Genomic DNA, 55,685 nt, shown 5'->3' with positions numbered 1-55,685 from the left:
TCTATGGCGCACAGTAATGCTGGAAATTCCGCTGGGCATCGCCTGTATTGCCGGCCTATTGATGATTATCCTGCCGCAGGGATTCGCCTGCCGTCCACTGAATATACGAGATGCTTCCAAGCGCGGCTCCGTATTGGCATCCCTCATTTATGCCGCTGGCTCGTTCTGCTTGAGCGCCATGCTTACCTCACTGATCGCAACGCTGCTGTTCGCCATTTCCAACGGATCATTGGGCCAGCATAGGCTCGCCCATGTCGGTGTGGATGTCATGGCCTCCACGCGTGCCGTAGGCCATCCTATGGCATGGGGACTTGCCGTGGCCTGGCTCATCGCAGTAGTTGGCACAACGCTTGTTTTTTCGATAGGCTGGATAATCGAGAGAGTCAAGTCTTCTCGCACCACGTCCCATCAAACCGTCGATCCCCGTCAGGCACGGTCTGATGTCAACGTGCAACAATCACAAGAATCCAAGGAGGAACAGGATGACAAACACGAACCGGCCGATACGTCGAGCACTGGTTTCCGTCTTTCATAAGGAAGGCATCGAAGTTCTCGCCGACGCGTTCGTGAAGGCAGGCACCGAGGTTGTGTCCACCGGTTCGACCGCCAAGAAGCTGGCCGAACTGGGAGTTCATGTCACTGAGGTGTCTGATGTCACTGGATTCCCCGAATGCCTCGATGGCCGCGTCAAGACGCTGCACCCATACATTCACGCCGGCATTCTGGCCGATATGACCAACCCTGAGCATGCCAAGCAGCTCGAGGAGTTCGGCATCAAGCCGTTCGATCTGGTGGTTGTCAACCTGTATCCGTTCGCCGATACCGTGCGCTCCGGAGCCAATGAGGCCGACACCATCGAGAAGATCGACATTGGTGGCCCGTCCATGGTGCGAGGCGCCGCCAAGAATCACGCCACCGTGGCCATCGTCACCGATCCGGCCGACTATGCGCTGGTCGCTGCCCGTGTGGCCGATGGCACCGGTTTCTCCCTGGATGAGCGCAAGTGGCTTGCAGCCAAGGCCTTCGCCCACACCGCCGCCTATGACGCCACCATCAATGAGTGGACCGCCAAGCACTGGCCGAAGCCGGCTTCCCTGGACGCCGTCGAAGTGGACAAGGACGATCAGGGCACCGAGGTCGATTCCGCCAAGTTCCCGGCCCAGTTCACCCGCACATGGGATCGTGCGCACACCCTGCGCTACGGCGAGAACTCCCACCAGCAGGCCGCTCTGTACGTGGACCCGCTCAACCAGACCGGTTTCGCCCACGCCGAGCAGCTTGGCGGCAAGCCGATGAGCTACAACAATTATGTGGATGCCGACGCCGCATGGCGTACCGTGTGGGATATGGCTCCCTCCATCGCCGTGGCTGTGGTCAAGCACAACAACCCGTGTGGTCTGGCCATCGGTGCCACTGCTGCCGAAGCCCACAAGAAGGCCCACGCCTGCGACCCGATGAGCGCCTACGGCGGCGTGATCGCCTGCAACTCCACGGTCACCCTTGAAATGGCCGAGAGCGTGCGCCCGATCTTCACCGAAGTCATCGTCGCCCCCGACTATGAGCCGGCTGCTCTTGAACTACTGCAGACCAAGAAGAAGAATCTGCGCATCCTCAAGGTGGCCGAGCCGCCGAAGGGCCACGAGGCCATCCGTCAGATTGACGGCGGTCTGCTCGTGCAGGACACCGATTTAATCAACGCCGTTGGCGATGATCCGGATGCGTGGAAGCTTGTGGCCGGTGAAGCCGCCGATGATGCCACGCTCAAGGATCTTGTGTTCGCATGGCGTGCGATTCGCTGCGTGAAGTCCAACGCCATTCTGCTGGCCCACGATCAGGCCACGGTCGGCATCGGCATGGGCCAGGTCAACCGTGTGGATTCCTGCCATCTGGCCGTCGACCGCGCCAACACACTGGCTGACGGCGCCGATCGCGCCACCGGTGCGGTTGCCGCTTCCGACGCGTTCTTCCCGTTCGCCGATGGCGCTCAGGTGCTTATCGATGCAGGCGTCAAGGCCATCGTGCAGCCCGGCGGTTCCATCCGCGATGAGGAGGTCATTGAAGCGGCCAAGCAGGCCGGCGTGACCATGTACCTCACCGGTACCCGTCACTTCTTCCACTGATCGGTACTTCTGGCTCCCGCTGGCGGGAGCTGTCTCGTGAAACGAGACTGGGGGTAGTCCACCATGAACCATCCCCAGTCAGCTCCCGCTGGCAGCTCCCGTCAGCGGGAGCCATGGTATTAAGAGAACAACACATATAAGAAAGCCGTCACAATGCACAATCATCCATATGTTTCCGAAGATCACGAGGGTAAGCCCTGGTTTGAGTGGATTGTGCTTGGCGTCGTCGTTGTCGCCACGGTGGTTGCCGCTTTCGGACACACAATGGCCGTCACAGTAATCATTGCTGTGACGGCCATCATTACCGGGCTCATTCGCTTGACATTGCGAGAGAAGAGCCCTTGGAAAGTACGCTCAGTCGCGTTCGATTCCTTCATCGGCATTGCTCTCGGCATCGGCCTGCTGATCACGTACTTCAGCTTCTATGGCCTGCTCGGCAACGCCATCTTCGGCTGAGTCCTCTGCAGCCTGCTCATCGGCATCTTCGAGATCAGCCATGTCGCCCTCGTCAGTCGGCTCAGCCTTGGGCTTGGCGGTGGTGGCCATCTGCACGATGATCATCACCAAAGCCACAACCGCAGCAGCCAGCACCGGAGCGATCCAGAACACCCACAGCTGCTGCAGCGGGTTCTGCGTCAGACCCTCATTCACGGTGGCCACGGCGATACCGGTGGAACGGGCCGGATTCAGACCGGCGCCGGTCACCGGGTAGCTGATGGCCACGGCGATGGCGTAGGCAATGCCCATCGTGGCCATGTAACAATCGGATCCTTCGCCGTTCTTGCCCATGGTGGACATGGCGGCAGCCACCACAATCAGCGAGGCAACGACTTCGACGACAATCGCCAAGGTGATGGAGAACGTGATGCCATACTGGGTGAGCAGCGAGTAAGACACGGAGCCCTTCTCGAATCCGTTGACAGCGGGGGAGAGCCAGACGGTCGAAGTCACCTGCTCGGAAGTCGGCAGCAGCTTGACCACGGCAAAACCTGCGGCGATGGCGCCGATGACCTGGGCAATCACATACAGAACGCCGTCAACCAGCTTGGTCTTGGAAGCCAATACGGCGGCCACGGTCACGGCCGGGTTGAACTGTCCGCCGGAAATGCGGGAGAAGATGGCGGTGACTACCGCGTAGGCCAGGCCAGTGGCCACAGCCATGAATACCACGTTGACGCCGTACACGGCGGAGCCCCAGGTGGAGAACGCATAAATAGCAAAGCACAGCAGGAAACTTCCGGCCAGTTCAGCGCACACGCGCAGGCCCAGCGGCTGTTGCTTGGTTTCTTCCATGATTCAATATCCTTTTCATCGATATACGAAAGGCGGCGAACCGCACAAACGTTTGCCAGTCTAGCAGTAGTCCGCCGCTGCGGTATGATATATAGGTTGGAATTGGCTGAGAAAATCGGCCAGCCAATCAAATATCACCATCAGAATTGACAGTAACGTTCAAACTGTCCGGCCACGTTGGGAGAACGATGCCAAACGCATATTCCCGCGCCAGAAGCGCGCATGATGATTCCAATGCCATTCGACTGCAGAAGCTGCTTGCTCAAGCGGGCTTCGGTTCCCGCCGCAAGTGCGAGGATATGATCACCGAAGGTCGTGTTGAGGTCGATGGCGAACTTGTTACCGAACTCGGCACCCGCGTCGACCCGCATAAGCAGCAGGTTCGCGTGGATGGTTCCCGAGTCCGGGTCAACCCAAATCACGTTACCCTGGCTCTGAACAAGCCCCGTAAGGTGCTTTCCGCCATGGATGACCCGAAAGGTCGCTACACGCTGCGCGACATTGTGGGCGACAAGTATGAACGCATTTTCCACATGGGCCGTCTGGATTACGATTCCGAAGGCCTTATTCTCATGACAAATGACGGCGAATTGTCGCAGCACGTCATGCACCCCAAGTACGAGGTGGAAAAGACTTATATCGCCACGCTGGAAGGCCGCATCTCCGGCACGGTGTGCCGCAGACTCGTGACCACCGGTGTACAGCTCGATGATGGATGGATTAAGCTCGACCACTGCGCGATCATTGATTCCTCCCGTGACTTCACCATGGTCAAAGTGGTGCTGCATTCCGGCAAGAACCGTATCGTGCGTCGTATCTTCGGTTCCATCGGCTTCCCGGTCAAGCGTCTGGTACGCACCCAAATCGGCCCGATCAAGCTTGGTGAGTTAAAGCCCGGCTCATACCGCGTGTTGTCTCAGGCCGAGGTTCGTTCGCTGTCCAAGGAGGTCGGACTGTGATTCGCGTTGCCATCGACGGCCCCGCCGGCGTGGGCAAATCATCCACGTCCAAGGCGCTGGCCAAGTACTTCAACTATGCATACCTGGATACGGGCGCAATGTACCGCGCCTGCGCGTGGTGGTGCCTGAAAAGCGGCATCGACCTTGATGCCGAGACCGTGGATGAGCGTGTCATCACCGAAACGGTGGGGGAGTTCTTCACCGGAGACCATTTCGATATTTCCGTGGATCCTGACGATCCCCGCGTGTACGCCGATGGCGAGGACATCTCCGAGGCGATTCGTTCCACTGAGGTGTCCACGCACGTGTCCAAAGTGTCGAACGTCATTCCGGTCAGGAACGTGCTCATTGCGGCGCAGCGCGCGTACATCGCACGCGAGGCGTCGCTCGATTCCTTCTCTGGTGGACTGGGTGTTGTGGCCGAGGGCCGTGACATCACCACCGTGGTGGCTCCTGATGCCGAAGTGCGTATTCTGCTGACCGCCCGTGAGGAGGTCCGTCAGGCTCGCCGCACCGGTCAGGCCGTCAAGGGCGTGGGAGCCGAGGATGTTGCCGCACGAGATAAAGCCGATTCCAAGGTCACCAGCTTCCTGAGCGCCGCCGACGGTGTGACCACCATCGACAACTCGGACATGGACTTCGAACACACACTGGATGTGATGATCAAGCTGATCGAAGATGCCATCGAGAATCAGGAATATGAGCGCTATGCCGCCAATCTCGAAGGCTACGATCTCGATGAGGGCGACGAGGATCTGATTTCCGGCCGTGGCTTTGAAGACGGAGCCCGCAAGTCCGGCCCCAAGCCGGTCGGCGTGCTGGCTATTGTCGGCCGCCCGAACGTGGGCAAGTCCTCTCTGGTCAATCGCATTCTTGGCCGCCGTGCAGCCGTGGTGGAGGACACCCCCGGCGTGACTCGTGACCGTGTGAGCTATGACGCGGAATGGGCCGGAACCGATTTCAAGCTCGTGGATACTGGCGGCTGGGAAGCCGATGTCGAAGGCATCGAATCGGCCATCGCCTCACAGGCTCAGGTCGCCGTGACCTTGGCCGATGCCGTGGTGTTCGTGGTCGATGGCCAGGTCGGTATGACCACCACCGACGAGCGTATCGTCAAGATGCTGCGCGCCTCGGGCAAGCCGGTCGTGCTGGCCGTCAACAAAATCGACGACAACGCCAGCGAATACCTTGCCGCTGAGTTCTGGAAGCTCGGTCTCGGCGAACCGTACTCCATTTCTGCCATGCACGGCAGGGGAGTGGGCGACCTGTTGGACGTGGCCCTTGGCAAGCTGAAGGAAGCGGAGAAGGCTTCCGGTTATCTCACGCCGTCCGGTCTGCGCCGCGTGGCTCTAGTGGGCCGCCCGAATGTGGGCAAGTCCTCCCTGCTGAACCAACTGGCTCGTTCGGAACGTGCCGTGGTCAACGATCTTGCCGGCACCACGCGTGACCCGGTCGATGAGATCGTCGACATCGACGGTGAAGACTGGCTGTTTATCGACACCGCTGGTATCAAACGTCGCCAGCACAAGCTCACCGGCGCGGAATACTATTCGTCCCTGCGCACGCAGGCCGCCATCGAGCGTTCCGAACTGGCATTGATTCTGTTCGACGCCTCGCAACCCATCTCCGATCAGGATTTGAAGGTCATGTCCACCGCCGTGGACGCTGGCCGTGCCATCGTGCTCGTGTTCAACAAGTGGGATGCGATGGATGAGTTCGACAAACAGCGTCTGGAACGTCTGTGGAACACCGAATTCGACCGCGTGATGTGGGCCGAGCGTGTGAACTTGTCCGCCAAGACCGGTTGGCACACCAACCGTCTGGCTCGCGCGATGAACACTGCTTTGGAATCCTGGGATCAGCGTATTCCCACCGGCAAGCTCAACGCGTTCCTCGGCAGGATTCAAGCCGCCCACCCGCACCCGCTGCGTGGCGGCAAGCAGCCGCGCATCCTGTTCGCCACGCAGGCGTCCACGCGCCCGCCGCGCTTCGTGATCTTTGCCACCGGCTTCCTTGAGCACGGTTACCGCCGTTACATCGAGCGTCAGCTGCGCGAGGAGTTCGGCTTTGAAGGCACTCCGATTCAGATCTCGGTGAATATTCGAGAGAAGAAGAAGCGCAAGTAGTGGTTATCCCTTGCGGTGTTGTCTCCGTTAACCCATGGGCGCAGCACCGCAGGACACGCAAGACGTACGATGATTTGCCAAATCGTATCCATGTGGTAAATTATCTACTCGGTGCTTTTGCACCATCGGGCCGTAGCGCAGTTTGGTAGCGCACTTGACTGGGGGTCAAGGGGTCGCGGGTTCAAATCCCGCCGGCCCGACTTTCTAAGTCCGGAATCTTAGTGATTCCGGACTTTTCCTTTTCTCTGACAAGGAGTACGCGATGTTGGCAAATTTCACCGAGGACAAGGATCTGGGCCAAATCAGGGTCATTGCCAGTGATATGGACTGCACGTTGTTGGCTGACGACGGCTCCATGCCACCCCACATGGATGATCTCATCCGCAAGCTCGATGCGGCAGGCATTACGTTCTGTGCGGCAAGCGGCCGCCCGAACTACACATTGGCCGAGATGTTCCCGGAAATCCAGAACCAGATGGCGCTGATGTCGGACAATGGCGCGGCTATCTACTGCCGCGGCAAGCTCATCTATGAGAGCCTCATTCCCGTTGAACAGTACCAGGAAATGATTCGTTACACGCTGGCCGACGGACGCGGATGCCCAACCGTCTGCGGCATCGAAGCCTGCTATATCCGCTCATGCGACGAACGCTACGATGATTACTTCCGTACGTTCTACAAGAAAATCGTCTACATGGACGACCTCACCGAACTTGACCGCGATGTAAACAAATACACGGTATTCTTCCCTGATAACAATTCCGAAGAGGTCTACCGCGAGACCTATCGCGATGCGTGGTCAGACCGTTACACGGTAACGAACGCCGGCAAAATGTGGATCGACATGATGAATCCCGGTGTGGATAAGGGCTCGGCGCTTGCTCGCCTGTGCGAATACCTAAGCGTGGATATCGCGGATTCCTGCGCGCTCGGCGATACCTACAACGATATTCAGATGCTTGAGGCGGCCGGTCACGGCTGCGTAGTGGCCAATGCCGAAGAGCACATGCACGCGCATGCCGACTGGCTGGCACCGAGCAACAACGATAGGGGCGTCGCCACCGTGATTGATACCATTCTGCAAGCCCAGAAAGCCGCCTAATTCACGGATTATTCACTGGTGAACACGCACCTTGTGTACTGTCCTGAGCCATACGGGGTTACACTTGTTCCTTGGAATATGACGAAAGGGACCTGAATTGACCGAACTGAACAATGAAGCCCAGCTCAGCGTAAATGATGATGCCACCGCCGAGAACACCGCGGAAGCCCACATCGAAGAGGTTTTCTCACATTCCGCCGCCAAGATGCGCGAGAAAGGCATGAGCGAAACCGCCATCAATCAATTCCATCATCTCTATAGCGTATGGCAGCACGAAGAGGCATCAAACTGGATCCGAGAGGACGATGTGGAGCCGCTTGAGCAGGTTCCCAGCTTCCGCGATGTTTACGAGACCATCAATCACGACAAGGCCGTGGACGCGTTTGCAAAAACCGCGTTCCTCAAGCTTAACGGCGGTCTCGGCACCTCCATGGGTCTGGAATGCGCCAAGTCCCTGCTGCCTGTGCGCCGCCACAAGGCCAGGCAAATGCGCTTCATCGACATCATCATCGGTCAGGTGCTGACCGCCCGTACCCGTCTGAACGTCGAGCTGCCGCTGACCTTCATGAACTCCTTCCGCACTTCGGCTGACACCGTGAAGGTGCTCAAGCACAACCGCAAGTTCACGCAGCACGAAATCCCGATGGAAATCATCCAGCATCAGGAGCCAAAGCTGGTCGCCGCCACCGGCGAGCCCGTCAGCTTCCCGGAAAACCCGGATTTGGAATGGTGCCCGCCGGGTCACGGTGACCTATTCTCCACCATCTGGGAATCCGGTCTGCTCGATGTGCTCGAAGAGCATGGCTTTAAGTACCTGTTCATCTCCAATTCCGATAATCTCGGTGCTCGCCCCTCCCGCACGCTGGCCCAGCATTTCGAGAACACCGGCGCACCGTTCATGGCGGAGGTCGCCACCCGCACCAAGGCCGACCGCAAGGGCGGCCACATCGTGCGGGACAAGTCCACCGGTCGACTGATGCTGCGCGAGATGAGCCAGGTGCATCCTGACGATAAGGCAGCGGCTCAGGACATCAAGAAGCACCCGTACTTCAATACGAACTCCATCTGGATTCGCATTGACGCACTCAAGGCCAAGCTCGCTGAATACAATGGAGTGCTGCCGTTGCCGGTGATTCGCAACAAGAAGACCGTTAATCCCACCAACCCGGATACCGAGCAGGTCATTCAGCTCGAAACCGCGATGGGCGCGGCCATCGCCCTGTTCAATGGTGCCATCTGCGTGCAGGTGGATCGTATGCGCTTTCTTCCGGTGAAGACCACCAACGATCTGTTCATCATGCGTTCCGATCGCTTCCATCTGACGGACAACTACGAAATGGAAGACGGCAACTACGTCTTCCCGAATGTGGAACTTGATCCGCGCTATTACAAGAACATCCATGACTTCGACGAACGCTTCCCATACGCCGTGCCATCATTGGCCGCAGCCAACTCGGTAACCATCCAAGGCGACTGGACGTTCGGCCGTGATGTGACCATGTTCGCTGATGCCAAACTCGACGATCAGGGCGAGCCGCGCTACGTGCCGAATGGCGCATACGTAGGCCCGCAAGGCATTGAACCGGACGATTGGGTCTGATTTCAGCAAGCATCTTGGAAGAAAAACGACGTTATTTTCGTGAAATGGTGTGCAGTCGCGGAAAAAGCCTCTAAGATGGAGGGAGTATGAGACAAACTCATGCACACTTATAACGAAACAGTAACTACACGTGAGGACTAATGGCAGAGGGCACAAGCGGACGTCGTCGTTTTTCCGATAAATGGGGCAAGCACGAGCTGGATGTACTGGCCGTACTCTCATCCGCATTCCCGCAATGGCTTACTTCCCGCCAAATCGCACAGCGAGTCAAGGCTTACGCCGATTCCTATGGGGAGCTGGCCGATCAGGCAGCTAAGGCGGCATTCGCCAAGCAATTCCAACGCGATCGCGCCAAGCTCGCCGCCATGGGCATTGCCATCGAATCGCGCCAGCCTGAATATTCCTCCAAGTCCGAAGGTCAGGATTTCGCCTCGTACCGCCTGCAATTGGGCGATGAACCTCGCATCCGTCTGATGTTCGAAGCCGAAGATATGCCGGTATTGGCCGCCGCCAACTATCTGGCCCGTTCCATGTCTATCTCCTCCGAGCCCGATCAGGCTCAGGTTGCGGCACGTACTTCACGCACCACACCTCGCGTGCCTCAGACCCCGATTCCGGGTCTTGGTCTCGATTCCATCGCCCCAGGCCTCGGCACCCAGCATATTCCGGACACCTTGGTCAAGGTCATTGATTCGCGTCGATTCGCTGCGACCATCGATGTGGACGGCGAACACCTGAACGTGGCATACACCGATTCCGATGATCTGGCCATGTTCGTACTCGAACACCCAGGTGCCACCATCGTCAGCCCGCAGGAAGCCGTGGATGCCTATCATCGTCGTCTGCACGCAGCCAGTCAGTTCACGCTTGCCGACGAGTCCGCAAGCCCGGTCAGCGCTTCGGTGGTCTCTCCCGCAATCAGCCGTGACATCAGCGAACCGGGTGACCCCGAATCCATCAAGGCCCAGAACAAGAAAAACGGTTCCGCATTCCAGACCGGCAGCGAGGTCGACCGTCGACTGCGTCTGATGCTGTTCCTGTCCGCCCATCTTGGCGAAGAGTTCTCCATGGGGGAGCTGGCCGAACGCTTTATCGGCAAGCCGAAGAACGACGATGAACTCAAGAAGTTCGTCAACATCATTCATAAGGACATCAACACACTGACCACGGTGTCCGATGATGGGGAGATGGCCGGCAGCCAGTTCTTCGACATCGACTGGCCACTGTTGGATGCCGAAGGCATCGTGTCCGCCACCAACTCGCTGGGTCTTGAGCGTCTTGCCGGTATCTCACCGCAGTACCTGAGCATGCTCACCGCATCGGTGAGCTATCTGGCACATTCCCCGCTGCTGCCTGACAAGCAGCGCGCCCAGGCCGAAGACCTTTACGAGCGTCTGCGTCAGCATGTGAGCCCCGGCCAGACCCCGTGGCTGAGCCTTACCGGTTATGAGCTTGAACCGCGCAGTTTCTCCGTGGTCAAGCGCGCTATCAACACCGACTCGCTGCTGGATATGGAATACACCGACGGCACCGGACGCACCCGCCGCAAGCTGGTGGCTCCCTCCAAGATTTTCATCGACGAGGGTGTCTATTACGCGGCTGTCTACACCGATGTCGGTTCCGCGGCGCCCAAGGACAAGAAGGCCTACGTCTCCAAAGACAAGACCATCGACAAGGCCAACGGCAAACCCCGCACCTGGCAGGTGCTGCGTCTAGCACGCATCGAAAAGGCCGAACTGGTCAAGCCGACCAAGAAAATTGACGTACCGAACATGCCGGTCAGCGAGCTGCGCAAGTGGAGCTTTGACAACGGCACCGAAGCGGTGTTCATCACCGATCAGCGTGAGTTGCCGTTCATCAAGACCCTTTCCGGTGCCACCGTGGAGCAGTGCGGTGCGGGGGAGAAGGTGCATCTGACTGTGTCCTCCGATTCCTGGTTCGTGGCATTCTGTATCGCCCATGCGCGCCACATCACCGCAGTCGCCCCCGAAACGCTGCGCACGATGATTATCGCCCGTGCCGAGCGAGAGCTCAGCATCAGCGAAAACAAGTAAGGAGCAGACGTCATGCCTTGGTGGATATGGCCGATTCTGGTTCTGTTCATGTTGGCCATGATCGCGGCCGGACTAGTATACGCGGGACTACATGGATTCCATGCCGTGCAGGATATCGCGGAGATTGGCGGCAGACTTGGCGAGCGCGTCTCCAAAATGGGGGAGCCCGGCGATTCCACAGAGGAGAGCGAACCGCCGCTGTTCACGCAGCCGCTGAATGTGGCGCAGGAACGCTATGTCGACGCCCATGCAGAAGTGATACAGCGCAAGAACGTCACTCACAAACGCCATATCGCGGCTTGGAACAGGTGGAAGCAGTTCAACAAGTAGACGACTAGTCGGAAAGCATCATGGCACGTCACCCTCACCATCAGGAAGGCGATTCTTCCCGAACGCTTAGTCCTGCCCAGAGATACGCATCATTCCAGAAAGCCAATAAACACAGAGCATCGGTCGCGGCTCGTTTTGCCGCTACACTGCCGTTCGCTCTTGACGATTTCCAGACCGAAGCCAACGACGCATTGGAGGCCGGCAGCAATGTGCTGGTCGCCGCACCGACCGGCGCAGGCAAAACCGTGGTAGCCGATTTTGCCATCTATCTGGCTCAGGAACGCAACGTCAAAGCGTTTTATACCACTCCTATCAAGGCTCTCAGCAATCAGAAATACCATGATCTGGTAGACGTATACGGCCCGGATAAGGTAGGCCTGCTCACCGGTGACACCTCGATCAATTCCGAGGCGGACATCGTGGTGATGACCACCGAAGTACTGCGCAATATGCTCTACGAGCATTCCACCACGCTCACCGCACTGCGGTATGTGATTCTGGACGAGGTGCATTACCTTGCCGACCGCTTCCGCGGTCCGGTTTGGGAAGAGGTCATCATTCACCTGCCCAAGACGGTGAAAATCGTGGGATTGTCTGCCACGGTGTCCAATGTGGAGGATTTCTCCAACTGGATCGCATCCGTGCGCGGCGGGACCAAGCTGGTCATCAGCGAGCATCGCCCGGTGCCGCTTGAACAGCACGTCATTGTGCAGGCGGATGAACAAACCGAGCCGGAGGTGCTGGATCTGTATCGCAGGGACGGCAACGGCAACCAGACCACGAAGCTCAACGCCGAGTTGATCAACCGACTCGACCAACTGGACCGCAAGGCGGCACGCCGCCGTGGTGAGGAACGGCCCGACAAGCGCAGAGGATTCAAAGGCAAGGGCGGAAAAGGGCACAAGGATCGCGTACCACGCCCGGAGCGACACACGCCTCGCCGTTGGGCCGTGGTCGACGAGCTGAACTTTCTGGGCATGCTACCCGGCATCTACTTCATCTTCTCGCGCAACGGCTGTGATCAGGCGGTCGAGCAGTGCATCAATGCCGGACTGGAACTGACCACCGATGAGGAAGTGACCAGGATTCGCCGCATCGTGGATGAGATGGTGGAAGGTCAGCTCACCCAAGAGGATCTGAAGGCATTGCAGTTCTCCAAGTTCCGATTCGCTTTGGAAGAAGGATTCGCCTCACATCATGCCGGCATGATCGCCCTGTTCCGCCAAATTGTCGAGCGCCTGTTTGAAGAGGGCCTTGTCAAAATGGTGTTCGCCACGGAAACGCTGGCGCTGGGCATCAATATGCCGGCACGCTGCGTGGTGGTTGAGAAGCTGGAGAAGTTCGACGGCACCGGTCACGTGGGTTTGACTCCCGGCGAGTTCACACAGCTGACCGGACGTGCCGGCCGACGCGGCATCGACACCATCGGCCATGCCATCGTGGTCGACCATCATGGATTCGTGCCCGCCACGGCCGCGGCATTGTCTTCCAAGCGTGTGTATCCGTTGCATTCCAGCTTCCGTCCGACGTTCAATATGGCGGTGAATCTGCTTAATTCCAGCGACTATGGGACCGCGCGAATCACCTTGGATCAGTCTTTTGCCCAATGGGAAGCCAATGAATCCGCCTGGCAGCTGGAATCGCAGATCAACACGCTCACCAATGCATTGGCCGGATACGAACAGGCGTTCGCCTGCAATCATGGCGATTTCAAGCAGTTCATGACGTTGCGTATGGAGCTCAGCGACATCGAGAAGGATGGCCGCCGCAAACTCAAGCACGAGGTGTTCCTGACCGATCAGGACAGATCTCGCGCTTTCCAGGACCTCGACAAGCGCATCCAGAAGCTGCGCAAGGCCGAGCACGAGCATCCATGCCGCAATTGCCCCGACCTCCAGCAGCACCTCAAATGGGGGCACCGCTGGGCCCGTGAGACCCGGGAACTCAATCGGGTGAAGTATCGTTATGACTCGCGTACCGGCTCTGTGGCACGTCAGTTCGACCGTATCTGCGACATCCTTACCCAGCTCGGCTATCTGGAGCGGCATGATGACGGCAACGGCCGTATCGACGTGACCCTGACCGAAAAAGGCCTGCTGTTGCACCGTATTTACAGCGAGCATGATCTGGAACTCTGCGAGGCGCTGCTTGCCGGCACTTTCGACAAGCTCGATGCCAACGGGCTGGCCGCGGTACTTTCCTCGCTGGTGTACGAGGCCAGGCGTGGCTCGGACGGCGAACCACGGCATTATCCGGGCGGCATTTCCGGCCCTATCGCCATCGCATCGTCCAAACTGCAAGGCATCTGCGCGGATATCAACATCCTGTGCGAGGATCACAGCCTGGAAGAAATGCACCAGCCGGACTTCGGCATCGTCGACATCATGTACGAATGGGCCGACGGCGGTTCGCTGGGTGCATGCCTGTACGGCACGGACATGACCGGCGGCGACTTTGTGCGCACCGCCAAACGACTGGCCGACGTACTGCAGCAAATCGCCGTGGCGCAGCCATTGCCGTTCGATGGGGGAGAACGGTTGGCGGATATCGCCCATGAAGCGGCTGATCGTGTGAACCGCGGAGTCGTGGCCTATTCCGGCGTCGATTAACCTTTGCTTGGCCGGCTACACCGGTCAGTCACTAGCGAACAGCGGAATGGAAGCCAAGTCCGAACTGTTGCGTAAATTAGTACGGTCGAAGATTTTTCAAGGAGGATGCCAATATGGCAGAACGTAGCCTCAGGGGCATGAGCATCGGCGCGAAATCGCTGGAGTCCGATGACAACGTGGATTTCGCCGCGCGAAACGATGTGGCGTATGTGTGCCCTAAGGGTCACCGCACTATTCTGCCGTTTGCGGAAGGTGCCGAGATTCCTGACGAGTGGGAATGCCGCTGCGGTTCCGTGGCCCATCGCGAAGGCGATGACGACCGTGAGGCCGATGAGATCACCAAGCCGACCCGTACGCACTGGGACATGCTGCTGGAGCGTCGTAGCGAGGAGGAGCTCGCCACGCTGCTCGAGAAGCGTCTGCAGATGCACCGCGACGGTTGGATTCCCGATTACGAGTGAGCCAACAACACGTGAACTTGATGCCCAGTCAAACCGACTGGGCATAATCATTGCTGAAGCAATCTTGCGAACATGAACACCATAGTGAAACAGGGGAGTGGACCTCATATGGCACAGCATCCGAGGAACGTGGTCCTGCTGGACCTCGACGGCACGCTTACCAAGTCCGACGGCGGCATCATCGCATCCGTCATCAAGACGTTCGAGGAATTGGGTCGCCCGGTTCCCGACGATGCCGAGCTGCATCGTTTCATTGGTCCGGCCATCATCGAATCGCTGCGACGCAACCATGTGCCGGAGGAGGAGCTTGACCGGGCGGTCATCATCTACCGCAGCTACTATGCGGATCGCGCCGTGTTCGATGATCCGAACGAGCCCGGCAACAAAGTTCCCGGCCGCTTGGTGAACGTCGTGTTTCCCGGTATCCGCGAACAGCTGCTCAAGCTGCGTGCCGACGGCTATTATCTGGCGTTGGCCAGCTGCAAGCCCGAGTACCAATGCGTTCCGATCTGTGAGCATTTCCATCTGGCCGAATTGCTGGATGGCATTTATGGCGCTTCCAAGGACAACTCTCGCTTGGATAAGGATCAGGTCATCCGTTATTGCTTTGACAAAATCGGTTTTGATGCTTCGGCAGGGGATAAGGCCGTGATGATCGGCGATCGCTACACCGACATCGATGGCGCACACGCCTGCGGGCTGGACACCATCGGCTGCCGTTGGGGTTACGCCCCGGCCGGCGAGATGGAAGAACACGGCGTTTACGAGATCATCGAGAAGCCCGAGCAGATCGAAGAAGCCGTAAACCGTTATTTCCAAACGCACTGAAACACAACGGCGAGGATTTCTTCATGATGGGATGCGATGAAGACTGCGCCGCGGGCTTCGACCTGGTTTTCATCGGTTTGCCGTTGCTGTCGCTGTATGAGATTCCCATGCTGATATGGTTCATTTGGCGAGCATTCCACTGGAAGCGAAATGACAAGGATTGGCTGAAAGGCACGGCGATTCTTGCAATTGCAGTGGTCGCTCCAGTGCTCCTTTGGCTGTCGGCCTGGTATGCGTGGACTAGTTGATACAGGCGACTGAATCCTCGTCAAGGATAACTAATCTGACATAACGTACATTATCGGATTCCAGTGTCATCGTCGTTCTTACGTACAGAGGCACCAATACGCCGATCCATTGCAGTCTCCGAAGCGTTGCGCGCCTGGAAATACATGGCGACGTTCTCCAGCAACACCAGAACGAATACGATGACAGCTGCGGGCAACTGCGCTGCGTCGCAGAAATCTCTCAGACGCACATCCATGGAATCCGCGAGAAAAACGAAGATAGGAAACGGTATCAGCGCCATTACAAACGACAGAAAATGCATTTTGACCATGGACCAGTCAACCGGCTCAGTCGCCGGACGCTTTGCCCGCGGCGTGAATATGTGGCCTCGACCTATCGTGAACGTGATAATGGCGACGGCCATAATGACGGCGACGAGCCAGAGCACGATTGGCAGGAACCCAATGACTATACCCATTGCATCAATCCTTCAGCACTGTGTTCTGCAAGATTACTCGATCATTGCACGCCCATACATTGCACGCCCATAATGAAAAAACGACCTGCCGGAAACCCGGCAAGTCGCCATCATACAAACCTGCTGCGAAATCAAGCGGCCTCACGCTGTAGACGCTGCGCCTCAAGCTTCTTGCGCATACGCATGGCGGTCAATTCGTCAATCGGACGATTCATGGAAACCGTCATCGGCTTGTCATCAAGATCGACGTAATCCTCATCCTCCAGAGCGGTTTCAATCTGATGCCACAGTGAGCCGACCGACACGGCGAACACGGCCTTGCCGCTTTGCAGCAGCTCAAGCATCTGCTCGCTGGTCGTGCATTCGTGCACGTTCTGGCCGTCGCACATGATGGTCACGTTGGCCAGCTGATCGGTGGTGTGCTGGGTAAGGAAGCCGATGGCTGCAGTCACGTTCTGCAGATTCACGCCGGCATCCAGCAGCTTCTTGGAGACGGCCAGAATCACCACGTCCTTGAACGAATACAAACGACGGGAACCGGATCCGTGCGATGGCGTGATGGACGGTTCGACAATCTGCTTGCGTGCCCAGTAATCGAGCTGACGATACGTGATGCCCGCAACCTTGGATGCCACGGTACCGCGATATCCACGCTTGATTTCCTCGGAATCGGCGTTGGCGAACAACTCCCCCTGGATAGCGCCATCATTGAGATCTTCACGCTCATCAAGCGGAATATGAAGATGCAGCTCGGTCCGGCTCATCTCGGCTCCCCTAACTCACACTGGTGTAATCACACGATTGCAATTCTTCACCAAGTGTAACCCCACATAATGTGTCGGTTATTGGGAGACAAAGGCAGATTTCGTGAAGAACACCAGACGGAACTTGCCAATCATGATTTCATCGCCGTTTTTAAGCACCGCCTGATCAACGCGCTGACGGTTCACATAAGTGCCATTGAGGCTTCCGGCATCGATAACGGAATACTGGCCATTGACCCGGCGGAACACGGCGTGCTGCCGGGATACGGTGGAATCGTCCAGCAGAATATCCGCTCGGGGATCGCGACCAACAGTGATTTCATCCTCATCAAGCAGATACCGCGAACCAGACACCGCTCCCCTGGTCGAGATAAGCAACGCCGTCCCCTCGGACAGGCGTGTAATGGTGTCCAAATCCTCCTGAGTCAGAGGACGGTCGCCGGTTGCGGTAACGGGCAATACGTTAATAGCAGGCAATCCAATGATGGTGGTTTCGCCTGCGCTAGGAATCGGATCAGTCATAGCTTCCTATTCTACCGTCTTTGCATACTTATTTTGCGTAGCTTCACGCACTTCATCAATAATGACGTTATCGGAGGCTTCGACATTAACATTAGCTCCATACTTGACCTGCAGCTGGGCACCCACTCCCCCGGCGATGTCAACTGCGTTGGAAAGCTCCTGCGGATTGCCGATGGCCTTGACCACATACGGAGGTTTGATGGCCGTGCCATCGGAAATCAGCCCTTCGTCAGCATCTTGAATATAGGTCGATGTGACAACGCGAACCTCGTTGATGGCAATGACTTCGGCGCCGGCATTGCGCAGCTCCTCGATGAGGTTGAACATGATCGAAGCGTCGATTCTGGATGTCGAACCGCGGCTGACCGTAACCGTAATACCCTTGCCCTTGGCTGGGAGCCGGCCGGAAATCAGACCACTGGTTTCCTCGTTCTGCTTGGCGATCTTACGCGCCTGTTCCTGCTCGTTGGCAGCCGACTTCAACGAGTTCAGCTGGCTGGTCAGCTGGGTTTTGCGCTGCTCGAGGTTGGATATCTGCGTGTTCGACTCGTTGAGCAGACGAACCAACTCGTTCTCATCCATCGTTTCATAGGTGGATTTGGTGTTGTTGATCTGACTCATGTAGGCAAAGCCCAGCAATGCGCACATCAGCATGATGAAGATCGACGATATCAGTCGGGAACGATCGGAATTCCGGTTCAGGTTCTTACGCGGCTTTTTGCGTATAGTGGGGAACGAACCGGTTTCCATGCGGTCGTTCGCCTTATCTTGGGCATGCTGGTCATGCATTTTGTCCAGCATGTTGTTTGATTTAGCTCTTCGTACCATATCAGCCTCGGAAGATGAACCGGCGAATGGCGGACACGTTGGAGAAGATACGGATGCCGAGCACTACAATGACGGCGGTCTGCAGCTGCGAGCCGACGCCAAGCTGATTGCCGAGGAACACCAGCAAGGTTGCCGTCAGCACGTTGGCCAGGAACGATATGACGAATACACGGTCAGAGAAGCTTCGTTCAAAGTACGCGCGTGCAGCGCCCAGCAGTGCGTCGATGGCGGCCACCACCATAATCGGCAGATAGGGTTGCAAGACGACCGGAATGTCCGGCTTGACAAACACACCGATTACCACGCCGATAATCAGACCTAGGACGGCTGCCATTATTCGTTCCTCTCTGCGTATTGGGTTTCGCCAGCCACTGCTGCCTCAAGTGTAATCGAATTGGACTTGTTTACCTGCGGATAAATACCTGCTTGTTTGAAGGAATCGTACAGGCTTGCTAGATTCTTTGATCCCATAGCTTCGGCCAACGTGTTCTTGTCTCCGACGGCTTCAATGGTGTACGGGCTTTCGATGGCATTCACGCCAATGAGAATATGTCCACCCGCCTTACGGATGGAGGTCTGTGCACCGAGCCTATTGCCGTTGATGGAGATGGCTTCGGCTCCATTTTGGAACATCAGCGATACCAGCTGCTGCAAATCAAGATCCGTGACGACGCGAATCTTGCTGGTGGTACCCACTCTGGTGGAGGTGGATTGGTCGGACTGGCTCGCCGCAATAGGATCGGCCAATGTCATGGTGATGCCTTCACCGGTGACGGCCACGGCACCGGTGACCAATTCATCCTGAATCAGCGTGTCGCTTTTGACCTTTCCGGAGACCTTCTTCGACTGCTCGTCAACTTGGGCCTTGACTGCATTCACATCTTTGGTGAGCTGTTCGATTTGCGCATTGCGGTTTTCGAGTTGGTCGGCCAACGTCTGACGCACCTGTTTGCGCGGATCGGACTGCAGCTGCTGGACGAACAGGCACCCCGCAAACCCGACACCGACGCAAATCAGGAAAACGATAATGCGATTGAACCAGATGGAAAATACAGATCGCTGCTCATGGACCAGTCTCGAATCGGAGAACATGGGATCCATCGGACGGTTCACGAGATCGTCGATGAGTTGCAGGGAATCATCGTTGGTTTTACGGCGACGGCGTCCGCGAACGGCCGTGGCATCATTGGGAGACAACGCATGGTGGGATTTCACAGACCGAAATGCACGGGAAAAAATGGCACGACGGCGTACTGGCTCATTCTCCTCTGGTACGGGGAATGAGACCGGCGCTGTGGAATCAGGCTCCATGCCGCTCCTCCAATTCCTTGCGCAACAAGCTCACACCTTGCTTGGTGTAGATATATCCGGCCAACCAGTACATGGCAATGCCCCAAATCCCTGCGGCAAGCGCGGCAAGATAGAGCAGGTGGAAGAAGGCGTTGGTGCCAAGATCAGCGAAAATCAGGCCGACGATGGAAATCATCAATAATGCGGTGCCCGCTTTGCCCACGAAATGCACCGGCAACGGACCATATCCATATTGGGCAAGCCACAGCACCTGAATTGCCATCCACAAGTCGCGCAAACCCACAATGATCAGCATCCACCAGGGGATGACGCCGGCGACGCCGAGAGCCAAAATCGAGCAGAAAATCAACAGGCGATCGGCTACCGGGTCAAGAATCTGCCCGATTTTGCTGACTTGGTTGAATTTGCGCGCGATGATGCCATCGAGTCCGTCAGAAGCGGAGGAGATGGCGATAAGCGCCAACGCCGCAATCATCTCATGCCGAGAGATCAGCGCGGAGATGAATGGAATCGAGATGATTCTCAACGCGCTGATCAGATTCGGCACAGTGAAATACAGGTCACGCGCCTCTGGACTGTATCTGCTGCTGAGTTTGTGGTCTGTCATATCGACAAATAGTCTACATGGTTTACATGCGAGAGGCTTGCAATGCGGTGACGATGATGCCTCGAGCACCGACTTCGTACAAATCGTCCATCAGCTGGTTGACCTCGGCCTTGGGCACCATGACGCGCACGGCGTTCCACTGCTTGTCGTGCAGCGGAGAGATAGTGGGGCTCTCAAAACCGGGGGTCACGGCCACGGCTGCAGACACCTTGCTTACGGGGATGTCGTAATCCATAAGCACGTACTGGTGTGCGGTCAGCACGCCTTGCAGACGGCGGGTGAGTACGGCGAGACGGGAGTCCTTCTCGTCCAGACGCGGAGAGCGAATCAGGCATGCTTCGGAGTGCATCAGCGGGTCGGAAAAAACGCGCAGACCGGCGTTGCGCAGCGTGGTACCGGTGGAGACCACGTCGGCGATAAGGTCGGCCACGCCCAGCTGCACGGAAGACTCCACGGCGCCGTCCAGGTGGATGGTTTCAGCTTCGATACCGTGTTCGACGAGGTAGTCATGCACCAGCTTGTCGAAGGTGGTGGCCACGCGCTTGCCCTGAATGTCTTCCAGAGTGGTGATCGGGGATTCGTTCGGAGCCGCGAAGCGGAATGTGGAGGAGCCAAAGCCGAGCGGCATGTGCTCGAGTGCGGCGGTGCCGGAATTCTTCAGCAGATCCTGTCCGGTGATGCCCACGTCAATGGCACCGCGACCCACGTACACCGCGATATCCAACGGACGCAGGTAGAACAGCTCGATGCCGTTGTCTTCGTCCTGGACGACGAGCTGACGCGGATTGGTGCGCAAACGGTAGCCGGCCTCGGCCAGCATGTTCCACGCGGGTTCTGACAACATGCCCTTGTTGGGCACTGCGATTCTCAGCATGAATGCTCCTCTCCCCTGTTGGGAGTTCGATGCGCTGCGGTTACTGCGTTTTGTGGGGATTACCGGCGGAATTGCCAGCGAATCCCTTGTGCTTGGTTCAGTGTTCTGCGGCCGCGGAACGGCGATCACAGGTGCTTGTAGACGTCCTCGAGGGTCAGGCCGTGCTTGATCATCATGACCTGAACATGGTAGAGCAGCTGGCTCATCTCTTCGGCGGTGCGATCCGCGCCCTCGTACTCGGCGGCCATCCAGGTTTCGCCGGCCTCTTCGATGATCTTCTTGCCGATGAAGTGGGTGCCCTTGTCGAGCTCATCGACAGTCAGGGAGCCTTCGGGACGGATCTTGGCCTTTTCGGACAGTTCGGCGAACAGGGATTCAAACGTCTTCATGATTATCTTTTCGTTGTTGCTTCTACTGGGGTAATGGGCGCGCTGCGGCTCAGGCCTTAAACGCGGCCTCGGCCTTGGCGCGGATGTCATCGACGGCCTGGGCGGGGTTCTCAGCGCCATATACGGCGGAACCGGCCACGAGCACGTCGGCGCCGGCTTCGGCCACGATGTGCGCGGTCTTGGGGCTCACGCCACCGTCGACCTGAATGCGGGTCTTCAGTCCGCGACGGGTGATTTCGTCGCGTAGACGGCGAACCTTGGCCATCTGGTTGTCGAGGAACTTCTGGCCGCCGAAGCCGGGCTCCACGGTCATGATGAGCACCATGTCGAACTCATCGAGGATGTCGAAAATCGGCTCGACCGGTTCGGCCGGACGCACGGCGAAGCTCGCCTTGCAGCCCATTTCGCGCAGCTGGCGTGCCAGACGTACCGGGGCATGGGTGGCACCCATGTGGAAGGAGACCGAAGCGGCACCGAGCTTGGCGTATTCGGGGGCCCAACGATCCGGATCCTCGATCATCAGGTGCACGTCGACGGGAAGGTCGGTGACCTCGCAGATGCGGCCAACGATGGGCTCGCCAAGGGTCAGGTTCGGCACGAAATGATGATCCATCACGTCGACGTGAACCAAATCGGCATTGGAGATGGCCTTGAGGTCACGTTCGAGGTTGCAGAAATCAGCGGACAGGATGCTGGGTGCGATTGCGATATTGCTCATGGTTTCCTACCTTATCTGTGCAATGGGACTTGGAGCCCCGTGTTTCGTGCTGTTTGGACGCTGTTCTTTCCAGTGTTACTTATTGCATATTGCCGCGCTGGGCTTTCTTCTGGCGCAGTCGTTCTTCTTCGATGCTCTGGCGTTCGAGTTCGTCGGCGGTGACCGCCGCAAGTTGCCGGGCCTGTACCTTGGAGTCAGGGCCATGCTGGTAGAGCACGACGAACAGGATGCAGCCGATCACGAAGACGATGATGGCGGTCCAGACGTTGGTGCGCAACCCCAGAATCACTGTGGAGTAGTTGATGCGCACGTTTTCGATCCAGGTGCGGCCCAGTCCGTACCACATCAGGTACATGGCGAACTGCTGGCCAGCCCTAAGGCGGTCGGCGAGCTTATGGCCAAGGTAGATGATGATCGCGGCGCCGATGAGGTTCCAGATCATCTCATACAGGAATGTGGGGTGGAACAGGGTGGTTTTGTAGTCGGGGCACTCAGCGCCGGAATAGCAGATTTCGGATTTGCCGATGGCGTCCGCGTCGTTGAGTTTCAGACCCCAAGGCAGGGTGGTGGGCCACCCGTAGAGTTCCTGGTTGAACCAGTTGCCGAGTCGGCCGATGGCCTGGGCCACGGGCAGCGCGGGGGCGATGGCGTCGGCGAAGATCGCGAACGGGTAATGCTTGTGGCGGCACCATAGGAACGCCACCAGCGTGCCCACGGAGATACCGCCGAAGATGGCCATGCCGCCTTCCCACACCTTGAGGATATTGATCAGGTTGCCGGTGGGCGGGAAGTAGTCGGCCGGCGTGGTGATGCAGTGGTAAAGGCGTGCGCCCACCAGAGCGCAGGGCACGGTGACGAGCGTGGTGTCGAGAATCTGGTCGAAGGTGCCGCCGTAGCGCTTCCAGCGCGTGGCGAGGATCCACACAGCCACGCAGATGCCAATCAGGATGCAGATTGCATACATGTGGATGGTAAACGGGCCGACCTGGAATTTAGAGAAGGTCGGCGAGGGGATATAGGCCAGATTCATCGTGCCTCACTTACTCGTATTCGCTAATGCCGCCTGCCATACTACCGCATGGAAGCCGGGACTCGAGGAACGCCTCACGCTTTGACAGCGTACTCGTTTCATATGTGTCGAGCCTCAGGGTCCAAGCTTTTCCTCGATGGCTTCGATGGCGGATAATCCCTTTACCAGGGCGCATGCGGCAATCCATGACGGAAGCAGGTGCCGAATACACCCTGATTCTAGGGGCGGCAGGTCTTAGCGTGCGTTGTGGATGCCTTCGGCCAGTTCCTCGCTCTTGGCGGCGAGCAGCTTCAAGCCTTCCTTCGGGTCGCGTGCGGTCTTGTTGTCGTCCGCGAGCAGGGTGTGCACGAGCGCGGAGCCGACGATGACGCCGTCCGCGTAGGAGCCGACCTTGGCGCCCTGTTCGGCGGTGGACACGCCGATGCCCACGCACACGTTCTCGGCACCGGCCTGACGGGTACGTTCCACGAGGAGTTCGGGCGAGGCGTCGATGGTGGCGCGTTCGCCGGTGACGCCCATACGGGCGGCCGCGTACACGAAGCCGCGCGCGCTGCGGGCCACGGTTTCGAGGCGCTCGGTGGACGAGTCCGGGGAGACCAGGAAGATGCGGTCGAGTCCGTGGCGGTCGGAGGCTTCGATCCACTCCCCCGCCTCGTCCGGGATAAGGTCCGGGGTGATGAGACCGGCGCCGCCGGCGTTCTCGAAGTCGCGGGCGAAGCGCTCGACGCCGTAGTGGTACACGAGGTTCCAGTAGCTCATGATGAGCGGCACGCCGCCGGCGTTGGCCACGGTTTCGACGGCCTCGAACACGCGCTTGATGGTCTCGCCGTTGTTCAGGGCGATGGAGGCGGCAGCCTGGATGACCGGGCCGTCCATGACCGGGTCGGAGTACGGCAGGCCGATTTCCACGGCGTCGACGCCGTGCTCGACCATCGTTTTGAAGGCGTCAAGCGAGACGTCTGGGTTGGGGAAGCCATAGGGCAGGTAGCCGATGAAGGCGGGCTTGTTCTCGGCCTTGAACTTGGTGAACATAGCGCCCGACTTGCTGGGCTTGTGGCTGATGCCCAGCGGCTGGCCGGACGGCGTGGTTGCTTCGTTGGTCATAATCAACAATCTCCTCTTCTTGTCAGGCGACGGTGTCGCCGTGGGCGCCGGCCACATCGAGCGCGGCGGCCTGATCGTCGGTCAGGTAGCCAAACCACTTGCCGGCGGTGGCCATGTCCTTGTCGCCCCGGCCGGAGATGTTCACGATTATCACGGCCTTGTTATAGCCCTTGGCCTTCAGATCCGCGGCGGCCTTGTACGCGCCGGCCACGGCGTGCGAGCTTTCGATGGCGGGGATGATGCCCTCGCTCTGGCTTAGGTCGCGGAAGGCGTTCATGGCCTCCTCATCGGTGGCCCAGCTGTAGTTCACGCGGCCGATGTCCTTGAGCCATGCATGCTCTGGCCCCACGGAAGCGTAGTCAAGGCCTGCAGAGATCGAGTAGGTATCGAGCGTCTGGCCTTCGTCGGTTTCCAGCAGGTAGCTCTTGGCACCCTGGAACATGCCGAGCTGGCCGGTGCCGGGGGCGAAGCGGATGGCGTGCTGGCCGGATTCGGGGCCGTTGCCGCCGGCTTCGTAGCCGTAGAGGTTCACGCGGTCATCGTCCAGGAAGGCGTTCATCACGCCGATGGCGTTGGAGCCGCCGCCCACGCAAGCGCAAATCGCGTCCGGATGGTCGATGCCGTACCAGTCCTGAAGCTGCTGCTTGGCTTCCTCGCCGATGATCTTCTGGAAGTCGCGCACCATGGCCGGGAACGGGTGCGGGCCTGCGACGGTGCCGAGCAGGTAGTGCGTGTCCTTGACGTTGGTGACCCAGTCACGCAGGGCCTCGTTGATGGCATCCTTCAGAATCTTGTCGCCGAGGGTCACCTCGACCACTTCGGCGCCGAGCATACGCATGCGGGCCACGTTCAGGGCCTGGCGGCGGGCGTCGATCTGGCCCATGTAGATGCGGCACTTGAGGCCAAGCATGGCGCACACGGTAGCGGTGGCCACGCCGTGCTGGCCGGCACCGGTTTCGGCGATCACGCGTGTCTTGCCCATGCGCTTGACGAGCAAGGCCTGTCCGAGCGCGTTGTTGATCTTGTGCGCACCGGTGTGGTTCAAATCCTCGCGCTTGAGGAAGATACGGGCGTCGAGGCAGGTCTTCTCCTTGACGAGTGCGGCGAAGCGCGGAGCTTCGGTCAGCGGGCTCGGGCGGCCCACGTAACGCTGCTGGAGCGTCATGAATTCCTTGTGGAATTCGGGGTCGGCCTTGGCTTGCGTGTAGACGCGCTCAAGCTCGTCGAGGGCGGTGATGAGGGCCTCGGGCACATAGCGGCCGCCGAACTGACCCCAATACGGTCCCTGATGTTCGCTCAACGGGGTGGTTTCGGATGCTTTCACTTGTGCTCCTGCCTTTACTAGTCGTTCCACTGCGAGTTCATGATCGTCGGCGGTGGCCACGCCCTCGCCGACCAGTACCGCGTCCGCTCCCGCGCGGGCGTAGTCTTCGACCTCGACCGCGCCGAATACGCCGGATTCCGCCACCTTGATGACGTCATCGGGCAGATCGGCCGCGAGTTCGTTGTATTTGTTCACGTCCACCTTGAGGTTCTTCAGGTTGCGCGCGTTGATGCCGATCACCTTGGCGCCGGCCTGGCATGCGCGTTCGATCTCCTCGCGGGTGTGCGTTTCGACCAGCACGGTCATGCTCAACTCGTGCGCCAAATCCAGCAGGTGTTTGAGCTGGGCGTCGTCCAATGCGGCGACGATGAGCAGCACCAAATCGGCACCGTGGGCGCGGGCTTCGTAGATCTGGTAGTCGGTAACGATGAAGTCCTTGCGCAGCACCGGAATATGCACGGCGGCGCGAACCTTGTCGAAATCATCGAGGCTACCGAGGAATCTGCGGCCTTCGGTGAGCACGGAAATGGCGCTTGCACCGCCCCTCTCGTATTCGCGGGCCAGCGCGGCCGGGTCCGGGATGTCGGAGAGGTGGCCCTTGGACGGGGACGCGCGCTTGATTTCGGCGATCACCGGGATGCCATCGGCGCGCTTGAGCCATCGTGTTGCGTCAATCGGAGCCGGGGCCGCCAGCGCGGCCTTCTTCACATCCTCAAGAGACACGGTGAGCTCGCGGGTTTGCTGGTCCTCCAGTGCGCCCGCCACCAATTCGTCTAAAACCGACATGGTCCTCCCTTTGTTGGTATGCGATCATGCGTCACTCTAGGTCACGCCCTGCTCTTATTGCCTTGTGCGTCCTACATTCTGGGCTATTCCTCGTTGGTTCGTATCGCTACGGAACCAGAGCGGCCAACAAAAGGAAGATCGCCATGAATATCGGTCATACGGCCTGGGATTGATTCCATTGATGGCATAGACTGGGCGCATGTGCAGGAGATTCGCGCTTGATTTGGATTGGGATGCCGTGGCCTCACAGTTCGCGGTAGACGAGGATGACGTGCGCGTTGACACTCTGCCACAGCCTTCCTACAACATCGCACCCACGCAGAACATTGGCGTGGTGGCACAGGGCAAGGATGGCCGCCGTCATCTGACCGGTGCCTATTGGTCGCTGGTGCCGCGATGGAGCGCCAGCAAAGTGCTGAGCTACCCCACATATAATGCGCGTGTGGAGTCTGCGCATGTCAAGCCGGCGTTCGCCGAATCCACAAAATCCATGCGAGCCATCATCCCCGCTTCCGGCTACTACGAATGGAAAGGTCGCAGGCCGTTCTATTTTCACGCGCCACATGATGAACTATTGTCTTTGGCCGGCCTGTACTCATGGTGGAGGTCGTCTCCCGCATCGCCATGGCAGCTGACCGCAACCATCATCACCTGTCCTGCCGCGGACGAGTTCGTCAAGGTGCATGATCGCATGCCCCTGCTGGTTCCTCGGAATATGGTTGCCTCATGGCTGGACCGCTCCGTTGACGGAGCCGCACTGTTAGATTCCATGCGGGAAGCGGGTACCATGCTTTCCCGGCGTCTGCAATTTCACGAAGTCGCGCCACTGAACAGCGATGGCAAACGTCTTATTCAGCCATTGGATTCCACCGAACCCATGCGTCTGTTTTGAGCTCTTGCAGCTGGAACCGGCTATGCAGCTGTATATGAAGACGGATCAATCAACGCCCCGCTGATAGCTAACCTCGTATGGCCCTCAGTCAAAAACAGGTCTCTTCTGCTCGACATTGGTCGACTACGACTACTTTTGCACCAATCCGCGCAACAACTCGATCTCGTCGCGATGCGTGGCGGGCGTCTGCTCCTTGGTTTCGAGGATCATCGGGAGCTTGGCCATGATCGGGTCGTTGACCAGTCGCGTGAAAAACGGGATGCCGAGCTGGCCCTCCCCGATGTTGGCGTGACGATCCTTATGCGAGTCGAGGCCGAACTGCGAATCGTTCACGTGAATCGCCTTGACCTTGGCCAAGCCGATCACCTCATCCAACTGGCGCATCACGCCGTCGTAGTCGTTCACCAAGTCGTATCCGGCATCCAACACATGGCAGGTGTCGAACGTGACGCCGACGTTCGCCTTATTCTCCACGCCATCCATGATCGTGGCGAGCTCATCGAAATTGCGGCCGCATTCCGTGCCTTTGCCGGCCATGGTCTCCAGAAGCACCATGACGCCGGCCGCGCGCTCGAACACCTGATTCAGTCCCTCGCTGATCAGCCGGCAGCCGGTCTCGGCGCCTTGGCCCATATGCGCGCCGGGATGAATGTTGATATACACCTCCTGGCCGGTCTCGCGGATGGCGGTCAGCAGCTTGATATCCTCGGCCAGCGCCTCGATGGCGAATGCGCGCTTGGCCTCATCCTTGCCGGCCAGATTGTAGACGTACGGCGCATGGACGACCAACGGCCCATAGCCTTCGGCCCTGAGCTGTGCGCCGAACACCGCCGCGCCGGCCAGGTCGAGCGCCTTGGAACGTTTGCCATACGGAGATCGCGGAAAGAACGCGAACGCGGTGCCGCCCTCCTCATGGGAGCGTTTCAGCAGCTCGTTCCAGCCGCCAGCCGTCGACAAATGCGATCCGATAAGCAAACCCGTCATTTCACTTCCGCCTTTCATGAGCCGTTTCATCTACCGCTATCATATGGTAGGCAGCATCGAGTGCAGCCCGCACAACCGACATGAGGCACAACCCTCTGACCATCCGACCATCTGACCGAAGGAGACCTAAGCATGGCGTCAGCCGGCAATCCCAAGGACGACACCGGCCTCGAACGGAAAATGGAGTCGCGCCACCTGACGATGATCTCCCTGGGCGGCGTAATCGGTACCGGCCTGTTCGTCAGCTCCGGTTACACGATTCATCAGGCCGGACCTTTGGGCGCGATCCTCGCCTACGCGGTCGGTTCCTTGCTCGTCTACTGTGTAATGGTCTCGCTGGGCGAGCTGTCCGTGGCCATGCCGTATGCCGGCAGCTTCCACATGTATGCGAAGCGATTCATCGGACCCGGCACCGCATTCACCATCGCCATCCTGTATTGGCTGAACTGGGCGGTGGCACTCGCCTCGGAGTTCACGGCGGCAGGGCTGTTGATGCAACGGTGGTTTCCTCATTCGCCGTCCTGGGTGTGGTCGGCCGTGTTCATTGCGGTGGTGTTCGCGCTCAACATCATGTCCGTGCGGCTATATGGTGAGGCGGAGTTCTGGTTCGCGTCAATCAAAGTGTTCGCCATCATCGCGTTCATTGTGATCGGCCTGCTGGCAATCTTCGGCTCTATACCGATTGCCGGCCATGCTTCCGCGCCGTTGCTGGGCAACTTCGTGGCCGATGGCTGGTTCCCGAGCGGCATCGCACCTATTTTCTCGACTTTGCTGACCGTGGTGTTCGCGTTCTCCGGCACCGAAGTGGTGGGCGTGGCGGCCGGCGAAACCAAAGATCCATCGCGCGCGATTCCCAAAGCCGTGCACACCACGGTGCTGCGTCTGGCAATTTTCTTCATCGGCTCGATTCTGGTGATGGCGTCCTTGATCCCCTGGCATCAGGCCGGCGTGGATACGAGCCCGTTCGTGCTGGTGTTCCAATCAATCGGTATGCCGTTCGCCGGCGACATCATGAACTTCGTGGTGCTCACGGCTGTGCTTTCCGCCGCGAACTCCGGCCTGTACGTGTGTTCGCGCATGGTGTGGTCGCTGGCCAAGGAACGGCTGATTCCCGAACGTTTTGCTAAGACGAATTTCCGTGGCGTGCCGATGTGGGCCGTGCTGTTCAGCATGGCGGGCTCACTGCTGGCGTTGCTGTCTTCCGTGATCGCCGCTTCGACTGTGTATCTGGTGCTGGTCGCCGTGTCAGGTTTGGCGACGCTGGTGGTGTGGTTCTCCGTATGCGTGTGCCATATCCGTTTCCGGCGCGAATGGGAGCGGGACGGGCACAGCGCCGATGAGCTCGGCTATCGCGCGCCCGGTTTCCCGGTACTGCCGTGGCTGGCCATCGTGATGTGCATCGGCGCGCTTGTGCTCGTGGTACTCGATGAGACGCAACGTTCGACCCTGTATTGCATGATTCCGTTCGTCGCCTGCTGCTACGCGGCCTATTACGCCCTCGAACGCCAACGCAAACGCGAAAAGAGCGCCTAACTCGGTTTCGAGGGGCTGATTCGACGTTTGCCAGAGGTCTACTCGCGTTTCAAGGGGCTGATGCCCAAGTAGACAAGGCTCCGAAATGGCGTCATGTCGTTGCCACAAAGCCGTCTATACTTGCGGTTTGGCGTTCGAGCAGCCCCTCGAAAGCCAAGTAGATGTCTCCAACGAGCAAAATCAGCCCCTCGAAGCCGAGAAACCATTGATGGCCGATTATGTTGTGCCCAGTGACCCCGGGTTCCATGCTCGAACTGGTACAATAATTGGAGTTTGGTTTTTGCAAAGGGGCATTGTTATGTACAAGGTGTTGGTGTCGTTCGCAGACAGCTAATACGCGGTGACTCGTCGCGCTAAGCCGTGGTCGCCGTTCAGACCCACGGTGCTTCTGCTATGCCATTTCCATAACCTGTACATTTCGTCATATTCGAGTTTCACCTGTACTCGCGCGTCGCGTTGTCATCGCGCCTTACTTTCAGGGCCATGCGCACGTGATACGTGACGCGTGTAGAACTTCGAATACGGCATGATTCATGAAACGAGTCATCATGTCAATAAACGCCAATCCCCCATCGTCTTCAAATCCATCTCCAGGCCACAGCGCCAACGCGACTTCCGCCTCGCCATCATTGTGGCGCGCTCGCAGCTACCGGCTGTGGTTTGCGGCAGACACCACCGACGTACTCGCCGTCAGTCTGCGTGCATTCGTTATACCGCTTTTGGCCCTGCAACTGTCCGGCTCGGAATTCATCGCCGGCATCATCGTCGCCTTGGAATCGGCCATCGGACTGTTGCTGCTGCCATTTGGCGGCACGCTGGCTGACCGTCACGATCGCGGACGGATGATGATTCTGCTGGGTGTCATCGGCACTGGGCTGTCCGCCATCGCCATGGCATTGCTCGCCTCGCGCGTGATGAACACGCCGATGTTCGCGCTATGCATCGCACTGTTCGCCATTATGAACGGGCTGCTCGGCCCGTCCAACGACGCAATGCTCAAATCCATCGTGCCTATGGACCGTTTCGCCAAAGCCCAAGCCATCCGCGAAACCCGCGAATCGTGCGTGGAACTATCGTCCGGCATTATCGGAGGATTCCTCTACACCGTCAGCGCTTGGTGCCCGTTCCTGGTTTCGACGATCCTGTATGGCATCGCCGGTGTCACGGCCGGACAACTATCACTGGGCCATGCTGCCAACGAAGCGGCCAAAACCGATTCTCCAGCCGACGCCGAATCTTCCGCCTCCGACGCATCGGTCATGTCTGAAGCACCTATCGCAAACGAAACGATCATGACGTCTAATCAACATGCAGCGACGCACTCCCCCAACGTTTCATTCCTGACGCACTTGGTCGAAGGCTGGCGATGGGCCCTGACCAAGCGAGTTTTCCTATCCGCAATCATGCTTGGCGCAATGGTGAACATCGCCTGCGTGGCCAGCATCACCGGCGCGCAGATCATGCTGGCCGCCCGTGGCACCAGCGCGGTCATGATCGGACTGCTCGGCACGGCAATGGGCGTGAGCACGTTGGTCGGCTCGCTGTTGGCCAACAAGCTGGTCGATATGGTTCCCACAGGGAAACTGATTGCGGGCGCGCTTGCGTTGTTCGTGGTCAGCCAAGTACCGCTGCTGTTCGTGCAAAGCTACGCGGCCATCCTGATCTGCCAGATTCTGGCCGGCCTGCCGTTCCCCGCGTTGAATGCCGGCCTGCTGGGCTTTCTCTACGGCAAGACACCCGACAACATGCAGGGGCGGGCTTCCGCCGTATTCGAAACCACGGTCGGCATACTGGGCGCGGCATGCCCGGCGATGGTCGGCTGGCTGTTGCAACAGCCGTATCTCGGTTTCACGGCGGTGATGGCCGTGGCCGTAGCCTGCGCCGTGACGGGATTGGTCGTATCGTTGGCCGGCCCGTTGCGCAGCATTCCGACTCCCGAACGATGGTCGGAGGTTTCCCTGTAACGCCAGACGGCGGAGCGCCGGTCTTATATGAGGTCGTACGGCATCTGATGCTTGACCAGCCAGAAGATGCCGAGGCCGATGAACACCAGCAGATTGAATCCGCCGCTATGCCATGGCAGCACGATGATTAGCGTCGCCATACGCGCCACATAGAACGCCGCACGCCGCCAGCCTTCTCGCGGCCGGGTTTCCACTGTCATGTGCGTGAAACTGCCGCCGAACGTGCAGCCGCCGCGCAACCATGGCACCACGCCCTCGAAGAGGATGAGCGCCGCCAGGAAGAGGATCGAACCGGTCCAGTCGAACGGTTCCATCGACTGCCATGAGCCGTTGGAGCCCGAGGGCAGGTTTGAGCGGACGATCATGACGAACAGATGCGTCGGCATCACGGCGAACCCGATCAGCGTCATGTCGATGATGAACGTGATCAGCCGCCTCATGAAGCCAGGTGTGGTGGTCGGCGTCATATCAGCGACCCGCGCCGGAATCAAGCGCAGCGAAAGCATGGCCAGCGCGAATCCGATCAGCGCGCCGGTCGTGTTCCACAGGAGATCGTCCACGTCGAACAGACGGTAGGCGCACGGGAACACGCCCATGAGGCCGGTCAGCTGCATCGTCTCCAGAGACAGCGACGTGGCGAACGACAGTACTGCGGTAACCAGCAGCGGCCAGCGCCATATGCGGCCCATGATGAAGCCCAACGGCAGGAAGAACACGATATTAAACGCGATTTGCAGTACGGCGGTGAGACCATCGGTACGGATGTCGCCGATGAACTGCAGTGGGTTGAGCTGTGGCGTCAGATGGTGCGCGGCGCAATAGGCTGCCGCATCGGCCGGCATCGGATACAGTGTGAAGCACAGCAGGCCGAGCAGGTACAGCACCGTGCCATACGCCACTATGGCCGACGACAGTCGGATGCGATTGTCGCGGTGATACAGCAACGCCAGCACCGGCACCGTCAGCAGCATGGACACAAACGGCCACAATGCCAGCGCGAACGCAAACGGTTCGGAAAAGTTCTTGAGAAATCCCATCTTCAATGCTCCCTGCTTCGGTCCGCTCCATTCGGTTTCGGACCATATCTCTCGACTTCTGATTCCAAGGTACGGAACATGACGGCACGCGGGTATCGGCCACGAGAGCGAAATCATTGGGATGAAAGGCGATTCGTATCATTCGCATGGATGAGGGAGATGCACCAGTTACCATTGACGCCGACGAGAATGGTGTGGTCGGCGCCGTGACCGCGCAGATGAGCGAGCGTACGTCGTTCATCGTGTTGGACCAGATTACTTCCGCCACCGCTATGCTGTTTCCGGCCCAGCGCATCGCTGCCGAAGCCCATCGCCGCGGCATCCGCATTTTGGTTGATGGCGCGCACGCTCCCGCCCAACTGGCCGATCCGGTCGGCGGACTGCAGTCCGATTGGTGGGTCGGCAATTTTCATAAGTTCCCGTGTGCGCCGCGTGGCACGGCATTGCTGGTGATTCCGCCCGAAGGCGGTCAGGATGGTCAGGATTTGTGGCCGCTGATCGACTCGTGGGGTTTCGCCGACCCGTTCCCGGAGCGATTCGACGAGCAAGGCACCCAGGATTTATGCGGTCCGATCGCCGCGCCCGAGTCCTTGCGTGATATCGAGCGCCTGTGGGGCTGGGATGTCGTGCGCCGGTACATGTCCGATCTTGCCGATTACGCGGAGCGTCGGGTATCCAAGGCGGCCAGCGAGGTCGGCGGCGAGGACTGCGCGTCGCCGGTGCGCATTCCCTCCCCCGCCATGCGCCTGGTGAAGCTGCCCCACGGAAACCGCACGCCGCAGGAACTGGACGCCCTATGCCCGGTATTCCGTGACCGAATCCTCAACGAACTGCACGCCGAAGTCGCGGTCACCCAGTTCGACGGCGAACTGTACCTGCGCCTCACCGCCCACGCCTACGTCACCGCCGACGCCATAGACCGCTTCGCCGAACAATCTATCCCAACCATCGTCGGATGGCTGCGTGGGTAAGTGAATCGTATGTTGTTGGTGCCTTAACTATGGATGATTAAGGCGCCAATGCAACATTATTAGAGTTTTGCGGGTTGTAGAGCTGCTTACAGGAAATTTGCGGTCGAACGGCAGCCCCAATCTTCCGTCACAGTGGCTTGACGAAATCTTCGCCATTGAAGTCGCCGGCGATGGTATCCGTGGATTATCCGCGCCTATCTGCTGAGCAAAACCGCGGCGCAGGGCGTGGAACTGACGCCGTTCATGGCGTTACGCGGAAATCCGCACGATTATTGGTTCCTCGACGGCGACTTTATCGACCGAGGCGAAATCGATTAAAACCGATTGATAATCGGCCATTTACACGCAAGAGGCGCCGTCAATCGCCTCGCGCATAGAGGCCATCGCTCTCCGTGCAGGTGGCGATGCGTGTGTAGTATTCCGTCTTGTCCTCATGGTCGATACGTGCGCCGCAATGCTGCTGCACCGCAAGACTTGCCGGATTGGTTTTGTGGATACTCAGGTAAGCCTCCTTGATGCCGAGCTCGCGGGCCTTGGCAAGCGTGAGCTTGAGCCCGGCGGTCGCGTAGCCGTGACCGCGGTATTCGCGGGCGACACCGTAGCCGATGTGGCCCGGACCGTTGCGCAGGAAGTCGGTGAGCCGGTGACGCAGGTTGAAGATGCCCACATAGTCGCCCTCATCGTTGACGAGAATGTATTTGGTGGCTGGCACCCAGCCGTCCGGCAGGCCGACGCCAAGCGACTCATCACGCAACCCTCGCACATATGCGGCGAACCGTTCACGATTCATGCCGGCCGCTGGGTTCTCGAATCCCGTCTCCTCCGCCGGGAATTTCGCGAACAAGTCAAACGCGCGTTCCTGGTCCGCCAGCCATGTCTCAATCAGCCGCATTGGTCACACTCCTCCTGTTGACACAGCAGACCACACTACTACTGTGCTCGGCCAACGGCCGCAAGCCTTATCTAGGGTGTGTTTACAGATAGGCAGCAAGTGTCTGCCAATGCGTTTATCGCAGGATATACCAGGTTACTTTCCCCGATACACGGCAGCGACGCCGAAGACAAATTGTATGATGAACAATCCCAGCAGGAAGATCAGAGCTCCTGGCCGGTACGTGCGGTAGAAGTCGACCATATCCGGCTGCGCCAAAGGCGCTGCCATGATATACACCAGCGCAGCGAACACGGCGCCGAGCGCGGAAACAACCAAGAACGCGCCTACGGCAAAACGCAGCAGGCCACGATCCGAGGTCCTCCGGCGCAGACCACGGCATCCCACGAAGACGAATACCGAGATCAGCAGGTAGAACAGCAGCCCGTACGTGGGCAGCATGTCGATAATCAGCAGATCGTTCATGGGATATCCTTTCGTGGCGCAATCCCATTCAACCTGCGCATGGCCAAAAGCGCAACATCGTGTCAAGTAATCGCATGATAGCAGGTTTTGTCCGGCTGCGACCGTGGCCACGATGAGCGGCATGGGACATGATAACATGACCGGGGCTGCGGCGCGGTCGATCCGTATCGCCCGTATTGGACAATGATCCGTTCGCCCTGGATGCGATGTGCGCGATGATCTCGGCCGTTTCCAAGGACTTTTATGTCATGCGGGGGCACGGGTTCGCCCGCAGTGGCGATCGAGCACTGCCATAACCCGCATACCAGGCCGGATGCGCCGGTGTCGGATCCTAAGGAATCTGTTGGTGTCGCTGCAGCTCATTGCCATTCCCACTGAAGAGATGATTGGCGAAAACGATACTCACTACCTATTCATTAGGCTTCAGCTCGTGTTCGAGCACAAGTTTCATCTTGCTGTTATCCATCAACCATGCGTGTAGGTCTCGGTCCAGGATCATCGCCAGAGCGAAGCACGCCTGCGTCGCATTCTCCAATGCAATCCGTCGATTCTCACCCGGCAGAGGTATGCCGTTGACAAGCGGCTCATGGTGAGCGACCCGATTACGCAGGGCATGCACTGTTTTTACGATATCCAGCGCGTACTTTCTCGTCCAGCGTTCTTCCACTGCACGGGCATACTGGCGCCCATTGGAGAATGTCTTATCGAGTCCTTTGCGCCATAAATCGTTCTCATAATCTGCACGGCGCTGGTCTGGCCACTTCGTGTGGATTGTTCCGCCGTCTTCCAAGAGATTGCGCCAAAATCCGAATGTCAATGACGCTATGAGATGGCCATGCGTATGATTTTTTCGCTGGTGCGGGGTGAGATGGTTCCACGCTTCACGAATCTGGTACTGGGTTCGGTCATCGAATTGTAGCCCTGCCATATACCAGTCTTCAGTGCCATTCTGCTCCAGAGCGAGGAGGGAGAGTTGCCGGTCCATGCGGTTGCGCAGAGCGACCTCGAGGATGGCGATGTCGCCCATACAGGCGCTGGCCATGTCGTGATCCCACAGGTACAGCTCTAGCGCTGGGCATGAACGTCTTTGAGCCTCATAATTGTAGGTGGCAAGCCGTTCATCGGTAATGCACGCGCGCAGCGCCTTCTCCCGCGGACTTCCTTTCCTTGGAGTCCGTGAGAAGAAATCAGTTGTTGAATTTGACTGTCGGCTCATGGCTCATTATGATATATCGAGAATTCCCCCAAAGGGCCTCTCCGGACGGTCTTCGACTCAGCCGTGATGCACTGGGGGTTTCTTTTTATCTGGATAATCGGGGCTTGGTTGGTCTGGGCTCTTCTTCAGGACAATCGCATATGTTTCGGGAGTGCTCAGCTTTCAGACGAGGCATTCGAAGAAATGCCATTCCGAGGAATCGGCATCATGGATGATGATCAGCGTGCCGCCCTCGTTGGTTATCTCCTTATGAGGCCGGTCGTAGAGCGCATCGAGCTGTGTTCCCAGGTTCAATCGCAGGGTCGCATCCGCTTCCTTGATTATGCGGATGTTCTCCTGGGGCAGTTGGCCACTGGAGTAATCCCTGCCGTCCAGAATGGTGCCGTCGACTTGTTCTGGGTCAGCGGCGACCTTCACGTACCGGTATCCGTCCCCATGAAAGCTTTCCTCGTCCTTGCTGACGATTGCCCGCGCATCCTCGGAAAATGAGATCGAGAACGTCTGCGACAGATTCGAAACCGGACTATAGCCCTAGTATCGAGTCCATCCGAACCATACTCCCGCCACTACCAACGCCGCGATGCCCAAAGCGATGATCGTTCCGGCCCGGCCACCGGCGGAAGGTTCACCTTTCCATACGCGGTTTCCCATCGTCGGCCTCCTAGCCTTAGCCGTAGGGTCTGCTAGATCAAAGTGTGTATTACTGATTAGCGTGAGGTCGCCGCCACTACGTGAGCGGTCGAAAACCTCATGCCACCCGGCAAATCCGAGAAGCGGTCGGAGAACTATTCGAAGCCGTCAGCTAATCCAGTGTTGAACGTACGCGACGACACCCAGAAACGCTCCTATACCCGCTCCGAGGAAGACGAATCCCCATCCCAACCAGTCAGCAAATCGATTGACCGGGGATTTCGCAAAGCCCTCCATCACCGAATTCGTTCCAGTCGAGCCCTCCCCTGATTCATGGTTGTCCTCCTCGGCATCCCTACATAAAACCCGTTAGTCCAATTCAATCCGTTCGCGCCCGCAAGCGCAACATCGTGTCAAATAATCGCATGACAGCAGGTTTCGTCCGGCTGCGACCGTGGCCACGATGAGCGGCATGGGACATGATAACATGACCGGGGCTGCGGCGCGGTCGATCCGTATCGCCCGTATTGGACAATGATCCGTTCGCCCTGGATGCGATGTGCGCGATGATCTCGGCCGTTTCCAAGGACTTTTATGTCATGCGGGGGCACGGGTTCGCCCGCAGTGGCGATCGAGCACTGCCATAACCCGCATACCAGGCCGGATGCGCTGGTGTTGGATATGGCGTTGGGGAAAAAACACGGGCGCTGACGTGTGCCGGCGCATCCGTCGCAGGAGCGGCGGGACGGGCAGCGTGTTCACGTACGTGCACCGCGTGGCCGACAAGCTGGGAGTCGCCAGCCGCAAGGAGGTGCTGGACGCATGCGCCAGATACGATCTGCTCTGCCCCGGCTTTCCGACCGGCTTGGCCTGCGGCATGCCGGGCATCCGGTGATCGCGGCGTCCTGCGCCGTATTGTCCGTGGCGGTGCTCGCGGAGTACGTGTTCTCGATGGCGGCACGGGTCCCCGGCACCGCGACCGTGCGCGATATCATGTTGGCTCTGGCTGTGCTTACCGGCCTGGTCGGCGGCATGTTCCACCCGGACCGGTTCCTGTGGCCGGCGCTTGTCACGGGCGTAATCCTCATGCTGGATGTCCCGATGGTCACGCCGGGACCGACGGCATGCCCGCCGACGAACACGAATACCAGCAACAGCTCGACGAATTGCGCGACGCCGCCAGCCGGGCCATGGGCCACACGCACGAGGTCATCGACTCGCTCGAAGAACACACACCAGCGCAAGCCAGCCGGACACCGAACAAGCCCACTGGCAGCTGGAGGCCGTCATTCCCTTTACCGGCGTGTTACAGACAATGGAATGGTGATGTTCGCGTTCCAGTTGTCGGAATCATCGGTGATGTCGAACGTCCCGGACATGGATTCGATAACGGTTCGGTATCTCTTGAGGCCGCTGCCGAGTCCGAGCCGTACCGCTTCGTCCTTTAGTACGTCGCTTGCCGAAATGATGACGTGCCGCCGGTCGAAGGAGATCGTGACGGCGTACCATTCGTGCGGGGCGGCGTGCTTGGCGATGTTCGCGTACAGTTCGTTGAGCAGTCCTTCGAGAAGGTCGAGGATGTCGTCCGCCAGTGGATGGTCGAACGTCCCGAGGATGTCGTCACCTTGGAATCCGAGGCCGCCAAGGCGACGTCGTTGCGATTGAATGATGCCGTCAAGCCGTTCACGCTGCTGTTCGATTTTCCTGTCGGTTTTGTCGTCGTTATTTGTTTTGACGATGCGGCTGCGATCGTCTGGTTTGTCGGTGCGTTCAAGTTGTCGTATCACCTGGTGGGTGTGGTCGAGCGCCGTTTCGGCGATGGCGCGCAGATCGGTGAGTTGGCGCTGATATTGCTCCCGATCGGCGGGGCAATCACTGCGGCTTGCCTGGTCGATGCGCAGGATCATGTAGGCGAGGTCGTTGCTGATGGTGTCGTGCAGGTGACGCGCCGTGTGTTCGCGGTCGAGTCGTTGCCTGAGTGTCGCGGTCGCCTGCCGTTGGGCGAACAGCAGGTTGAGACTGAACCCCAGCGACAATGGGCATAGGCACATGATGATCATGCCTACGATGTTCGACGAGGTGAGGTTGTTCTGCATGTTGTTCGCGGCGAGGGCTGCGAGGGCCGCCAGTGCGGAAGCGGCTCCAAGGCGGGGTTTGACGAACGAGAGGACCGCTATGGAGGTCAGTGCGGCGATCATGATGGTCGTCAACGGCGAGAACAGCCACAGCAACGCGTATCCTGAGACCGCGAACAGCAGACAGGCGGCCCATACCGGTGCCGCTCCGAGCATGGCGCACAGGACGGCGACGAGCAGCGATATGCGTATGGTCGACCATGACAGCAGGTTCTGGGATGAGTACACGCCCATCTCTACGGGGATCGCCACTGCGAGGACCAGCCCCGCGGCCAGTATGGCTGGGTGGTGTATACGGTTCAGAGCAGATCGTATCGGGCGCATATGGCGAGGGCCTCCTTGCGGTCGGCGGCATGGAGCTTGCGGCATGCCCTGTTGACGTAGGTGAAGACGCTGCCCTTGCTGACATTCAGGAGCGCGGCTATCTCGTCGGTGGATGATCCATGCGCGTAGAGGCGCAGTACGTCCCGTTCCCTGGAGGACAGCGATGGCTTGTCGTTTTCCGGCAGCCGGCCCTCGGCCGCGTGTCCTTCGTTGAGTTTGCGATTGGCTTCCCGTGCGGTGGGGAATCCGGTGCCGGGGACGGGCTCGCCCTGTGCCGCGCATCGTATGGCCTGCGGGAGCTCTTTGACGATGTCATCTTTGGCTATCAGGCATTGTGCGCCCGCCTCGACCGCGTCTTGCCGATATGGATCAAGGTCATAGGAGGTGACGCACACCAAGCCGATCGTCGGAGTGCGCCGACGGATTCTGGCGCATATGTCCGCGCCGGTGATGCCTCCCAAGGCCATGTCGACGACCAGCACGTCGGGTCGCGCGCCGTGGGTCATGCAGCGCTGCAATGCCATCGCCGGGGACGTGGTGCTCCAGATGATGTGGAACCGCGGGGAGAGACGGCTCGTCATCACGGCTATGGCGTTGAGGGCGAGCGAATCGTTGTCCAGCACCCCGATGGAGATGGTATGCGAGTCCGATAGGTCTGTCATGCCACCCATCGTATGCGCATCCCATGCTCCTCGACGTATCGTTGTCATGCGCGCGCATGACAGTCTTTTGCTCCCGGATCGCCGTCTGTGGGCTAATGGTTGGCGACAGCTGTGCAATCGTCCGAAGGAGCATGATGATGAAATCGGGAACACGACGCAGGGCCGCCATTCTGACCGCAGTGATGCTGCTGTCCGGTTGCGGGACGACTCCGAACGGCGGCACCTCGGGAAGTGGCGGCATGCTGACCTGGCAGCAGGCGAACGAGGAATACAAGGCGACCGTCGAGGATTTCCCCTTTGAACTGATGAACGGCGATGCGTTTCCAGCGAATATACTCAAGGCGCAGGCCGCGTCCTCGCTGTATGCCAAGGGAAGTGGGGAAGGACAGGCGTATGTCTACTGGCAGTGCTCGGTGGAACGCGACATTCTCGACAACAGCCAGACCAACGCGGAAGCAGCCCGAGGCGCCCTCCAGCAGCTGCGCAAGCTGCTGGATACCGACTGGTTCAAGAACTACTACGAGGACAAGGATGGCATATACGAGAACGATGTGATCGGCAAATCCGAACTCGGCGACTATTCGACCATGCGGGACTTCTACACCACGGACTGCACATGGTACCGGCATGAGAACGGACTGACGAAATGAATGCGATCGCACCGTTCAAATGCCTGTTGGCGTGCGTGACGGCCACGACGATGTGCGCGATGATGACGGCTTGCTCGCCGTCGCGGACGCCATCGTCCGACGCCTCCTCCACGGCGAAGCGGCCAGCATCCACGGTCGAGGTGCGTAGGGGCGGCATCACGCCGTTGTCCTCTTCCTCCACCGGCGTGCAGGTGGCTCCTGTGTTCTCGCTTACGACTCCGGCGAAAGGCTGGTTCCACTCCACGACTGATCAAGGAGCATACGTGCATGCGGGCGACGTGTTGGGTACCGTCGGCGATCAGCAGGTCACGGCTCCGGTCGACGGCGTGATCGAAACGGTCGCGCAGGACAACGACATGGCCGCGGACTATCCGCTGTTCTCGATACGGTATGGCGGCATGAGCGCCAGCGTGGACGCGACCGCGCTGCTGGCGACCATAGACCCGGACCAGCCGTTGACGGGCCGATTCCAGATCACCGACGCGCAGGGGCCCACGGACTGTGCCGCGGTAGTGAATGACGGCGTCGCCACTCCGCCCTCATCAGCGGAAGATACGGCCGGATCGGCGACGACTGCGCATGGGACGGAATCGACTCGCACACTGCAATGCCTGTTCCCAAAGGACGTGCAGGCGCGTCCCGGGCAGAACGCCACCGTGGTACTGACCGCGACGGCGGTCGAGGACGCCTTGATCCTGCCTGTCACCGCAGTCGCCGGCAGGCTCGCCTCCGGCCAGGTCAGCAGGCGTGACGGAGATTCGTTCGCCACCGTGAACGTGAAGTTGGGGGCATCGGACGGCACGTCGATCATCATCCTCGACGGTCTCGAGGAAGGTGACATGGTGTCCGCGACAGCTCCGAATCTCACACCGGGAGCGCAATCATGAGCACACTCATCCGGTTGGAACATCTGAGCGCCGAAGTCCGGCTGCCCGACGGCGAACGCCTGACGACGGTGGACGATGTCAGCGCATCGTTCGAGAGGGGAACGTCCACCGCCATCATCGGGAAATCAGGATCCGGCAAAACCAGTCTCGCCTCCATCGTCGGGCTGCTCAACAACGACTATGACGGAACGCTCTCCTATGACGGGCGGGACTGCGCCGCGTGGAACGACGCCGACCGGGCGCGCTTCCGCTGCCGGCATGTCGGCTTCGTGTTCCAGAACTACTCTCTCATACCGCATCTGAGCGCATGGGAGAACGTGGCACTCCCATTGCAATACCGGGGAGGCATCCCCCTGCGGGTCATCAGAAGACGAGCCTCGCGCATGCTGCACACCGTCGGGCTCGGGAGCCGGACGGTGTGCAGCATGCCGTCGCGCCTGTCGGGAGGCGAACAGCAGCGCGTGGCCATCGCCCGAGCGCTGGTGGGCGATCCCGATCTGCTGATCTGCGACGAGCCAACCGGCGCGCTCGACACCGAAACCGGCGACATGGTCGCCGACATACTGTTCCGACATGTTCGTGAACTCGGGGTCACACTCATCCTCGTCACGCACGACCCGCAGCTCGCCGCCCGATGCGAACGCCGACTGACGATCGACAGGGGGCGACTGTCGTGATCCGCATGATCGCCAAGGATCTGCGCATCAACCCGTTGCGTACCAGCCTCACCGCCCTGTCGATGTTCATCGGCATCATCGCCCTCATCGCCGGCGTTCTCGTCGGCACGCTCGGACGCGACTATCTGGAAGCGGTCAACGCGCGACTGGGAGGCAAGTCACCCACCTATAGCGCCATCGTCGACGTGCCATCATCGGTGAACATACAAGTCGTCACGGCTTTGCAGGAACGCCTCGCGCATTTCCGTCCGGGAATCGCATCGGCGCAATATCACCTCAACGACCTCGCCATATGGGCGTCGTCCGGTGACGGCAACACGGAGATACGCCGCGTCACCATCATCATCGACGCCGAACGGACAAGAATCATGCCCGCCCCCATCATCGAGGGTACATGGCTGACCGGAGCGGACGAACCCGCCACGCTGGAAACCGCAGTCAACGAAAGCGCCCGCCAATACGTGCATGATGGCACCGTGGCACTCGCCCGGACAGGAAATCCGCAACAGGTGCCGGCACGGGTGAACGGTGTCATCGCCGACGGGACGGACACACCCACCATCTACGTCAACGCGACCACACTGCAACGCTACTGGCCGCAAGCCTGGGAACCGGATGGGCTGACCATCCTCGTCCATCCCAATGAAGGCATGGACGATCAACACGCCAAAACCGTGTTGGACGATCTGTTGTTCGACGTCGGGACCGGCAGCATATCGTCATGGAACCGTTCCGACAACGCCGATGATTACGAGCAGGTCATCGGTTTTCTCCAACTCGGCGTCACCGTCACCGCGATATTACTGTTGTCGGTATCCGCCATCGGCATGATCAACATCGGATTGGCCGGCATCGAGCAACGCTCGCACGAGCTGCTCATCCGCCGCGCACTGGGCGCGACCAGAGCCAGCATAGCCATACAGGTCATCGGCTCGTCCGTGCTGCTCGGCCTCATCATCGCCTTCGCCGCGGTGCTCATCTCCGCGGTGCTGGTCTGGGCAATTCCGTGGATGATGCCCGCCGACTCGCCGCTGGAACCGCCCGCATACCCATATACGGCGGCGATGATTGCGGCCTGTGCGTCCATCGTCACCTCGCTTGTCGGCTCTCTTGCCCCGGCCATCAAAGCCATACGGCTGCAACCCGCGCTGGCGTTGCGATGAACCAGAAGCCATTCTGGACAAGCCCGCCGACAGCTGGATGGTCGGCATTCCGATCATCGATTGCATCCGGTAAACAATCCGCTTGCGGGATGTGTACCATGGTCGAGATGCCGCAACCGCAGAATGTTGACTATTAGCATACAAATACATACTATTGTCTTACGTAATGATGTTGGAGGTTAATGTGAGCATGGCATCCGTCACAGTCCGCGTGGATGCGGACACCAAGCAGAAAGCCGCAAACATTGCCGAGGATCTCGGTCTGGACTTGTCTTCGGTCACCCGCGCCTTCTACAAGCAGATTGTCCGGGAGAGGCGCATTCCCCTAAACCTTTCCTATACGACCGTGCCGCCTGAAACCATGGAGGCCCTTGACGAGGCGAAGAACAGGCTCGCCGACGGCAAACCTCGTTTCAACAGTGCCGATGAGATGTTCGATTCGTTGGGAATCTGATCAATGCTCAAACCGGATTACACAGCGGCATTCCAGCGAGATATCAAGAAACTCAAACGCAAGCACACTGATTTACGCCCGCTGAAAGAAGTCATTCGTCTGGTTCTTGAGGACACGGCGGACTCCAAGGAAGTATTGAGGCGTAGGCATCGCGCCCACACACTTACCGGTGATTTAAACGGCGTATTGGAATGCCACATCGGCAATGCCGGCGACTGGCTGCTTCTATGGATTCGCGATGATGGTACCGCCATGTTCATGCGAACCGGCAGCCATGACGAACTGTTGGGCAAATAGCGGGTTTACATCCTGCTTTGAACCGGCCGATGGCGATTTGAGTGCGGCAGTCGGCCCGTGCCCGCAGAAGCCGGCATCGCCTCGCAGCGTGCCGGTCTGCAATCGCTGATCGACGAGGAGGAGTCCAGGCTCGAAGCCCCGGGATTCACCGGCGACAACCTGCTCGCCGAACCACACCGGCCGCTCACGCCGGAGACCATGCGACTGCTGTCGGGCTTGCCGGCGGAACTGTACGCGAACATCGCCGAACACGCCGACCGGGGCGAATGGTACGCCATCTGCGTCACCTTCGACACGGACGCCATCCACGTCTCCGCCAGCGACACCATCGCATCCGATGACACGAGACTCGGCCTGGGCAGCGGCCTCGACCGCTACCGGACCATCATCGAAACATGCGGCGGCACCTTCCAAACCCACACCGAACAAGCCCACTGGCAACTGGAGGCCGTCATTCCAATCGATGGCGACCGGTAAAACATGCATTCGCAGACCAGCCATGTCAAGCAATCGCATGACAGCATATTCACGCAGGATCGCGCCTCATTTCGGCTGATCCCGCACGCCCTGTTCCGACGCGAATTGTTCGGCGATTTGCCGTGCGTGGATGTTCTTGGCTTCGTTAACGAAGTCGGCGCATGCCTTGCTGCCGTAGAGCGCCTCACCACACGGGTCAGCGAAACGCGGGTCGCCGGCCAGCGCGGAGCGGATGGCCCCGAGCGAGCCGGACAACGGCATGGCGTTCATCACGGTCGCGGTTTGATTCTGCGCCTCCTGGGTGCGGGCGGTCTTGATGTCCCGGTCCAGGATTCGTTCGGCGCATTGCACGCCAACATCAAAAAATGCAAGCGGCTGAAAGACCTGGCTGCTTCCCTTCGCGATATCTACTGTTCTGATTTGACCGGCCCAGTCGTATATATCCTGAAATAATTGTCGATGGATCTGCTGCAGTTGCCGCAAAGTACCTTGAGCGACAGGAGGATTCGATTGGAATTCCAACATTCTGGCAGATACAAGATCGTTTTCAGCCGCTTCAAGTTCTGTAACGGTTGTGGCACCGATAAGATTGCGCAGTACATTTGTGCCGGAAATCAGATATGGGTTCAAAGGTTTCGGGCAGTTCAATCATACGGATTCCAGACCGTATCGGCGACGTGTACGATTAACCAATTCGTGTGCGTCTATTTGTTCTTCGATATAGTCGCGCACGTCTGCAAAAAACGAGGATGTGACATCGCCGCCTTCCATACGGGCAGAATGGACGGCTTCCGCCACTCTCATCGCACGGATCTCTTGTTCCGTCATGTCAACCTCCTCATTGCAAACAATCATACCTACCGGAATAGGTTCCTGCAGAATCGGCAATCCCGTTCCGGAAAAGCGAATGCACTAATCAAAAGACACTTGCATAACCACCGCTACGCATCGCCAATAACATACCGATGAGCCAGAATGAGGCCCAAGCCATGATGCTAATCCGCGAATGACGCTGGTCAGAGTGGCAGGTACATTGGTCTTATGGCTAAGCGCAAACATACCGGCACTGTTGTTATTGCAATACTGGTCGCTATTCTGCTGGCGGTGGGCGTTTCCGGCTGGCTATTCTGGCAGTCGGCACAACGGGTGATCGGCGAGGCGCAGCAGGCGGGCGAATATGCGGCCGAGGCGCAGCAATCCGTCGGGCAGGGCGACTTCAAGCAGGCGCTTGAGCAGATGGACAGCGCTGGCAGTCACATCGTCGCGGCGCGAGACGAAACCCAGGGCATGCTATGGCAGGCCGCCGAATACGTGCTGTATTACGGTTCGGACGTGAAGGCGGTGCGCGGCATGCTGGATGCGGCCGCCGACGCCGCGACCAACGCCCTGCCCAAAATCGACAGTGCCGCGCAGGGCACGTTGGTGGACTTCAATATCGAAGAGCTGCTGTCCGGCATGAACTTCTCCGACGGCACGCTTTCCATTCCCAAAATCGCTTCCATCAAGCAGGACCTGTCCGACGCCGGTGCGGTCTTGAAGCGCGTCAAGACGTCGATTTATGCGCTGCCGCAACCCCGCACGGAACAGATCACCGAAATGGTCAACCAGGGCAAGCAGGTAGTGGACCAAATCGATGAGACTTTCGACACCTTGAACACCATCGTCGAAAAGATTCCGGGCTGACGTTGGTTCGTTCTTGTCGTATATTGGCGTAACCTCCGCATAAGGCTAGTCCATACAAATTTTATATAAATTTGGGATAGGAGGTGCCAATATGCCGACACGCACACCAATCCCGGTCAGTCGGGCGATGCGTCAGATATCCGCCAACCTCGATTTGGCGCGCAGACAACAGCGCATTCCCGTAGCCTTGCTGGCCGAGCGGGCTGGATTATCCATGCCAACGGTCACCAAAATGCTGCGTACGGGTAATGGCAGCTTTGAGAACTTCCTCCGCATTGCTCGTCTGCTTGGACTGCTGGACGGCGTACAGCAAGCGACGGACCCTCTTAACACAGATATCGGCAAATTACGCGCCGACGAAGACACTCCGAAACGTATTCGATAGTACAGCAGGAGGCGCAACACATCATGGAAGCAATCGTCACCCTGCAGTTCAACGGCACAGACGTCACCGTCGGGAAATTATTCACCAGTATCAGACGCGGCATCGAATCGGCAAATTTCACATACGATACGGCCTATATGCGCTCTTCAAACGCAGTATCCCTCTGTCCAGAGATGCCCCCTCCCCCGGAACGTTCCCGGCCGAGCATAATGCGATGCATCGCATCTTTCAAGACTGCATGCCGGATCGTTGGGGCAGGAACCTCATGCTTCGTGCAGAACATCAAGATGCTCGTTCGGAGCATCGCACAGCACGCACACTATTTGAGGGAGATCTCTTGCTATCCGTCAACGATGAGACCCGACAAGGCGCATTGCGCTTCTGGAACAACGACGGTGACGCGCTAGCTCCCAGTGAGACCGGCGGTCCAAGAGAAGTGACCATTCAGTCCCGCATCCATAGCAATGATGAGCAGCTGCTTTGAATCCGGCATTGCGCGGCTTCGCGAAGCAAGCGCACAATGACTTCACATTCCCGCCTTGCACCAGCTGGCTGCAATCTGCGTATGGTCATGTATCTGTAGGCCGGCACGAATGCGGCTGATGGGTGCGGCGAATCGTGAGGCACCGTCTCCTCCTTCTACGGCGGCGGCATGGTCGCCGGCCAGCCCATCGGCACCATGATCGGTTCTCGCATGATCAACAATGCGCAAGCCGGCTTCATCATCGGCGCCGTGATCATGCTGGCTTTCGGATTCGTGGCGCTTGCCATCTGGCCGCGCGAGGAATTCTCAAAGGACATGGAACGCACCAAGATGACGCTCAAGGATCTCGCTGTCTCCTGCCACTTCCCGAAGTTCTCCACCTCGCGTGACTTCTACAAGGCGTTCGGCTGCCAAGTGTGCATGTTGCTCAGCTACCAGATGATCTCCGTGTACAACTCTACATCGTCGAGGATTACGTGCACCAAACCAAGACCGAGGCTGCCGGCACCATCGCCACCATGTCCATCATCACCATGGTCGTTTCCCTGAGCGCTTCGCTGATCTCCGGCCCGATCTCCGACAAGATGCACACGCGCGCAAGGTACTAGTCATCATCGCCTCGCTGCTGTTCGCGATTGGCACCGCGATGCCGTGGATCATGCCGAGCGTCACGGGCATGTACCTGTATGCGGGCATCGCCGGCTTCGGCTACGGCGTGTACTCAGCCATCGACCAAGCGCTCAACGTCGACGTGCTGCCGAACAAGGAAGAGGCCGGTAAGGACCTCGGCATCCTCAACCTGGCCACCACGCTCGGCCAGGCGGTGGGCCCCACCATCACCTCGACGGTAAAGACCGCGACCGGAGCTTTACGCCTGCATTCGCCATCTCCATCATCATGGCCGTGTGCGCCGCCGTGTTCGTGCTGCGCATTCAGAAGGTGAAGTAGACGCTGCAAAGTGCCCATCTCCGTTTCGAGGGGCTGATTTTGACTTTGCGGAACATCTATCTCCATTTCGAGGGGCTGATGCCAAAGTAGCTACTGGTCAAAAACAACGGAATGACGTTGGAGTAATGCCATTTCTATCCGCGATCTGGCAGTTGACCAGCCCCTTGAAACGGGAGTAGACCTCCGACAAGCACGAAATCAGCCCCTCGAAACTGAATTTGGCTCAATGCATCGCCCGGCGCAACTATATCCTCGGTGCGGGTATACTATTTCGGGCCGTCACGATGACGTCCACGGAACGCACGCATGGCAAAGAGAGAAGCATGAGTCAGCCCGATACCGACATGGCAAAGCAGTCGCCGTCCTCGCAACAGGAAACGCGGATTAGGATGGATGCCCCGCAGCATAAGCCAAATCAGGCAGACGAATCGAGCGCATTAGGCGAGCAGTCAACTGAGCCGACTGGCCAGCACAATAAACACGCTCTGCACACGAACCTGAAGCGCGGCATGGAATCCCGCCACCTGCAAATGATCTCGTTGGGCGGCGTGATCGGCACTGGTCTGTTCCTGAGCTCCGGATATACCATTCAGCAGGCAGGCCCGATCGGTACGATTCTGGCGTACAGCATTGGTGCGCTCATCGTCTATCTGGTCATGCTCACGCTCGGCGAGCTCTCCGTGGCCATGCCGGTGACCGGTTCCTTCCATGTGTATGCCGAAAAGTTCATCGGCCCCGGCACCGGTTTCGTGATCGCGATCCAATATTGGCTCACTTGGACGGTGGCTCTCGGCTCCGAATTCACCGCCGCCGGTCTGCTCATGCAACGATGGTTTCCGGATAGCCCCACATGGGTATGGAGCGCGGCGTGCATCATCCTCATCTTTACCTTGAATGCCCTGTCCGTCCGATTCTTCGCCGAGGCGGAATTCTGGTTCGCTTCAATTAAGGTGTTCGCCATCTGCGCGTTCATCATCATCGGTCTACTCGCCATCTTCGGCATTATTCCTATCGCCGGATATCAGCATGCGCCGATGTTCGGCAATCTCGTCAAAGATGGCATCTTTCCCAACGGCTTCGTGCCGGTGTTCGCGACGATTCTGACCGTCAACTTCGCGTTCTCCGGCACCGAGCTCATTGGTGTGACCGCCGGCGAGACGCGCGACCCGGAAACCGCCGTGCCGAAAGCCATCCACACCACGCTGTGGCGTCTGGTGCTGTTCTTCATCGGCTCGATCACCGTGATGTGCGCGCTGATTCCGTGGCGCCAGGCCGGCGTGGGCGAAAGCCCGTTCGTGCTCGTGTTCAACAGCATCGGCATCCCCTATGCGGGCGACATCATGAATTTCGTGGTGCTCACGGCCGTGCTTTCCGCCTCGAATTCCGGCCTGTACGCTTCCACGCGCATGGTGTGGTCGATGGGTAACGAGGGTATGATTCCACGCTGGTTTGCCAAGACGAACCGTTGCGGTGTGCCGATGCTCGCCTTGTGCGCCGCAATGGCCGGCGGCCTGTTGGCTCTCCTGTCTTCCGTGATCGCCGCTTCGACCGTGTATCTGGTGCTGGTGGCGCTGTCCGGCCTGTCCGCCGTGGTAGTGTGGATTGCCATCGCTTACTGTCAGATTGTGTTCCGCCGCCGTTGGCTGGCATCTGGCCATTCCGCTGATGAACTCAAATACCGCACGCCTGGCTACCCTTATGTTTCCTGGGCGGCGTTCATCCTGTGCACCGCATCGTTCATATTGGTGATTTTCGATGCCGAGCAGCGGTTCGCGCTTGTGGCCGAGCTCGTGTTCATCGTGGTCTGTTACGGCATTTACTTCCTGCAACAATGGTGGCGGAAACGCAGAAAAGCGTCTGACAGCGAAGACGATCTATCCATGCCGTGGGCCAATCAACGCTGATTGAACGATTGCATTTTGTTCCGGGTTCCAGCTCCGGTTCTTTGCATTGCGGATTGCGTATATCCGAACAATAGATACAACACAATAAAAAGCCCTATTTGATTGGAATGCCGTCCATCCCCATTCATAGGTCAATAGAAGGCCGGCAAACAGATAATAAACCGCGAGGGGCGGTGACGTTCGGTTATCATCATCCGAACGTCACCGCCCCTCGCACTCATTGCGGGATCAAAGCCACGAATCAGTTCTCCGCATTCTCGCGGAGAGCCTCCTTGGCGTCGTTCTTGACCTCGGTGGCCTTCTTGGCGGCCTCGGCTTTGGCGACATCCGCCTTGGCTTTGGCCTCGTCGAGCGCATCCCCGGCCTTGTCCACCAGGTCAGAGGCCTTGTCGGTAGCCTTGTCTTTGATATCGCGGGCCGTATCGGCAACTTTGCTGCCGGCCTGTTTGGCAAGATCCTTCGCATCATCGATCAAACTCATAGTTGCTCCTTAGTACATGTATGCATGGAACTACTGAAATTGCTGACAATACTGTTCGATTATTCTTGAGTTGTGGTGAGCCTTACTTGCGACGTTCCCGCGCAAATATCCAGCTCACACATAATTATACATAGCGTGAGTGAATGGAATCCGTCAACTCGGCAACCGTCAAATGAATTTCAACGGCTCATGCAGACTCGCAATCTCAATGGTTCTCTACATTCCCCGCAGCAACGGATTGCTCCTTGCCGTGCGCCGCCTCTTGACTTTCTATGAGCACGCGCCAATCATGGAATATATGGGGATTGCAATCAAACGCATATATGAGGAGCCGGCGGCATCGGACGGGTTCCGCGTGCTGGTGGACCGCCTGTGGCCGCGCGGCATGACAAAGGAGCGCGCGGCCCTGGACCTGTGGCTGAAGGCCGTCTCCCCTTCTCCCTCGCTACGCAAATGGTTCGGCCATGACCCCGCGAAATTCGCGGAATTCCAAGCCCGGTACGTTGCCGAACTTGACGCCAATACCGCCGTCGAAGACCTGCGCTGTATCTGCGCGGAGCATCCCGACGTGACGTTGCTGTATGCGGCCAAAGACCCGCAAGTCAATCATGCCTTGGTACTGCGCGACTATCTCAATGAGTCACTTCAATAATCGGCAGCACAAGCAAATGTTCAAAAACGACATTCGCTTCTCGCGGCGATTTCGAATTCCAAAGTTCACACCAACGGCTTGCGTACATCCAGTTCGCAAATGATGCCAGTCTCCTTGCGAGCCCATTCCGCCGCCTGCAATGCGGCGATGTTCCAGAGCGCGTGCGGCACACCGCCGAGATCTGGATGGGAACCCCAGAACGTGATGTCATCGGAGTATGCGGTGATGACCGAATCCTCCGTAACCGGCATAATCGTGTGGTAAAGCCGATCGGCCAGCGTGGACACGAATTCATTGGCCGCGGCAAACGTGTCGATGAGATGCTGCTCGGCAGTCACCGGCGGGCCAACCAGCTCCCAGGATTCGACATCCGTAGCGCTCCATTGCGCGGCCTCGCCGTCCACCTCGCGCTGCAGTGAAACGAACAGCCTAGCGAACTCGTCCGAGGTCAGACCTGTAACTCGACGACGGGTCGAGAGTTCAATCGGAGTCATCAACTTCTCCTTTCCATGTATTTATGCATCATATGTTCTTAAGGGTCAAATTCGATTCATGCGGACGAACGAATCCATCTAGTAAACGAAAAGCATGGCTGCAATGCATTACAGAATTGACTCAAGATCCCCAGATGAATGCTTTTTCTTGTAAATCGGATAGACTGGCGCGAGAACAGTGCGAGAAAGAGGCGAGGATGATCGAGAAACAATCGCGGAAGCAAACGGCAACATACGCCAACCTGCAGAACGACCAGTCCGGTCAGCCACAGCAAGGCAAGCCGCGCAAGCCGTCGCTGCATGCACGCTGGAAAACCATGGGCCAGGCCATGCGCATGGAGATCCGCGAGCATAAAAGCTCGTTCGCGGTCTATGTGGTGCTGCGCATGCTGGTGCTCGCCATGGCCGTTCTCCAGTTCTTCAACGGGAACTATGAGAACGTGTTCCTGTGCATCCTGACGCTGATGCTGCTGCTGGCGCCGGCGTTCATCCAAGTGCGGTTCCGCATCGAGTTGCCTTCAGTGCTGGAAGTCATCGTGCTCGTGTTCGTGTTCTCGTCCGAGATTCTTGGCGAGATCAGTTCGTTCTATGAGATCTTCCCGTTCTGGGACACGGTGCTGCATACCATGAACGGCTTCCTCGCCGCGGCGATCGGCTTCTCGCTGGTCGACCTGCTCAACCGGTCCAGTCGGGTGAAGTTCGAGCTTTCGCCCCTGTATCTGGCAATCGTCTCCTTCTGCTTCTCCATGACCATCGGCGTGATCTGGGAGTTCTTCGAATTCAGCATGGACCAGATGTTCGGGGTCGACATGCAGAAGGACGCCATCGTGCACTCCATCGGCTCGGTCATGCTCGACCCCACGCACACCAATCACGTGATCCACCTCAACGACATCACGCAGGCCGCGGTCAACGGCCACGACCTAGGTCTTGGCGGGTATCTCGACATCGGTCTGATCGACACGATGGAAGATCTCATCGTCAACTTCATCGGCGCGGTCGTGTTCTCCGTGTTCGGCTTCTTGTATGTGAAAAACCGCGGCAAAAAGGACTCCATCATCAGCCGGTTCGTGCCGCAACGCAAGTCCGCCGACCGCGATTATCTGCGACTGGTGATCGATGGCGGGAAAGCAACTGACGTCGATTCGGCTGATGAGGCCGCAGCCAGTGCCGGTAGTGCCAGTACCATCTCAGCTGTCACTGCCAAGCCTTGAGCACGCTCTGCGGTACTTTCGACGCGTCAAAACGGTAGTGCCCGGTGACCGTCATGTGCTTCTTGAATGAGAAGTAGTCATTCTCGCGCTGCTTCTGGGCCATATTGTGAATCACGTACGGTGTGCCATTCTTGTCGCGTTTGTCCGAGATGACGCCGATATGCTTGACGTGCTGGAAGACCACGATGTCACCGCCCTGCCATTGCGCAACGTCGGCGGTGTCCGTGGTGAGCGTCTGCCCGTATTTCGTGAAGAACACGTCAAGCACGCCGGTGCGGCGGAAATCGATGTTCGAATCCGGCTTCGGCGCTACGGCAACGTAGCTAACCGGGTCGGCGGCGATATCTGTATCGACCATGGCCTTCAGATCGTAACCGGCTTCACGAAACGCACGCCACACCGAGTCGGTGCAGGCACCACGATCGGCTGGCGGGTAGCCGCCCTGATAGTAGTCGGAGTCATAGGCCGGGTGATTTTCGGCATCCTTACGGGCACCGGTAACGATATCTGCATAGTCGTCCACACCGTTGCCGTTGAAATCAACCGTGCTGGCGGCTTTCGAATACTTGCGATTCGCCTCATCAGTCGGCATGATATCTGATTCCGATGCAGCCGAATCCGCTGAGGTTGGGTCCGGTGTTCCCGCCAGCAAACCCGCCACCTGTGTTACGCCAGCCGTTAATGACATGGGCAGTACTCGGGCCAGGTGACGTGCAGCCAGCACACCACCTAGAACAAGCATCACAATCACTGCAACAGCAAGTATCCGTTCGAAACGTCGGCGTGTGCTTCGACTGTTTTCATGCCCTGCTTCAGTCAGATGATGTGCCATATCGGTCTCCCAGCGCGAGACTTCCCAATCGCTTGTTTCGATGGCTCACACCGTAGTCGCATGACTTATGAAATGCTTGGCCCATACAGTTTTTCTGTATGGGCTTCCCATGTCCGTCTATCTCACAGCTCGCGCAGCTGGGCGGCAATCTGGATGGATTCGACGCTGGATTCGGCCTTGTTGCGGGTCTCCTGCCATTCGGTGGCAGGCACAGAGTCGAGCACGATGCCGGCACCAGCCTGCACGCTCGCCTCATGATCGCACAGGAACGCGGTACGAATGGCGATGGCCATATCCATATTGCCAGAGAAATCGAAGTAGCCGACGGTACCGCCGTAGATACCACGATCGGCCGGTTCCAGTTCGTCGATGATTTCCACCGCGCGCGGCTTGGGGGCTCCGGAGAGCGTGCCTGCAGGGAACGCGGACTTGAACACGTCAAAGGCGGTTAGCGACGGGTCGACCTTACCGGTGACCGTCGAGCAAATATGCATGATGTGGCTGAAACGCTTGATATCCATGAGCTGTACGACTTCCACGGACTGTGGCACGCACACCTTGCTCAGATCGTTGCGGGACAGATCCACGAGCATGATGTGCTCGCTGCGTTCCTTCGGATCGGCAAGCAACTCCTTGGCGAACTTCTCGTCCTCCTCCGGGGTGGCACCACGCGGGCGAGAACCGGCAATCGGAAAGGTCATCGCGTGGCCATTGTCCACCTTGATAAGGGTTTCCGGGCTGGAGCCGATGACATTGAAATCACGGCCCTGCGCGTCGGTCAACGCCATGAAATACATGTAAGGGCTCGGGTTCAGCGTACGCAGCACACGGTAGACGTCGAACGGGTCGGCGGGCGAATCGATGTCGAGACGCTGGGAGATGACCACCTGGAACACATCGCCGTCCACGATATGTTGCTTGGCACGTTCGACGGCCTGCTCGTAGTGGCTTTTCTCCGTACGGAAACGCAACTCAGGCTGAGCAACCGTTTCGTCCAGAATATTGACACGAAACTCGTCAGGAGCCGGCGTGGCAGCGTCACGCTGCATCTGGTTGAGTCGGGCGACGGCTTCGTTGTAGGCGGCGTCGGCTCGGGTCGACTTGTTGTCCACGTTGACCGCGTTGGCAATGAGCCATACCGAACCGGATATGTGGTCGACCACGGCGATATCGGTGGCCAGGGCGAGCACGGTTTCCGGCTGGCCGGTCTCATCCGGGGCCTCGGCGCGCAAGGTCGGTTCCCAATGACGAATCGCATCCCAACCGACTGTGCCGACCAGACCGCTGGTCAGGTTCGGCAGACCCGCCACCTGCGGGGCTTTGAGGGCCTTCAGAGCGGCGTGAGCGACCTCGATCACGTCACCTTCGGTGGGCACGCCGACAGGGACTTTGCCCAGCCAGTCGGCCTGACCATTGTTGGAACGCAGTTGAGCCATCGAGTTGACGCCAATGAAGCTGTATCGGCTCCACGTGCCGCCATATTCCGCGGATTCGAGGATGAATGTGCCGGAACGGCCGCCAGCAAGACGCTCGTAGAAGCCGACCGGGGTGAGCGAATCGGCAAGCAAACGACGCACGATGGGAACCACACGATAACCGGCATCGGCAAGCTCGTGAAACTGTTCGCGGCTGGGCCAGGTGGCACCCCACTTCAGGTGTTCGACGCTGCATTCGCTCATGTTCGCTCCTTTACTTGCGTTGATGACGTTTATTCTACTGCCGATGAAGCTCCCCATTACCATGTTTGGTAGGCCCCGATGGTCGGGGTCGGGTCGCCGGTTCCGGTATGACTTTCCTGCCCTGTCGTCGATGATCCGGGGGGTGTTGTCGCCGGGAACGGGGACGCCCGATGA

At 58.7% G+C, this 55,685-nt stretch carries 60 protein-coding genes, 1 tRNA gene and 1 pseudogene (1 of these 62 running past the window's edge); 34 read left to right on the top strand and 28 right to left on the bottom strand.

The window, feature by feature from the left end; all coding sequences use genetic code 11:
* The 3 genes from NBH12_RS05900 to NBH12_RS05890 form a co-directional block, all read left to right on the top strand.
* Nucleotides 1-535, top strand: the 3' portion of a protein-coding gene (locus NBH12_RS05900; protein WP_250819271.1) for a cell division protein PerM. It extends 851 nt beyond the left edge of the window; only the last 535 of its 1,386 coding nucleotides appear in the window; its start codon lies beyond the left edge, outside the window; its stop codon occupies nt 533-535.
* The gene (gene purH / locus NBH12_RS05895) at nt 483-2,120 is read left to right on the top strand and encodes a bifunctional phosphoribosylaminoimidazolecarboxamide formyltransferase/IMP cyclohydrolase (RefSeq protein ID WP_025221699.1); all 1,638 of its coding nucleotides are present in this window, start codon (nt 483-485) and stop codon (nt 2,118-2,120) included. The genes NBH12_RS05900 and purH overlap by 53 nt, the downstream gene beginning before the upstream one ends.
* A 153-nt stretch (nt 2,121-2,273) precedes the next feature.
* A complete protein-coding gene (locus tag NBH12_RS05890) occupies nt 2,274-2,576 on the top strand; it encodes a DUF3017 domain-containing protein (protein WP_080684951.1) in 303 nt (100 codons plus the stop codon).
* On the opposite strand, the gene NBH12_RS05885 is transcribed toward NBH12_RS05890, so the two are convergent.
* Complete coding sequence (locus tag NBH12_RS05885; protein WP_025221700.1) at nt 2,475-3,413, bottom strand: MIP/aquaporin family protein; 939 nt, start codon at nt 3,411-3,413, stop codon at nt 2,475-2,477. The two genes, NBH12_RS05890 and NBH12_RS05885, sit on opposite strands and share 102 nt — an antisense overlap.
* Nucleotides 3,414-3,601: 188 nt before the next feature.
* On the opposite strand from NBH12_RS05885, the gene NBH12_RS05880 reads away from it, so the two are divergent.
* The 11 genes from NBH12_RS05880 (at nt 3,602) to NBH12_RS05830 (ending at nt 15,730) form a co-directional block, all read left to right on the top strand.
* Nucleotides 3,602-4,372 (top strand): pseudouridine synthase, encoded by a 771-nt coding sequence (locus NBH12_RS05880; RefSeq protein WP_003831829.1) that lies wholly within the window; start codon nt 3,602-3,604, stop codon nt 4,370-4,372.
* On the top strand, nt 4,369-6,498 hold the full coding sequence (gene der, locus NBH12_RS05875; protein WP_052786983.1) for a bifunctional cytidylate kinase/GTPase Der: 2,130 nt from the start codon (nt 4,369-4,371) through the stop codon (nt 6,496-6,498). The genes NBH12_RS05880 and der overlap by 4 nt, the downstream gene beginning before the upstream one ends.
* A gap of 126 nt (nt 6,499-6,624) precedes the next feature.
* Nucleotides 6,625-6,698 (top strand) — tRNA-Pro (locus NBH12_RS05870).
* A gap of 62 nt (nt 6,699-6,760) precedes the next feature.
* Nucleotides 6,761-7,600, top strand: a complete 840-nt coding sequence (locus NBH12_RS05865) for an HAD family hydrolase (protein WP_250819270.1) — start codon at nt 6,761-6,763, stop codon at nt 7,598-7,600.
* A gap of 97 nt (nt 7,601-7,697) precedes the next feature.
* Nucleotides 7,698-9,200, top strand: coding sequence for a UTP--glucose-1-phosphate uridylyltransferase (locus NBH12_RS05860; RefSeq protein ID WP_003829373.1), 1,503 nt, complete (start codon nt 7,698-7,700; stop codon nt 9,198-9,200).
* A 140-nt stretch (nt 9,201-9,340) separates the two neighbouring features.
* Nucleotides 9,341-11,254: a helix-turn-helix transcriptional regulator gene (locus NBH12_RS05855; protein ID WP_003829374.1), complete on the top strand. Its 1,914-nt coding sequence runs from the start codon at nt 9,341-9,343 to the stop codon at nt 11,252-11,254.
* 12 nt (nt 11,255-11,266) lie between these two features.
* Entirely contained in the window at nt 11,267-11,584 is a 318-nt protein-coding gene (locus tag NBH12_RS05850) for a hypothetical protein (protein WP_016462946.1), read from the top strand.
* A gap of 20 nt (nt 11,585-11,604) precedes the next feature.
* Nucleotides 11,605-14,193 (top strand): DEAD/DEAH box helicase, encoded by a 2,589-nt coding sequence (locus NBH12_RS05845; RefSeq protein WP_250819269.1) that lies wholly within the window; start codon nt 11,605-11,607, stop codon nt 14,191-14,193.
* 113 nt (nt 14,194-14,306) lie between these two features.
* Nucleotides 14,307-14,654 (top strand): RNA polymerase-binding protein RbpA, encoded by a 348-nt coding sequence (locus NBH12_RS05840; protein ID WP_003829377.1) that lies wholly within the window; start codon nt 14,307-14,309, stop codon nt 14,652-14,654.
* Nucleotides 14,655-14,762: 108 nt separating this feature from the next.
* Complete coding sequence (locus NBH12_RS05835) at nt 14,763-15,482, top strand: HAD family hydrolase (protein WP_025299833.1); 720 nt, start codon at nt 14,763-14,765, stop codon at nt 15,480-15,482.
* Between the two features lie 23 nt (nt 15,483-15,505).
* Nucleotides 15,506-15,730: a hypothetical protein gene (locus NBH12_RS05830; RefSeq protein WP_014483727.1), complete on the top strand. Its 225-nt coding sequence runs from the start codon at nt 15,506-15,508 to the stop codon at nt 15,728-15,730.
* Between the two features lie 50 nt (nt 15,731-15,780).
* On the opposite strand, the gene NBH12_RS05825 is transcribed toward NBH12_RS05830, so the two are convergent.
* The 13 genes from NBH12_RS05825 to NBH12_RS05765 all read right to left on the bottom strand — a co-directional run bounded on the left by NBH12_RS05825 (nt 15,781) and on the right by NBH12_RS05765 (nt 26,445).
* Nucleotides 15,781-16,188, bottom strand: coding sequence for a hypothetical protein (locus tag NBH12_RS05825; RefSeq protein ID WP_021649012.1), 408 nt, complete (start codon nt 16,186-16,188; stop codon nt 15,781-15,783).
* A 131-nt stretch (nt 16,189-16,319) separates the two neighbouring features.
* Complete coding sequence (locus NBH12_RS05820) at nt 16,320-16,952, bottom strand: MerR family transcriptional regulator (protein ID WP_003829381.1); 633 nt, start codon at nt 16,950-16,952, stop codon at nt 16,320-16,322.
* 78 nt (nt 16,953-17,030) lie between these two features.
* Nucleotides 17,031-17,474 carry an FHA domain-containing protein gene (locus NBH12_RS05815; protein WP_003829382.1) on the bottom strand — a complete coding sequence of 148 codons (444 nt, stop codon included), beginning with the start codon at nt 17,472-17,474 and terminating at the stop codon, nt 17,031-17,033.
* Between the two features lie 6 nt (nt 17,475-17,480).
* Nucleotides 17,481-18,302, bottom strand: coding sequence for a DUF881 domain-containing protein (locus NBH12_RS05810; protein WP_015438816.1), 822 nt, complete (start codon nt 18,300-18,302; stop codon nt 17,481-17,483).
* 1 nt (nt 18,303) lies between these two features.
* The gene (locus NBH12_RS05805; protein WP_003829384.1) at nt 18,304-18,636 is read right to left on the bottom strand and encodes a small basic family protein; all 333 of its coding nucleotides are present in this window, start codon (nt 18,634-18,636) and stop codon (nt 18,304-18,306) included.
* Entirely contained in the window at nt 18,636-19,613 is a 978-nt protein-coding gene (locus tag NBH12_RS05800) for a DUF881 domain-containing protein (RefSeq protein ID WP_250819268.1), read from the bottom strand. Before NBH12_RS05800 ends, NBH12_RS05805 begins: the two co-directional genes overlap by 1 nt.
* A complete protein-coding gene (locus NBH12_RS05795; RefSeq protein WP_003831819.1) occupies nt 19,603-20,220 on the bottom strand; it encodes a CDP-alcohol phosphatidyltransferase family protein in 618 nt (205 codons plus the stop codon). Before NBH12_RS05795 ends, NBH12_RS05800 begins: the two co-directional genes overlap by 11 nt.
* A 22-nt stretch (nt 20,221-20,242) precedes the next feature.
* A complete protein-coding gene (gene hisG, locus NBH12_RS05790) occupies nt 20,243-21,094 on the bottom strand; it encodes an ATP phosphoribosyltransferase (RefSeq protein WP_003831818.1) in 852 nt (283 codons plus the stop codon).
* A 125-nt stretch (nt 21,095-21,219) separates the two neighbouring features.
* Complete coding sequence (locus tag NBH12_RS05785) at nt 21,220-21,483, bottom strand: phosphoribosyl-ATP diphosphatase (RefSeq protein ID WP_003829389.1); 264 nt, start codon at nt 21,481-21,483, stop codon at nt 21,220-21,222.
* Between the two features lie 49 nt (nt 21,484-21,532).
* Entirely contained in the window at nt 21,533-22,201 is a 669-nt protein-coding gene (gene rpe, locus NBH12_RS05780; protein ID WP_003831817.1) for a ribulose-phosphate 3-epimerase, read from the bottom strand.
* A gap of 79 nt (nt 22,202-22,280) precedes the next feature.
* Nucleotides 22,281-23,231, bottom strand: a complete 951-nt coding sequence (lgt, locus tag NBH12_RS05775; RefSeq protein ID WP_003831816.1) for a prolipoprotein diacylglyceryl transferase — start codon at nt 23,229-23,231, stop codon at nt 22,281-22,283.
* 234 nt (nt 23,232-23,465) lie between these two features.
* Entirely contained in the window at nt 23,466-24,335 is an 870-nt protein-coding gene (trpA, locus tag NBH12_RS05770; protein WP_250819267.1) for a tryptophan synthase subunit alpha, read from the bottom strand.
* Between the two features lie 22 nt (nt 24,336-24,357).
* On the bottom strand, nt 24,358-26,445 hold the full coding sequence (locus NBH12_RS05765) for a bifunctional indole-3-glycerol phosphate synthase/tryptophan synthase subunit beta (protein ID WP_052786989.1): 2,088 nt from the start codon (nt 26,443-26,445) through the stop codon (nt 24,358-24,360).
* Between the two features lie 199 nt (nt 26,446-26,644).
* On the opposite strand from NBH12_RS05765, the gene NBH12_RS05760 reads away from it, so the two are divergent.
* Nucleotides 26,645-27,337 carry an SOS response-associated peptidase gene (locus NBH12_RS05760; RefSeq protein ID WP_003829395.1) on the top strand — a complete coding sequence of 231 codons (693 nt, stop codon included), beginning with the start codon at nt 26,645-26,647 and terminating at the stop codon, nt 27,335-27,337.
* Nucleotides 27,338-27,466: 129 nt separating this feature from the next.
* Here NBH12_RS05760 and NBH12_RS05755 read toward each other — a convergent pair whose 3' ends face one another.
* Entirely contained in the window at nt 27,467-28,321 is an 855-nt protein-coding gene (locus tag NBH12_RS05755) for a deoxyribonuclease IV (RefSeq protein ID WP_250819266.1), read from the bottom strand.
* Nucleotides 28,322-28,453: 132 nt separating this feature from the next.
* Between NBH12_RS05755 and NBH12_RS05750 the strand changes: the two genes are divergently transcribed.
* Together NBH12_RS05750 and NBH12_RS05745 are read left to right on the top strand one after the other, a co-directional pair.
* Nucleotides 28,454-29,854, top strand: a complete 1,401-nt coding sequence (locus NBH12_RS05750) for an amino acid permease (protein WP_250819265.1) — start codon at nt 28,454-28,456, stop codon at nt 29,852-29,854.
* Nucleotides 29,855-30,387: 533 nt separating this feature from the next.
* Nucleotides 30,388-31,818: an MFS transporter gene (locus NBH12_RS05745; RefSeq protein ID WP_350448262.1), complete on the top strand. Its 1,431-nt coding sequence runs from the start codon at nt 30,388-30,390 to the stop codon at nt 31,816-31,818.
* A 23-nt stretch (nt 31,819-31,841) separates the two neighbouring features.
* On the opposite strand, the gene NBH12_RS05740 is transcribed toward NBH12_RS05745, so the two are convergent.
* Complete coding sequence (locus NBH12_RS05740) at nt 31,842-32,855, bottom strand: VanZ family protein (protein WP_250819264.1); 1,014 nt, start codon at nt 32,853-32,855, stop codon at nt 31,842-31,844.
* A gap of 146 nt (nt 32,856-33,001) precedes the next feature.
* On the opposite strand from NBH12_RS05740, the gene NBH12_RS05735 reads away from it, so the two are divergent.
* Nucleotides 33,002-33,826 carry an aminotransferase class V-fold PLP-dependent enzyme gene (locus tag NBH12_RS05735; protein ID WP_250819263.1) on the top strand — a complete coding sequence of 275 codons (825 nt, stop codon included), beginning with the start codon at nt 33,002-33,004 and terminating at the stop codon, nt 33,824-33,826.
* A gap of 174 nt (nt 33,827-34,000) precedes the next feature.
* Nucleotides 34,001-34,144 (top strand): annotated as a pseudogene (locus NBH12_RS05730) (DUF2316 family protein); the annotation flags it as partial.
* A 40-nt stretch (nt 34,145-34,184) separates the two neighbouring features.
* On the opposite strand, the gene NBH12_RS05725 reads toward NBH12_RS05730, so the two are convergent.
* The 6 genes from NBH12_RS05725 to NBH12_RS05700 all read right to left on the bottom strand — a co-directional run bounded on the left by NBH12_RS05725 (nt 34,185) and on the right by NBH12_RS05700 (nt 40,159).
* Nucleotides 34,185-34,718 carry a GNAT family N-acetyltransferase gene (locus NBH12_RS05725; RefSeq protein WP_250819262.1) on the bottom strand — a complete coding sequence of 178 codons (534 nt, stop codon included), beginning with the start codon at nt 34,716-34,718 and terminating at the stop codon, nt 34,185-34,187.
* A gap of 135 nt (nt 34,719-34,853) precedes the next feature.
* Entirely contained in the window at nt 34,854-35,183 is a 330-nt protein-coding gene (locus NBH12_RS05720) for a hypothetical protein (protein WP_016462930.1), read from the bottom strand.
* A gap of 409 nt (nt 35,184-35,592) precedes the next feature.
* Nucleotides 35,593-36,399: an Abi family protein gene (locus tag NBH12_RS05715; protein WP_080649269.1), complete on the bottom strand. Its 807-nt coding sequence runs from the start codon at nt 36,397-36,399 to the stop codon at nt 35,593-35,595.
* A gap of 162 nt (nt 36,400-36,561) precedes the next feature.
* The gene (locus NBH12_RS05710; RefSeq protein ID WP_003829406.1) at nt 36,562-36,816 is read right to left on the bottom strand and encodes a hypothetical protein; all 255 of its coding nucleotides are present in this window, start codon (nt 36,814-36,816) and stop codon (nt 36,562-36,564) included.
* A 1,508-nt stretch (nt 36,817-38,324) separates the two neighbouring features.
* Entirely contained in the window at nt 38,325-39,398 is a 1,074-nt protein-coding gene (locus tag NBH12_RS05705) for a histidine kinase (RefSeq protein WP_007056270.1), read from the bottom strand.
* Nucleotides 39,399-39,463: 65 nt separating this feature from the next.
* Nucleotides 39,464-40,159 carry a LuxR C-terminal-related transcriptional regulator gene (locus NBH12_RS05700; RefSeq protein ID WP_052790767.1) on the bottom strand — a complete coding sequence of 232 codons (696 nt, stop codon included), beginning with the start codon at nt 40,157-40,159 and terminating at the stop codon, nt 39,464-39,466.
* Nucleotides 40,160-40,284: 125 nt separating this feature from the next.
* Between NBH12_RS05700 and NBH12_RS05695 the strand changes: the two genes are divergently transcribed.
* The 7 genes from NBH12_RS05695 to NBH12_RS05665 all read left to right on the top strand — a co-directional run bounded on the left by NBH12_RS05695 (nt 40,285) and on the right by NBH12_RS05665 (nt 44,755).
* Complete coding sequence (locus tag NBH12_RS05695) at nt 40,285-40,800, top strand: hypothetical protein (RefSeq protein ID WP_052790766.1); 516 nt, start codon at nt 40,285-40,287, stop codon at nt 40,798-40,800.
* Nucleotides 40,797-41,687, top strand: coding sequence for an efflux RND transporter periplasmic adaptor subunit (locus tag NBH12_RS05690; RefSeq protein WP_007056280.1), 891 nt, complete (start codon nt 40,797-40,799; stop codon nt 41,685-41,687). Before NBH12_RS05695 ends, NBH12_RS05690 begins: the two co-directional genes overlap by 4 nt.
* Complete coding sequence (locus tag NBH12_RS05685) at nt 41,684-42,364, top strand: ABC transporter ATP-binding protein (protein ID WP_003829413.1); 681 nt, start codon at nt 41,684-41,686, stop codon at nt 42,362-42,364. The genes NBH12_RS05690 and NBH12_RS05685 overlap by 4 nt, the downstream gene beginning before the upstream one ends.
* The gene (locus NBH12_RS05680; protein WP_052790765.1) at nt 42,361-43,527 is read left to right on the top strand and encodes an ABC transporter permease; all 1,167 of its coding nucleotides are present in this window, start codon (nt 42,361-42,363) and stop codon (nt 43,525-43,527) included. Before NBH12_RS05685 ends, NBH12_RS05680 begins: the two co-directional genes overlap by 4 nt.
* 184 nt (nt 43,528-43,711) lie before the next feature.
* Nucleotides 43,712-43,981, top strand: a complete 270-nt coding sequence (locus tag NBH12_RS05675; protein WP_014483711.1) for a type II toxin-antitoxin system RelB/DinJ family antitoxin — start codon at nt 43,712-43,714, stop codon at nt 43,979-43,981.
* 3 nt (nt 43,982-43,984) lie between these two features.
* Nucleotides 43,985-44,278: a type II toxin-antitoxin system RelE/ParE family toxin gene (locus NBH12_RS05670; RefSeq protein WP_003831807.1), complete on the top strand. Its 294-nt coding sequence runs from the start codon at nt 43,985-43,987 to the stop codon at nt 44,276-44,278.
* Nucleotides 44,279-44,335: 57 nt separating this feature from the next.
* Nucleotides 44,336-44,755: a hypothetical protein gene (locus NBH12_RS05665; RefSeq protein WP_236716252.1), complete on the top strand. Its 420-nt coding sequence runs from the start codon at nt 44,336-44,338 to the stop codon at nt 44,753-44,755.
* 66 nt (nt 44,756-44,821) lie between these two features.
* Here NBH12_RS05665 and NBH12_RS05660 read toward each other — a convergent pair whose 3' ends face one another.
* Nucleotides 44,822-45,385 carry a Fic/DOC family protein gene (locus NBH12_RS05660; protein ID WP_250819261.1) on the bottom strand — a complete coding sequence of 188 codons (564 nt, stop codon included), beginning with the start codon at nt 45,383-45,385 and terminating at the stop codon, nt 44,822-44,824.
* An 18-nt stretch (nt 45,386-45,403) separates the two neighbouring features.
* Nucleotides 45,404-45,583 (bottom strand): antitoxin VbhA family protein, encoded by a 180-nt coding sequence (locus tag NBH12_RS05655; protein ID WP_016462915.1) that lies wholly within the window; start codon nt 45,581-45,583, stop codon nt 45,404-45,406.
* Nucleotides 45,584-45,796: 213 nt separating this feature from the next.
* Here NBH12_RS05655 and NBH12_RS05650 point away from each other — a divergent pair, with 213 nt between their 5' ends.
* The 6 genes from NBH12_RS05650 to NBH12_RS05625 all read left to right on the top strand — a co-directional run bounded on the left by NBH12_RS05650 (nt 45,797) and on the right by NBH12_RS05625 (nt 50,159).
* Complete coding sequence (locus NBH12_RS05650; RefSeq protein ID WP_003831805.1) at nt 45,797-46,438, top strand: tetratricopeptide repeat protein; 642 nt, start codon at nt 45,797-45,799, stop codon at nt 46,436-46,438.
* A gap of 91 nt (nt 46,439-46,529) precedes the next feature.
* Nucleotides 46,530-46,823, top strand: a complete 294-nt coding sequence (locus NBH12_RS05645; protein ID WP_012471870.1) for a hypothetical protein — start codon at nt 46,530-46,532, stop codon at nt 46,821-46,823.
* Between the two features lie 337 nt (nt 46,824-47,160).
* Nucleotides 47,161-47,307 carry a hypothetical protein gene (locus NBH12_RS05640; protein WP_007056267.1) on the top strand — a complete coding sequence of 49 codons (147 nt, stop codon included), beginning with the start codon at nt 47,161-47,163 and terminating at the stop codon, nt 47,305-47,307.
* 168 nt (nt 47,308-47,475) lie between these two features.
* Nucleotides 47,476-47,856, top strand: a complete 381-nt coding sequence (locus NBH12_RS05635; protein ID WP_250819260.1) for a hypothetical protein — start codon at nt 47,476-47,478, stop codon at nt 47,854-47,856.
* A gap of 61 nt (nt 47,857-47,917) precedes the next feature.
* Nucleotides 47,918-48,250: an MFS transporter gene (locus NBH12_RS05630; RefSeq protein ID WP_329601282.1), complete on the top strand. Its 333-nt coding sequence runs from the start codon at nt 47,918-47,920 to the stop codon at nt 48,248-48,250.
* 328 nt (nt 48,251-48,578) lie between these two features.
* Nucleotides 48,579-50,159 carry an amino acid permease gene (locus NBH12_RS05625; protein ID WP_217297571.1) on the top strand — a complete coding sequence of 527 codons (1,581 nt, stop codon included), beginning with the start codon at nt 48,579-48,581 and terminating at the stop codon, nt 50,157-50,159.
* A gap of 241 nt (nt 50,160-50,400) precedes the next feature.
* On the opposite strand, the gene NBH12_RS05620 is transcribed toward NBH12_RS05625, so the two are convergent.
* Nucleotides 50,401-50,640, bottom strand: coding sequence for a hypothetical protein (locus NBH12_RS05620; RefSeq protein ID WP_014483708.1), 240 nt, complete (start codon nt 50,638-50,640; stop codon nt 50,401-50,403).
* A gap of 298 nt (nt 50,641-50,938) precedes the next feature.
* Between NBH12_RS05620 and NBH12_RS05615 the strand changes: the two genes are divergently transcribed.
* Complete coding sequence (locus NBH12_RS05615) at nt 50,939-51,292, top strand: DUF488 domain-containing protein (protein ID WP_014483707.1); 354 nt, start codon at nt 50,939-50,941, stop codon at nt 51,290-51,292.
* Nucleotides 51,293-51,357: 65 nt separating this feature from the next.
* Here the strand turns inward: NBH12_RS05615 and NBH12_RS05610 are convergent, their stop codons facing one another.
* Nucleotides 51,358-51,786 carry a hypothetical protein gene (locus tag NBH12_RS05610; RefSeq protein WP_191137423.1) on the bottom strand — a complete coding sequence of 143 codons (429 nt, stop codon included), beginning with the start codon at nt 51,784-51,786 and terminating at the stop codon, nt 51,358-51,360.
* Between the two features lie 317 nt (nt 51,787-52,103).
* Here NBH12_RS05610 and NBH12_RS05605 point away from each other — a divergent pair, with 317 nt between their 5' ends.
* The gene (locus NBH12_RS05605) at nt 52,104-53,000 is read left to right on the top strand and encodes a DUF2238 domain-containing protein (protein ID WP_051483405.1); all 897 of its coding nucleotides are present in this window, start codon (nt 52,104-52,106) and stop codon (nt 52,998-53,000) included.
* Here the strand turns inward: NBH12_RS05605 and NBH12_RS05600 are convergent.
* Together NBH12_RS05600 and trpE are read right to left on the bottom strand one after the other, a co-directional pair.
* Entirely contained in the window at nt 52,984-53,592 is a 609-nt protein-coding gene (locus tag NBH12_RS05600) for a DUF1287 domain-containing protein (protein ID WP_250819259.1), read from the bottom strand. The two genes, NBH12_RS05605 and NBH12_RS05600, sit on opposite strands and share 17 nt — an antisense overlap.
* A gap of 362 nt (nt 53,593-53,954) precedes the next feature.
* Nucleotides 53,955-55,511, bottom strand: a complete 1,557-nt coding sequence (gene trpE, locus NBH12_RS05595) for an anthranilate synthase component I (RefSeq protein WP_015438851.1) — start codon at nt 55,509-55,511, stop codon at nt 53,955-53,957.
* Nucleotides 55,512-55,685: the final 174 nt, after the last annotated feature.

Source organism: Bifidobacterium sp. M3-N-101, assembly GCF_023656805.1.
GTDB classification, from domain to species: Bacteria; Actinomycetota; Actinomycetes; order Actinomycetales; family Bifidobacteriaceae; genus Bifidobacterium; species Bifidobacterium breve.
This window is presented reverse-complemented; position numbering and strand designations above follow the sequence as displayed.

What these genes read in the sequence shown, in the direction of transcription:
- purH (WP_025221699.1), top strand. Translation starts at nt 483, where the DNA reads ATGACAAACACGAACCGGCCGATACGTCGAGCACTGGTTTCCGTCTTT.
- NBH12_RS05890 (WP_080684951.1), top strand. Translation starts at nt 2,274, where the DNA reads ATGCACAATCATCCATATGTTTCCGAAGATCACGAGGGTAAGCCCTGG.
- NBH12_RS05885 (WP_025221700.1), bottom strand. Translation starts at nt 3,413, where the DNA reads ATGGAAGAAACCAAGCAACAGCCGCTGGGCCTGCGCGTGTGCGCTGAA.
- NBH12_RS05880 (WP_003831829.1), top strand. Translation starts at nt 3,602, where the DNA reads ATGCCAAACGCATATTCCCGCGCCAGAAGCGCGCATGATGATTCCAAT.
- NBH12_RS05865 (WP_250819270.1), top strand. Translation starts at nt 6,761, where the DNA reads ATGTTGGCAAATTTCACCGAGGACAAGGATCTGGGCCAAATCAGGGTC.
- NBH12_RS05855 (WP_003829374.1), top strand. Translation starts at nt 9,341, where the DNA reads ATGGCAGAGGGCACAAGCGGACGTCGTCGTTTTTCCGATAAATGGGGC.
- NBH12_RS05850 (WP_016462946.1), top strand. Translation starts at nt 11,267, where the DNA reads ATGCCTTGGTGGATATGGCCGATTCTGGTTCTGTTCATGTTGGCCATG.
- NBH12_RS05845 (WP_250819269.1), top strand. Translation starts at nt 11,605, where the DNA reads ATGGCACGTCACCCTCACCATCAGGAAGGCGATTCTTCCCGAACGCTT.
- NBH12_RS05840 (WP_003829377.1), top strand. Translation starts at nt 14,307, where the DNA reads ATGGCAGAACGTAGCCTCAGGGGCATGAGCATCGGCGCGAAATCGCTG.
- NBH12_RS05835 (WP_025299833.1), top strand. Translation starts at nt 14,763, where the DNA reads ATGGCACAGCATCCGAGGAACGTGGTCCTGCTGGACCTCGACGGCACG.
- NBH12_RS05830 (WP_014483727.1), top strand. Translation starts at nt 15,506, where the DNA reads ATGATGGGATGCGATGAAGACTGCGCCGCGGGCTTCGACCTGGTTTTC.
- NBH12_RS05825 (WP_021649012.1), bottom strand. Translation starts at nt 16,188, where the DNA reads ATGGGTATAGTCATTGGGTTCCTGCCAATCGTGCTCTGGCTCGTCGCC.
- NBH12_RS05820 (WP_003829381.1), bottom strand. Translation starts at nt 16,952, where the DNA reads ATGAGCCGGACCGAGCTGCATCTTCATATTCCGCTTGATGAGCGTGAA.
- NBH12_RS05815 (WP_003829382.1), bottom strand. Translation starts at nt 17,474, where the DNA reads ATGACTGATCCGATTCCTAGCGCAGGCGAAACCACCATCATTGGATTG.
- NBH12_RS05810 (WP_015438816.1), bottom strand. Translation starts at nt 18,302, where the DNA reads ATGGTACGAAGAGCTAAATCAAACAACATGCTGGACAAAATGCATGAC.
- NBH12_RS05805 (WP_003829384.1), bottom strand. Translation starts at nt 18,636, where the DNA reads ATGGCAGCCGTCCTAGGTCTGATTATCGGCGTGGTAATCGGTGTGTTT.
- NBH12_RS05800 (WP_250819268.1), bottom strand. Translation starts at nt 19,613, where the DNA reads ATGGAGCCTGATTCCACAGCGCCGGTCTCATTCCCCGTACCAGAGGAG.
- NBH12_RS05795 (WP_003831819.1), bottom strand. Translation starts at nt 20,220, where the DNA reads ATGACAGACCACAAACTCAGCAGCAGATACAGTCCAGAGGCGCGTGAC.
- hisG (WP_003831818.1), bottom strand. Translation starts at nt 21,094, where the DNA reads ATGCTGAGAATCGCAGTGCCCAACAAGGGCATGTTGTCAGAACCCGCG.
- NBH12_RS05785 (WP_003829389.1), bottom strand. Translation starts at nt 21,483, where the DNA reads ATGAAGACGTTTGAATCCCTGTTCGCCGAACTGTCCGAAAAGGCCAAG.
- rpe (WP_003831817.1), bottom strand. Translation starts at nt 22,201, where the DNA reads ATGAGCAATATCGCAATCGCACCCAGCATCCTGTCCGCTGATTTCTGC.
- lgt (WP_003831816.1), bottom strand. Translation starts at nt 23,231, where the DNA reads ATGAATCTGGCCTATATCCCCTCGCCGACCTTCTCTAAATTCCAGGTC.
- trpA (WP_250819267.1), bottom strand. Translation starts at nt 24,335, where the DNA reads ATGACCAACGAAGCAACCACGCCGTCCGGCCAGCCGCTGGGCATCAGC.
- NBH12_RS05765 (WP_052786989.1), bottom strand. Translation starts at nt 26,445, where the DNA reads ATGTCGGTTTTAGACGAATTGGTGGCGGGCGCACTGGAGGACCAGCAA.
- NBH12_RS05760 (WP_003829395.1), top strand. Translation starts at nt 26,645, where the DNA reads ATGTGCAGGAGATTCGCGCTTGATTTGGATTGGGATGCCGTGGCCTCA.
- NBH12_RS05755 (WP_250819266.1), bottom strand. Translation starts at nt 28,321, where the DNA reads ATGACGGGTTTGCTTATCGGATCGCATTTGTCGACGGCTGGCGGCTGG.
- NBH12_RS05750 (WP_250819265.1), top strand. Translation starts at nt 28,454, where the DNA reads ATGGCGTCAGCCGGCAATCCCAAGGACGACACCGGCCTCGAACGGAAA.
- NBH12_RS05745 (WP_350448262.1), top strand. Translation starts at nt 30,388, where the DNA reads ATGAAACGAGTCATCATGTCAATAAACGCCAATCCCCCATCGTCTTCA.
- NBH12_RS05740 (WP_250819264.1), bottom strand. Translation starts at nt 32,855, where the DNA reads ATGGGATTTCTCAAGAACTTTTCCGAACCGTTTGCGTTCGCGCTGGCA.
- NBH12_RS05735 (WP_250819263.1), top strand. Translation starts at nt 33,002, where the DNA reads ATGGATGAGGGAGATGCACCAGTTACCATTGACGCCGACGAGAATGGT.
- NBH12_RS05725 (WP_250819262.1), bottom strand. Translation starts at nt 34,718, where the DNA reads ATGCGGCTGATTGAGACATGGCTGGCGGACCAGGAACGCGCGTTTGAC.
- NBH12_RS05720 (WP_016462930.1), bottom strand. Translation starts at nt 35,183, where the DNA reads ATGAACGATCTGCTGATTATCGACATGCTGCCCACGTACGGGCTGCTG.
- NBH12_RS05715 (WP_080649269.1), bottom strand. Translation starts at nt 36,399, where the DNA reads ATGAGCCGACAGTCAAATTCAACAACTGATTTCTTCTCACGGACTCCA.
- NBH12_RS05705 (WP_007056270.1), bottom strand. Translation starts at nt 39,398, where the DNA reads ATGGGCGTGTACTCATCCCAGAACCTGCTGTCATGGTCGACCATACGC.
- NBH12_RS05700 (WP_052790767.1), bottom strand. Translation starts at nt 40,159, where the DNA reads ATGGGTGGCATGACAGACCTATCGGACTCGCATACCATCTCCATCGGG.
- NBH12_RS05695 (WP_052790766.1), top strand. Translation starts at nt 40,285, where the DNA reads ATGATGAAATCGGGAACACGACGCAGGGCCGCCATTCTGACCGCAGTG.
- NBH12_RS05690 (WP_007056280.1), top strand. Translation starts at nt 40,797, where the DNA reads ATGAATGCGATCGCACCGTTCAAATGCCTGTTGGCGTGCGTGACGGCC.
- NBH12_RS05685 (WP_003829413.1), top strand. Translation starts at nt 41,684, where the DNA reads ATGAGCACACTCATCCGGTTGGAACATCTGAGCGCCGAAGTCCGGCTG.
- NBH12_RS05670 (WP_003831807.1), top strand. Translation starts at nt 43,985, where the DNA reads ATGCTCAAACCGGATTACACAGCGGCATTCCAGCGAGATATCAAGAAA.
- NBH12_RS05655 (WP_016462915.1), bottom strand. Translation starts at nt 45,583, where the DNA reads ATGACGGAACAAGAGATCCGTGCGATGAGAGTGGCGGAAGCCGTCCAT.
- NBH12_RS05650 (WP_003831805.1), top strand. Translation starts at nt 45,797, where the DNA reads ATGGCTAAGCGCAAACATACCGGCACTGTTGTTATTGCAATACTGGTC.
- NBH12_RS05645 (WP_012471870.1), top strand. Translation starts at nt 46,530, where the DNA reads ATGCCGACACGCACACCAATCCCGGTCAGTCGGGCGATGCGTCAGATA.
- NBH12_RS05635 (WP_250819260.1), top strand. Translation starts at nt 47,476, where the DNA reads ATGGTCGCCGGCCAGCCCATCGGCACCATGATCGGTTCTCGCATGATC.
- NBH12_RS05625 (WP_217297571.1), top strand. Translation starts at nt 48,579, where the DNA reads ATGAGTCAGCCCGATACCGACATGGCAAAGCAGTCGCCGTCCTCGCAA.
- NBH12_RS05620 (WP_014483708.1), bottom strand. Translation starts at nt 50,640, where the DNA reads ATGAGTTTGATCGATGATGCGAAGGATCTTGCCAAACAGGCCGGCAGC.
- NBH12_RS05615 (WP_014483707.1), top strand. Translation starts at nt 50,939, where the DNA reads ATGGGGATTGCAATCAAACGCATATATGAGGAGCCGGCGGCATCGGAC.
- NBH12_RS05610 (WP_191137423.1), bottom strand. Translation starts at nt 51,786, where the DNA reads ATGACTCCGATTGAACTCTCGACCCGTCGTCGAGTTACAGGTCTGACC.
- NBH12_RS05605 (WP_051483405.1), top strand. Translation starts at nt 52,104, where the DNA reads ATGGGCCAGGCCATGCGCATGGAGATCCGCGAGCATAAAAGCTCGTTC.
- NBH12_RS05600 (WP_250819259.1), bottom strand. Translation starts at nt 53,592, where the DNA reads ATGCCGACTGATGAGGCGAATCGCAAGTATTCGAAAGCCGCCAGCACG.
- trpE (WP_015438851.1), bottom strand. Translation starts at nt 55,511, where the DNA reads ATGAGCGAATGCAGCGTCGAACACCTGAAGTGGGGTGCCACCTGGCCC.